Annotated in this window: 53 protein-coding genes (2 of these 53 cut by a window edge); 9 read left to right on the top strand and 44 right to left on the bottom strand. The window is 36.4% G+C overall.

The window, feature by feature from the left end; translation table 11 throughout:
- Positions 1 to 103: the final stretch of a YsnF/AvaK domain-containing protein gene (locus GMB29_RS06980; RefSeq protein WP_136355609.1), read on the top strand. Its footprint begins 794 nt before the window's first position; only the last 103 of its 897 coding nucleotides appear in the window; the start codon falls outside the window, past its left edge; its stop codon occupies positions 101 to 103.
- 60 nt (positions 104 to 163) lie between these two features.
- Here GMB29_RS06980 and GMB29_RS06975 read toward each other — a convergent pair whose 3' ends face one another.
- From GMB29_RS06975 to GMB29_RS06905, 15 genes are all read right to left on the bottom strand, one after another.
- Positions 164 to 616, bottom strand: coding sequence for a GNAT family N-acetyltransferase (locus GMB29_RS06975; RefSeq protein ID WP_136355607.1), 453 nt, complete (start codon positions 614 to 616; stop codon positions 164 to 166).
- Between the two features lie 325 nt (positions 617 to 941).
- Positions 942 to 2192 (bottom strand): nickel pincer cofactor-dependent isomerase, group 22, encoded by a 1251-nt coding sequence (locus GMB29_RS06970; protein WP_136355605.1) that lies wholly within the window; start codon positions 2190 to 2192, stop codon positions 942 to 944.
- Between the two features lie 118 nt (positions 2193 to 2310).
- Complete coding sequence (pdxA, locus tag GMB29_RS06965; protein ID WP_136355603.1) at positions 2311 to 3309, bottom strand: 4-hydroxythreonine-4-phosphate dehydrogenase PdxA; 999 nt, start codon at positions 3307 to 3309, stop codon at positions 2311 to 2313.
- A gap of 167 nt (positions 3310 to 3476) precedes the next feature.
- Entirely contained in the window at positions 3477 to 4814 is a 1338-nt protein-coding gene (locus tag GMB29_RS06960) for a four-carbon acid sugar kinase family protein (RefSeq protein WP_136355601.1), read from the bottom strand.
- A gap of 318 nt (positions 4815 to 5132) precedes the next feature.
- Entirely contained in the window at positions 5133 to 6905 is a 1773-nt protein-coding gene (locus GMB29_RS06955; protein WP_136355599.1) for a sigma-54-dependent Fis family transcriptional regulator, read from the bottom strand.
- A gap of 61 nt (positions 6906 to 6966) precedes the next feature.
- Positions 6967 to 7782, bottom strand: a complete 816-nt coding sequence (larE, locus tag GMB29_RS06950) for an ATP-dependent sacrificial sulfur transferase LarE (protein WP_136355597.1) — start codon at positions 7780 to 7782, stop codon at positions 6967 to 6969.
- Positions 7783 to 8243: 461 nt separating this feature from the next.
- On the bottom strand, positions 8244 to 9590 hold the full coding sequence (locus tag GMB29_RS06945) for a gluconate:H+ symporter (protein ID WP_136355595.1): 1347 nt from the start codon (positions 9588 to 9590) through the stop codon (positions 8244 to 8246).
- A gap of 1123 nt (positions 9591 to 10713) precedes the next feature.
- The gene (locus GMB29_RS06940; RefSeq protein ID WP_136355594.1) at positions 10714 to 12912 is read right to left on the bottom strand and encodes an MFS domain-containing histidine kinase; all 2199 of its coding nucleotides are present in this window, start codon (positions 12910 to 12912) and stop codon (positions 10714 to 10716) included.
- Positions 12890 to 13582, bottom strand: a complete 693-nt coding sequence (locus tag GMB29_RS06935; RefSeq protein ID WP_136355592.1) for a response regulator transcription factor — start codon at positions 13580 to 13582, stop codon at positions 12890 to 12892. The genes GMB29_RS06940 and GMB29_RS06935 overlap by 23 nt, the downstream gene beginning before the upstream one ends.
- 219 nt (positions 13583 to 13801) lie before the next feature.
- On the bottom strand, positions 13802 to 14842 hold the full coding sequence (locus GMB29_RS06930) for a Gfo/Idh/MocA family protein (protein ID WP_136355590.1): 1041 nt from the start codon (positions 14840 to 14842) through the stop codon (positions 13802 to 13804).
- Positions 14843 to 14923: 81 nt separating this feature from the next.
- A complete protein-coding gene (locus GMB29_RS06925; RefSeq protein WP_136355588.1) occupies positions 14924 to 15745 on the bottom strand; it encodes a carbohydrate ABC transporter permease in 822 nt (273 codons plus the stop codon).
- Entirely contained in the window at positions 15742 to 16686 is a 945-nt protein-coding gene (locus GMB29_RS06920; RefSeq protein WP_136355586.1) for a carbohydrate ABC transporter permease, read from the bottom strand. Before GMB29_RS06920 ends, GMB29_RS06925 begins: the two co-directional genes overlap by 4 nt.
- A 60-nt stretch (positions 16687 to 16746) precedes the next feature.
- Entirely contained in the window at positions 16747 to 18048 is a 1302-nt protein-coding gene (locus tag GMB29_RS06915; RefSeq protein ID WP_136355584.1) for an ABC transporter substrate-binding protein, read from the bottom strand.
- Positions 18049 to 18204: 156 nt separating this feature from the next.
- Positions 18205 to 18969, bottom strand: coding sequence for a sugar phosphate isomerase/epimerase family protein (locus GMB29_RS06910; protein ID WP_136355582.1), 765 nt, complete (start codon positions 18967 to 18969; stop codon positions 18205 to 18207).
- A 140-nt stretch (positions 18970 to 19109) separates the two neighbouring features.
- Positions 19110 to 20117 (bottom strand): LacI family DNA-binding transcriptional regulator, encoded by a 1008-nt coding sequence (locus tag GMB29_RS06905; protein ID WP_136355580.1) that lies wholly within the window; start codon positions 20115 to 20117, stop codon positions 19110 to 19112.
- Positions 20118 to 20440: 323 nt separating this feature from the next.
- Between GMB29_RS06905 and GMB29_RS06900 the strand changes: the two genes are divergently transcribed.
- From GMB29_RS06900 to GMB29_RS06885, 4 genes are all read left to right on the top strand, one after another.
- Positions 20441 to 21499 carry a LacI family DNA-binding transcriptional regulator gene (locus tag GMB29_RS06900; protein ID WP_136355679.1) on the top strand — a complete coding sequence of 353 codons (1059 nt, stop codon included), beginning with the start codon at positions 20441 to 20443 and terminating at the stop codon, positions 21497 to 21499.
- 166 nt (positions 21500 to 21665) lie between these two features.
- Positions 21666 to 22826 (top strand): Gfo/Idh/MocA family protein, encoded by a 1161-nt coding sequence (locus GMB29_RS06895; RefSeq protein WP_136355578.1) that lies wholly within the window; start codon positions 21666 to 21668, stop codon positions 22824 to 22826.
- Between the two features lie 21 nt (positions 22827 to 22847).
- On the top strand, positions 22848 to 23597 hold the full coding sequence (locus GMB29_RS06890) for a ThuA domain-containing protein (RefSeq protein WP_136355577.1): 750 nt from the start codon (positions 22848 to 22850) through the stop codon (positions 23595 to 23597).
- Positions 23598 to 23743: 146 nt separating this feature from the next.
- Complete coding sequence (locus GMB29_RS06885; protein ID WP_136355575.1) at positions 23744 to 24841, top strand: Gfo/Idh/MocA family protein; 1098 nt, start codon at positions 23744 to 23746, stop codon at positions 24839 to 24841.
- Positions 24842 to 24915: 74 nt separating this feature from the next.
- On the opposite strand, the gene GMB29_RS27615 is transcribed toward GMB29_RS06885, so the two are convergent.
- The 7 genes from GMB29_RS27615 to GMB29_RS06855 all read right to left on the bottom strand — a co-directional run bounded on the left by GMB29_RS27615 (position 24916) and on the right by GMB29_RS06855 (position 32470).
- Complete coding sequence (locus GMB29_RS27615; RefSeq protein WP_264766596.1) at positions 24916 to 25047, bottom strand: hypothetical protein; 132 nt, start codon at positions 25045 to 25047, stop codon at positions 24916 to 24918.
- A gap of 122 nt (positions 25048 to 25169) precedes the next feature.
- Positions 25170 to 26252: a SepM family pheromone-processing serine protease gene (locus GMB29_RS06880; protein ID WP_227551558.1), complete on the bottom strand. Its 1083-nt coding sequence runs from the start codon at positions 26250 to 26252 to the stop codon at positions 25170 to 25172.
- 530 nt (positions 26253 to 26782) lie between these two features.
- Positions 26783 to 29542: a P-loop NTPase family protein gene (locus tag GMB29_RS06875; RefSeq protein ID WP_136355573.1), complete on the bottom strand. Its 2760-nt coding sequence runs from the start codon at positions 29540 to 29542 to the stop codon at positions 26783 to 26785.
- Between the two features lie 299 nt (positions 29543 to 29841).
- A complete protein-coding gene (locus GMB29_RS06870; RefSeq protein ID WP_136355571.1) occupies positions 29842 to 30327 on the bottom strand; it encodes a hypothetical protein in 486 nt (161 codons plus the stop codon).
- A gap of 147 nt (positions 30328 to 30474) precedes the next feature.
- Entirely contained in the window at positions 30475 to 30879 is a 405-nt protein-coding gene (locus GMB29_RS06865; RefSeq protein WP_136355569.1) for a DUF350 domain-containing protein, read from the bottom strand.
- Positions 30876 to 32150, bottom strand: coding sequence for a glutathionylspermidine synthase family protein (locus GMB29_RS06860; RefSeq protein WP_136355568.1), 1275 nt, complete (start codon positions 32148 to 32150; stop codon positions 30876 to 30878). Before GMB29_RS06860 ends, GMB29_RS06865 begins: the two co-directional genes overlap by 4 nt.
- Positions 32150 to 32470 carry a hypothetical protein gene (locus GMB29_RS06855; RefSeq protein WP_155443846.1) on the bottom strand — a complete coding sequence of 107 codons (321 nt, stop codon included), beginning with the start codon at positions 32468 to 32470 and terminating at the stop codon, positions 32150 to 32152. Before GMB29_RS06855 ends, GMB29_RS06860 begins: the two co-directional genes overlap by 1 nt.
- 162 nt (positions 32471 to 32632) lie before the next feature.
- Between GMB29_RS06855 and GMB29_RS06850 the strand changes: the two genes are divergently transcribed.
- Together GMB29_RS06850 and GMB29_RS06845 are read left to right on the top strand one after the other, a co-directional pair.
- On the top strand, positions 32633 to 33073 hold the full coding sequence (locus tag GMB29_RS06850; protein WP_136355566.1) for a hypothetical protein: 441 nt from the start codon (positions 32633 to 32635) through the stop codon (positions 33071 to 33073).
- Between the two features lie 30 nt (positions 33074 to 33103).
- Positions 33104 to 33889, top strand: coding sequence for a CPBP family intramembrane glutamic endopeptidase (locus GMB29_RS06845; RefSeq protein ID WP_136355564.1), 786 nt, complete (start codon positions 33104 to 33106; stop codon positions 33887 to 33889).
- An 84-nt stretch (positions 33890 to 33973) separates the two neighbouring features.
- Here the strand turns inward: GMB29_RS06845 and GMB29_RS06840 are convergent, their stop codons facing one another.
- From GMB29_RS06840 to GMB29_RS06765, 16 genes are all read right to left on the bottom strand, one after another.
- Positions 33974 to 34240 carry a LamB/YcsF family protein gene (locus GMB29_RS06840; RefSeq protein ID WP_136355562.1) on the bottom strand — a complete coding sequence of 89 codons (267 nt, stop codon included), beginning with the start codon at positions 34238 to 34240 and terminating at the stop codon, positions 33974 to 33976.
- On the bottom strand, positions 34237 to 34317 hold the full coding sequence (locus GMB29_RS27960) for a carboxyltransferase domain-containing protein (protein WP_406600339.1): 81 nt from the start codon (positions 34315 to 34317) through the stop codon (positions 34237 to 34239). The genes GMB29_RS06840 and GMB29_RS27960 overlap by 4 nt, the downstream gene beginning before the upstream one ends.
- Before the next feature lie 78 nt (positions 34318 to 34395).
- Entirely contained in the window at positions 34396 to 35643 is a 1248-nt protein-coding gene (locus GMB29_RS06830) for a glutamate-5-semialdehyde dehydrogenase (protein ID WP_136355560.1), read from the bottom strand.
- A 13-nt stretch (positions 35644 to 35656) separates the two neighbouring features.
- Entirely contained in the window at positions 35657 to 36757 is a 1101-nt protein-coding gene (proB, locus tag GMB29_RS06825; protein ID WP_136355558.1) for a glutamate 5-kinase, read from the bottom strand.
- 699 nt (positions 36758 to 37456) lie between these two features.
- Positions 37457 to 37795: a YrdB family protein gene (locus tag GMB29_RS06820; RefSeq protein WP_136355551.1), complete on the bottom strand. Its 339-nt coding sequence runs from the start codon at positions 37793 to 37795 to the stop codon at positions 37457 to 37459.
- 86 nt (positions 37796 to 37881) lie between these two features.
- Positions 37882 to 38460, bottom strand: a complete 579-nt coding sequence (locus tag GMB29_RS06815; RefSeq protein ID WP_136355549.1) for a TetR/AcrR family transcriptional regulator — start codon at positions 38458 to 38460, stop codon at positions 37882 to 37884.
- A gap of 17 nt (positions 38461 to 38477) precedes the next feature.
- Positions 38478 to 39197: an MBL fold metallo-hydrolase gene (locus GMB29_RS06810; RefSeq protein WP_136355547.1), complete on the bottom strand. Its 720-nt coding sequence runs from the start codon at positions 39195 to 39197 to the stop codon at positions 38478 to 38480.
- 28 nt (positions 39198 to 39225) lie between these two features.
- Positions 39226 to 39792: a permease gene (locus GMB29_RS06805; protein ID WP_136355546.1), complete on the bottom strand. Its 567-nt coding sequence runs from the start codon at positions 39790 to 39792 to the stop codon at positions 39226 to 39228.
- Between the two features lie 146 nt (positions 39793 to 39938).
- Complete coding sequence (locus tag GMB29_RS06800; RefSeq protein ID WP_136355544.1) at positions 39939 to 41690, bottom strand: CocE/NonD family hydrolase; 1752 nt, start codon at positions 41688 to 41690, stop codon at positions 39939 to 39941.
- Positions 41691 to 41712: 22 nt separating this feature from the next.
- Positions 41713 to 43194 (bottom strand): sodium:solute symporter family protein, encoded by a 1482-nt coding sequence (locus GMB29_RS06795; protein WP_136355542.1) that lies wholly within the window; start codon positions 43192 to 43194, stop codon positions 41713 to 41715.
- Positions 43191 to 43385: a DUF3311 domain-containing protein gene (locus GMB29_RS06790; RefSeq protein ID WP_136355540.1), complete on the bottom strand. Its 195-nt coding sequence runs from the start codon at positions 43383 to 43385 to the stop codon at positions 43191 to 43193. Before GMB29_RS06790 ends, GMB29_RS06795 begins: the two co-directional genes overlap by 4 nt.
- A 132-nt stretch (positions 43386 to 43517) precedes the next feature.
- Positions 43518 to 44612: a tartrate dehydrogenase gene (locus tag GMB29_RS06785; RefSeq protein ID WP_136355538.1), complete on the bottom strand. Its 1095-nt coding sequence runs from the start codon at positions 44610 to 44612 to the stop codon at positions 43518 to 43520.
- Between the two features lie 16 nt (positions 44613 to 44628).
- Positions 44629 to 46080 (bottom strand): aldehyde dehydrogenase family protein, encoded by a 1452-nt coding sequence (locus tag GMB29_RS06780; RefSeq protein ID WP_136355536.1) that lies wholly within the window; start codon positions 46078 to 46080, stop codon positions 44629 to 44631.
- Positions 46073 to 47155: an aromatic ring-hydroxylating oxygenase subunit alpha gene (locus tag GMB29_RS06775; RefSeq protein WP_136355535.1), complete on the bottom strand. Its 1083-nt coding sequence runs from the start codon at positions 47153 to 47155 to the stop codon at positions 46073 to 46075. The genes GMB29_RS06780 and GMB29_RS06775 overlap by 8 nt, the downstream gene beginning before the upstream one ends.
- 86 nt (positions 47156 to 47241) lie before the next feature.
- Positions 47242 to 47490, bottom strand: coding sequence for a ferredoxin (locus GMB29_RS06770; protein WP_136355534.1), 249 nt, complete (start codon positions 47488 to 47490; stop codon positions 47242 to 47244).
- Positions 47491 to 47517: 27 nt separating this feature from the next.
- The gene (locus GMB29_RS06765; protein WP_136355533.1) at positions 47518 to 48537 is read right to left on the bottom strand and encodes an NAD(P)/FAD-dependent oxidoreductase; all 1020 of its coding nucleotides are present in this window, start codon (positions 48535 to 48537) and stop codon (positions 47518 to 47520) included.
- Between the two features lie 390 nt (positions 48538 to 48927).
- On the opposite strand from GMB29_RS06765, the gene GMB29_RS06760 reads away from it, so the two are divergent.
- Positions 48928 to 50298: a sigma-54 interaction domain-containing protein gene (locus GMB29_RS06760; protein ID WP_136355532.1), complete on the top strand. Its 1371-nt coding sequence runs from the start codon at positions 48928 to 48930 to the stop codon at positions 50296 to 50298.
- Positions 50299 to 50380: 82 nt separating this feature from the next.
- On the opposite strand, the gene GMB29_RS06755 is transcribed toward GMB29_RS06760, so the two are convergent.
- The 6 genes from GMB29_RS06755 to qoxA form a co-directional block, all read right to left on the bottom strand.
- Positions 50381 to 52060, bottom strand: coding sequence for a glycoside hydrolase family 13 protein (locus GMB29_RS06755; RefSeq protein ID WP_136355531.1), 1680 nt, complete (start codon positions 52058 to 52060; stop codon positions 50381 to 50383).
- Positions 52061 to 52625: 565 nt separating this feature from the next.
- Positions 52626 to 52829, bottom strand: a complete 204-nt coding sequence (locus GMB29_RS06750) for a hypothetical protein (RefSeq protein WP_136355530.1) — start codon at positions 52827 to 52829, stop codon at positions 52626 to 52628.
- Positions 52830 to 52985: 156 nt separating this feature from the next.
- Complete coding sequence (qoxD, locus tag GMB29_RS06745) at positions 52986 to 53285, bottom strand: cytochrome aa3 quinol oxidase subunit IV (protein ID WP_136355529.1); 300 nt, start codon at positions 53283 to 53285, stop codon at positions 52986 to 52988.
- Positions 53286 to 53288: 3 nt separating this feature from the next.
- Positions 53289 to 53930 carry a cytochrome aa3 quinol oxidase subunit III gene (gene qoxC / locus GMB29_RS06740; RefSeq protein ID WP_136355528.1) on the bottom strand — a complete coding sequence of 214 codons (642 nt, stop codon included), beginning with the start codon at positions 53928 to 53930 and terminating at the stop codon, positions 53289 to 53291.
- 3 nt (positions 53931 to 53933) lie between these two features.
- Positions 53934 to 55892, bottom strand: coding sequence for a cytochrome aa3 quinol oxidase subunit I (gene qoxB, locus GMB29_RS06735; RefSeq protein WP_136355527.1), 1959 nt, complete (start codon positions 55890 to 55892; stop codon positions 53934 to 53936).
- A gap of 17 nt (positions 55893 to 55909) precedes the next feature.
- Entirely contained in the window at positions 55910 to 56908 is a 999-nt protein-coding gene (gene qoxA / locus GMB29_RS06730) for a cytochrome aa3 quinol oxidase subunit II (RefSeq protein ID WP_227551555.1), read from the bottom strand.
- Positions 56909 to 57467: 559 nt separating this feature from the next.
- Here qoxA and GMB29_RS06725 point away from each other — a divergent pair.
- On the top strand, positions 57468 to 57671 hold the 5' portion of the coding sequence (locus GMB29_RS06725) for a COX15/CtaA family protein (RefSeq protein ID WP_136355525.1). 735 nt of this gene lie beyond the right edge of the window; only the first 204 of its 939 coding nucleotides appear in the window; the start codon lies at positions 57468 to 57470; its stop codon lies beyond the right edge, outside the window.

Here is a 57671-nt window from a genome sequence, read left to right as displayed (position 1 = left end):
TGAGAATATTAAACGTGAAGAAGCCCGGGTGGAAACAGACGGTGATGCAACAGTTGATGAAACGACCATTGACCGTAACCGCCTGAACGAAGACCGATTATAATTTTCATACTAGGAGAAAGCCCCAAACGTCTAGCTTTTGGGGCTTTCTCCTATTAAAAATCTACAAATCTTGAGATAAACGAATCATATCCCTGCACTGAATACCATTTTCAAAAATATCCTCTGGATAGTGCCTAATAAAAAAGTTTCTATCAATACCAGTGATTCTAAACCCACACTTTTGATAAAGCGCTAACTGTCCAATACTTGAATTACCCGTACCGATTTCTATCGTTTTGAATCCACTTAACTTTGCTGTTTGAATCGCATGCATTACTAACTGTTTTCCAATCCCTTTACCGTGATGGATTTCTGCAACTGCAATATTTACCAACTCAACTGTTTCAGGTCTTAACGGTAGCAATACGTATACCCCAATCACTTGATCATCTTTTTCAGCTAAAAAGCACTCTCCCCTTTTCACATATTCCTCAACAAGAATGTTGGAAGGGTCAGCTAATAACAATAAATCGATTGGAGCTTCTTCATCTGAATGTCGTTTTCGAATATTCATATTCCTCTCCGTAACATATTCATTTTTTAGATAACGGAAACGAACGTTAACAATCATCCGCCTCAAGGTCTTATCCGCAAAAAAATTTCCCTCTTGATACTTTCCTTCATTATAAATGACTGTCCTATTCGGTTGAAGGAAAAAACATTAAAACTTAACAGATCAAAGGATAGGAGTTCTTTCTTATTTCACTGAGAATAACTTCAAACGGGAGGCAACAATGTTGTGCAGATTATCTAAAGTTTCCAATTTCATGAATACAAAAAAACAGCTCCCAACCATTATGAAAGCTGTTTTCATCCTTACTATCTCATAAAACGTAAAGTTACATCGGCAAGAAATAACCATCTTCACCAAATTTCACTTCATGCAGATCCTCTAATATTTCGATATTTTCTTTATCTTTCAACTCATTAAAAATGGCTTCAGATACAAATAATTCCCCAATATGAAGAGTATTTGGAATCCTTACAATTCTTGCCTCTTCCAATGCAACACCCCAGTTAGCGCGTAGAGCTGCTTTTAGTGCTTCTTGGTCATTATCAAGAACAATCGGAATATTTGCACGAGCTAAAAATGTACTTGTGACAACATTTTCATTCATTGTTTTCAAATCGATTTTTTCAAATAAACGTTTTGTAGTTAAATCAGCTAATCCAATTCCCAACGCATTGCCATGACTAGCCTCACTTAAGTTTGATGCAATGACATATTTAATAGAAGGTTTTTTAGGCTCTTCTACGCCTAATACACGGATTCGACCGATAATATTCGTATCCATACCTGTTCCACTATAGTTTTTACCGATTTCATCAACTACTAAAATATCCATTTCATCAACCGGAAGACTTGGCATCAAATCAAATGCTTTTTTCAGTAATTCTCTTTCGCGCTCCTCAATTTGGTCTGGTTGGATCGCTTCGATAATCGCTGTTTCTTCATGAGCGTTTTCAACAATGGCTACACCAAATAATGTATTTGAATTTTGAATGGCTACTTTTCCAACTTCAGGCATCATATCACGAATTCCCTCAATACCATAAGTATGCAAAGCAAGTGCTTGTTTATGTTTACCCATACCAATTGAGGCCATTTTTAAGACGCCGCTTTCAATATCCTTTTTAAAATCAGTATGTGGCTTCACACGGCCCATAATGATAATTCCATCTGCACGATAAGCATACTTATCAATATAAACAGGAATACCTGCTGATGTTTCGCCAATTTCAACTACATCCATTGATGAACGAATTTCACAACCTGTTGATTCTTCCGTTACTCCTAAACCTTCCAGAACCTCAATTTGCCCCTCAGCTGTAGCACCGCCATGGCTTCCCATTGAAGGAATGATAAACGGTGTCGCCCCTCTCTTTTTAATTTCATCAGCAACACTTTTAACGATTAATGGAATATTTGCAATCCCCCTGCTTCCAACGGTAATGGCTATCTCCATGCCAGGCTTAATTTTATCATCTGCTTTCACATGAATAAATTGTTCTGTAATTGTTGCAGCGATATTCTTTATACTTTCAACATGGAATTTTTGTCTTATTTTTGCGAATTTCGGTAAAGACATAAGGTAACACTCCTTTCAATTTAAACAAGCATTATTCATTATTGCCAGTGTCCGTATAACAAAATCTTTATAATAGGAAAGCAAGAGATCTGCCCTACAATCTCTTGCTACATTATTGTTATTTTTCAGGTGCTAATTCAATCGCCATACGAATCGCTTCTTTTAACGATAACTCGTCTGCAATATTTTTTCCTGCGATATCAAAAGCTGTTCCATGGTCAACACTTGTACGAATCGTTGGAAGACCGACTGTAATATTTACTCCAGCTTCAAGACCTAAAACCTTAATTGGCCCATGCCCTTGATCATGATATTGTGCAACAACTATGTCAAAGTCGCCGCGTTTTGCTCTAAAGAATAATGTATCTGCAGGAAGTGGCCCTTGTACATTTATTCCTTCTGCCTGCGCTTTTTCTACAGCTGGAATAATTTTCTCTTCTTCTTCACCATTTCCAAAAAGACCATTTTCACCAGCATGTGGGTTAATCCCGCAAACTGCGATTCGAGGAGATTTAATCCCTGCTTTTTGTAATGTTTCGTGTGCAAGTTTAATGACTGTATATTGACGATCAACGTTTATTTTATTAATCGCATCGATAATACCTACATGTGTTGTCACATGAATCACTCTTAAACCTGGCGCAGATAGCATCATGGCGAAATCTTTTGTATTTGTTAATTCGGCTAAAATTTCAGTGTGTCCCGGATAAATATGACCTGCTTTATGAAGTGCTTCTTTATTTAAAGGTGCTGTACAAATCCCTTGAATTTTCTTTTCATTCGCATAAGCAATCGCCTTTTCTAAATAGCGAAATGCAGCATTTCCAGCCTCAGAAGAAACTTGTCCCCAAGGTAAATCTTCAGAAACTAAATCTAAATCGATAATATCGATTGTTCCGTATTGGCACTTTGCATCTTCAGGATTTGAAATGCTATTTAATTGAAGATCAATATTTGTTACAACCAAAGCTCTTTTTATCATTTTAAGATCGCCAATGACAAATGGACGGCAATTTTCATAGATGTTTTTATCATTCAAAGATTTAACGATAATTTCAGGTCCGACTCCTGATGGGTCCCCCATTGTAATCGCGATATTTGGTTTTTTGGTAGTCATCATTATTTCCTCCCGTTTTCACATCTTAATTCACCAAGCATATCGATTACAACTAACTAAAATTCATATATGCCTGGTGTTCTTCCATCACATTTAAAACTAATTCTGTAAAAGCGTTCGTACTCTTTCCTGCACCCAATTAGAATAAAAGCTCTCAATGAAAGTCCTTAAGAATAGTTAGTCTTACGCCAATCACTGTTTTCAACATGGGCATTTACTTCAGTAATTGTTTGAAGAGCTTTTGAAAGTGCTTGTTCCGTTCCAAATGCACCCGCTTTTGTAACAAGAGGTATGCCATCATACAAGCCTCCGAACAATTTCCCATATGGAATACCGGCTTCTACCTCACCAATTACCCGTATTCCATCTCCATTTAATACTTTACAAGTAGCTCCTGCAATATCTCCGCCCGTTAAAATAGCCCCGCAAATATTCTTGCTTTCTATTAATTGACCGGCAATAACTCCCATAGATTGAGCAATTGTATTACCTACCTCAAAGTTCGTTAAACCAAGCTTTTTTTGAAGATCCTTTACTCTGTTTATTGTCTCCCGCTCACGATTGGTTGTTACCACTAAATCGCCTTTTTCTAGTAATGCTTGCCCAGCTTTAACAATACGATTAATTTCAAGTTTTCTCCTATCTTCGTAAAAGAATTCCTCAGGAGAAATGACAATTTCTTCAACATTCTTTTTCTCTTTTAAATGTTGAATTTGTCGATGAGTAATCGAATTTACACTACCTGCTACTACTAGTACCGGAAGTCGTTCACCTTCCAGTGTCTTGCATAGCTGCTCTTCACGATGACTTGAGTTTGTCAGATGATAAGCAATTCCAGCTGAACCTACCCACAGGAAATTTTCATGTGTACTTTCAGCAGCTTCAACAATCGTTTTTAGTTCTTCGTCAGTTGTAGCATCAACGATGATAATTTTTGAATCTTTACCAGAGGACAACGCAATCATTTTTTCTGATAAATGATCTTTTCCTTTTCGCACATCATCAATTGAGATTAATTCAACTTCCCGCTTACTTTGATTCTTTAGCAATTTTGGTAAGTAACTTTCTTTTACTGGGCAGGCGGGATCATTTGCAATTTCTGTTTCCTCTAATAACACGCCATTGACATAATGCATTCCATTCATTGTAATCCGCTTACTTTTCGGAAAAGCCGGTACAATAAACGAGGTTTTATAATTAAATACATCCATAACTGCATCAATTTCCGGACCAATATTTCCCCTCATGGTGGAATCTATCTTTTTAAAGACTTTTGTAATATCTAAGTTTTTTAATTGAGTGGAAAGATTAAAAACGACATCATAAGCCTTTTCTGAAATTAATGCCCGACTATCTGAATTTAAAACAATGACATCTTCACTTAAATGTGTTGGTTGTAATTTTGTATCTGAAAATAGCACTGTCGTATTTAAATCCTGTTTTGCAAATTGAACACCAGTATCATTTGCGCCTGTTAAATCATCTGCTATTACTGCAAGTTTCACCTTTATCCCGACCCCCTTTACACGCAATTTCAGTTATATGAGTTGCGTTTTTTTAGTTTTATTCCGGCTTATAGAGCCTATTCATTAATGTTTAATAAGTTTTTCTATTTGATCCTCTAATAGAATGTGCAATTGCTACTTTGTTTTACTGCTTTAATGGAGTTTTATTTTCAAATACTAAAAACGCTTTCAGCACTTCTTATAATAAATTAAAATGTTGCATTTAGCAATGTTTTTTATAATTTTTTCTAATTAATTTTAATGTGTTGTTTTTTGCATCAGTTCCCATTTTCCTTTGTATATAAAAAGCGCAAGCTATTATTTTAGCTTACGCCACAAGGTAGAACGGTTAATCCCCAAACGTTTAGCTGCTTTTGATTGATTCAACCCCTCTTCTTCAAGTACCTTCGTAATGACTTGTTTTTCAATTTCTTCTAATGTACCGCTTAAATCGATATGTGTTAGTTCATCACTCTTTTTCACCTGCTGCTCTAATCGATTTAAAACTGTCACAACTGCTTCCTTCTCAATATAAAAAGAATGTGATTGTAAAAATAATTGTTCAATTACTTGTTTAAGTTGCTCTACATTTCCAGGCCATTCATAGTTGATTATCTCATGCAAAGCATCCAGTCGAATCCCAACTACTCCATTTCCATATTTAGGATGTAATTCAGATATAAATACATGAACCAAATCCTCAATATCCTCTCTTCGTTCTCGGAGTGGCGGAATATATATGCTTACCCGCCCTAATGTTTCATATAATTCGGTGTGAAATGAGCCATTAGATACCTTATCTTCGATAGTACTCTCAGAAGAAACGAGCCATTGCAGCATTTTATTGCTTTCATTCTTAACTATTTTATATAACTCTTTTTGCATATAAGAGTTCAATTTATCGATGTTTTTTAAGTAAATGACACCATTGGCGTATTTTAGGAAAAAGTTTTCGTTCATTAAATTTTTCAGCTGTTCTGTACTTAATAAATCACAATGCAACACGATAAATGGTTCATTCTTTGTTTTCCTTTTTAAATAGATGGAACGGGCAGCTAATTCTTTCCCATTTCCCTCTTCTCCCATAATCCATACGGGTTCTTCCCTTTTACCGTATTGATCGATTTGATTTAACACCTTCTGAATTTGCTCGCTTTTTCCGGAAATAGGGATAAAAGAAGATGAGGTATGAAATTCTATTGCATTCATATTCACTTCTCCTTCCTGAACATCAGCTTGATTAGGAAGGATTTTTTCAAGAAAAAATACTGTAGCATCCCCTTGAGGACATGCCTTTATTTTCCAAAACGAATGATTGATGTGAACGGTTTTGCTTTGTTTTTCGCCTGTTAATGCCGTTTCTTTTAATAACGCTGATATTTCCGCGGAGTTTTCTAAATCGATCCAGTGAAATTCTTTATTGAAGCGTTCATTCCCATATACAATTTTTTCAGCTTTATTAAATACTCCAATTGCCTGTTCGTTACAATCTAGAATGGATTGAAATAAAAAAACATCCTGCTGTAGCTGCGAGAAAATGCGATATGACCTTCTCGTTTCTTCTAATGCATCAATGATAGCTTCCTTCCCAGATGTAATTAACACTCCTGTCATACCTAATTGCTTTGCAGCTTGAACCGTCACAACATCCCCAATTACCACTTCATAGCCAAGTTTTTTTAAATTCGTTAATTTATCTTTCACTTCGGTATCTTTCGTAATCGTTAATGTTTTAATATCAAAATCTAGAAGCTTACAGATCGTAGCAGCACCTTGTGTTATATTCGAAAATCCAACAATAGCCGCTTTACCCGAAAATCCTTTTACTAGTGTTAGTATGCGTAACACATCATAGCCTGTCACCTGAATATCAATCACCGGGATTGATACAGCCTCCTGAATCAAAGAAGCTGTACCACCCCGACTGATTATGACATGATAGCCATTCTTTTCGGCATCCTTTGCAATAGCAACTCCCTCATATAAATTTCCTAATTCAATTTGTAATTGAATATCTTCTACTTCTTGATCGATTTCTTTCATCATTTCAAGCAATCCCTCGTAGGGGACAATTACCAATGCTTTAATCATTTTTCAGTCACCTTCTGTTGCAAATTCAAATCCCTCAAACCTCCAAGGGTCTGTTATGAGATTACTTTTTGTTTACACTAGCAGTTAATACTTTATTCATGCTGCCGCTCACATAGCCTTGTAGATCAAGAGTGACATATTTATATCCAAAGCTCTGCAAATTCTCCATGATATCTTTATGCTTCAATAAAACAAGCTGCATATCTTGAGGCTCTACTTCAATCCTCGCAATCTCTTGATGAGTTCGCACGCGGACTTGTCGAATTCCTAACCCTTTAATATAAGCCTCCGATTTTTCAACCTTTGTTAATTTTTCCTGGGTGATTTTTTCACCATATGCAATTCGGGAGGATAGACAGGCGAATGATGGTTTTTCCCAAGTAGGCAAGTTTAATTGTTTTGAAAGTTCACGAATTTCCTCTTTATAAAGATTTGCCTCTTGGAGCGGCCCGCGAACACCGTGTTCTTTGGCTGCACGTACTCCAGGACGATGTTCACTCATATCATCTGCAATCAAACCATACACTACGTTTTTAAAACCCTTTTGATGCATGATAGGAACGATTTGTTCAAATAATCCATTTTTACAGAAATAACAACGGTTCCGGTCATTTTCTGCGTAGCCTGGTATACTTAGTTCAGAGGTTTCAATTACTTGGTGTGTTGCCCCAATCAGATTTGCAAGCTTTTTAGCTTCCTCTAATTCACTTGAAGGGTATGTTTCAGAATCAGCCGTAACAGCCAGAACTTTTTCAACACCTAAAACATCAACAGCAACCTTTAATAACAATGTACTATCGACACCGCCAGAAAAAGCAACAACAACATCGTCCATCTCTCTTAAGATTTCTTTTAGTTGTTCATACTTTTCATTCATCCAAATTCCACCTAACTTTATTTTTTTAACTTTGGCTGTTTTCGCATACTTTGTTGCTATTTACCAAGTAATGCGGTGTGGTTGATTGCAGCGAGAGATGCTCGATGACCGCGGGGCGGGCGGTGAGCCTCCTCGGCGTAAACGCCTGCGGGGTCTCACCTGTCCCGCTGCTCTAAGCAGGAGTCTCGCAATCTGCTCCAATCAACCTTTAATATTTTTCGTTTTAAAGACAACAACCTTTACGAAAAGAGCCTTAACTTTTTACAATGTATAATAACTGCGAAATATAACGAATGGATTTGTGCATTTTGCAACACTATTCAATTATATGCGAATTTCCCTCAAAGTAAAAGTAATTATTAAAGCGATTTCAACATTAAGTTTCATAAATATAGAATTTATATACAATGCAAAAAAAAGAACCATTTTATAAAAAATATAAAATGGTCACTTTTATTATTTTATAAAACGATATCTAATAATAGAGTACATACCAATCCTGATACAGCAACAATTGTAGAAAGGACTGTATACGTTCCGAATGCTTCTTTCAGGGTCATACCTAAAGACTCTTTAACCATCCAGAAACCAGCGTCATTAACATGTGATGCAATTGCACTGCCCGCTCCAGTTGCAAGTGCAACTAGCTCTAAGTTAACGTCAGGAATTGTAGCAAGAGATGGAAGGACCAACCCTGCAGTTGTTAAAGTTGCAACTGTTCCAGATCCTAAGCAGATACGTAATATTGCTGCAACTGTCCATGCAAAGAAGACAGGGGACATAGCAGATCCTTCGAATATTTTAGCAACATAATCACCAACGCCTCCATCAATAAGAACTTGCTTTAGTGCACCGCCGCCACCAATAATTAATAGCAGCATCCCTAATGAATTAATTGCTGAAGAACATGAATTCATCAAATTCTTGATCGGAACATTTCTTCTTAAACCCATCGTGTAGATTGCAAGCAATAATGAAAGCACCATAGCTGTCGAAGATGTACCGATAAAACGAATGATTTTCACTAACATATTATCTTCAAATCCCATTGCTGGCTGAATCATATCAACCGCTGCACCCAAAGCCATTAAAATAACTGGGAATAGTGCTGTAAATACACTGATACCAAAACCAGGTGTTTCTTCTAATTTGAATGTTTTTTGAACCCCAAATGAGTCACTGCCTTCTCTTGTCCAAGCAGTAGGAACAATTTTTTTAGCTAACTTTGGATACAAAATACCTGCTAGTATAACAGTTGGAATTGCGACAATGATACCGTAAATTAAAACTAAACCAATATTTGCTCCATATTCAGCTGCTACTGCTGTTGGGCCCGGATGCGGGGGTAAGAAAGCATGTGTTGCTAAGGCAGCAGTAACCATAGGAAGACCTAAATGCACAATGGAAACTTTTAATTCTTTTGCAATTGAGAATATAATTGGAACTAATAATACGATTGTTACTTCAAGGAATAATGCGATCCCAACAATAAATGAAGCAAACAAAACAGCCCATTGAATTCTTTTTTCCCCGAATTTGTCAATCAAGGTTGTAGCAATACGATTGGCGCCACCTGCATCAGCAATTAATCTGCCAAGCATAGCTCCCATCCCAAATATTAAGGCAATATGACCAAGCGTTCCGCCTAAACCGCTTTCAATTGATGCAACAACTTCTGCCATAGGCATCCCTAATGCCAAAGCTACGATGAATGAAACAATGATTAATGAAACAAATGTGTTTAATTTGAAGCCCATTATCAAAATAAGTAATAATAGAACCCCAATTGCAATAATTACTAAAGGCATAATTATCCTCCCCATTTACTTTCTAGTAGTTTTTTATAAATGTGCTGCAATTATTTTCACTTATGAAATAGTAATTATGTTCTTCCTTACAACGATTCTGTAGTTTCAAATGAATAGAACTGTTAACGCTCTCAATATAATTGCAAGTGCTTTCAAAAAAGGTTAAATAAAGTAAGAATTAAGACAACTGTTCCTTTTTTACAATTATTATTCATCTGGAAGAAATCGTTTATAAAGGACGATTATCCATATATCCTTTTTTCATAGTAAAATGATAATAATGCAACGTTTTTTCACAATTAACGCTTAATAAACGCAACATTCACAACAACTGTTGTTTATCGCATCACACTGTGAACAAAATCATTTTATACTCTACTGATAATCTTGTCAAGCAGACATAATAGATAATTCTTGTTTCTTTTTTCAACACCATTCATGATGGATTTTAAATTATGTGTTTTTACTACCCTTCATTTTGGATTAACAGGCTTTTCAATTCCATAATTTTCTTCTTTCACTCGATAATTGGCATGCCTTCTATCCTATACAATTGTTGTCATATGAAACAGAAACATCCACATTAACTTGTATCTCCCCGATATAGGTTCTTTATCAGCTGTTTGACGGAAACCCAGTTTTATGAAAACTTATTATTGGTTCAGATTGAGGCTTACAGTTGTTTATTACTCTTTCTTATTCTCTCCTAAAAAGTTTCAGGGTATTACATTCAGGTATTTCGGTTTGTGAGGGATTTATTCTAAAATAAAGAGCAGAATGGATAATGTTAAGAAGACAAAAAATAAGGTATGAAAAAAACACTTAGAGTGTAGTTACTTTAAGTGTTCTTTTTCATATAAATAATGCAGCCTTTTTTAGAAAATAAGGTATTAATCTACTATAGGAGTCGATATTTTTGAGAAACAATCGTTTCTAAATTTTCTCTAAGCCATATCTCGGTTATTGTACCTTTAACATATTCTCCTTTTTCATTTTGTACTGCAATTGCTTCGTTAGATCTTTTTCTCTAGAGCAGAGCAACCGAAAAATAAGATGCAAATCATAGATATTACAAGTGTTTTTTTCAAATTTCTCTTGGCTTTATAGACACTTGAAGATTCTTTTATTCACTCAACAAATCCAGTATAATTGTTACTTTAAACAAATCCCCATCAACATCAATGTCTAAAGAACCATCATGTAAATCAATGATTGATTTAGCAATCGCCAGACCTAGTCCTGATCCGTCTGTATGGCGTGATTCATCACCGCGCTTAAATCGTTCGAAAAGCTCATCTACATCATCACTGAGTTCATATTTCGATACATTTTTAAACGTAATGATTGTCTGCCCCTTTTCTTCCTTTACATTGATATAAGCTCTTGTGTTTTCAAGTGAGTATTTCAAGATATTGCCGATTAAGTTATCAAAAACTCGCCATAGCTTTTGCCCATCAACATATGCATAGACAGACTTTTCTGGTTTTGAAACACGAAATTGGATGTGAGAAGATTGAATCGTCTCATTGTACTCAGCTAATGCTTGTTGAAGCAACTGAATGATATCCACTTTTGCTTTTGATAATTCAATATTTCCGCTTGCCATTTTTGATGCTTCGAAAAGGTCATCGATTAATACCTTTAAACGCTTTGATTTCCGGTCAATAATTTCAATATATGAATTTCGTTCATCTTCATGTAATTCTGGATTTTTCAGTAGCTCTGAATAGGTAATGATCGATGTTAATGGTGTGCGTAAATCATGACTGACATTTGTAATTAACTCTGTTTTGAGCTTTTCACTTTTCGCTTGTTCTTTTTTCGATATTTTCACACCATGTTTCATCGTATTTATATCTTCTGCAAGTTTAGCAAAAACAGATTTTCCAATAATTTTTAAATCAGGCTCAAAATGACCTTTTGCTAATGCATTTGTATTTCTAATAATTTGGTTAAAATATCCGGTTCTTTTTACAACGATAATAAACAATGGCAGCCCTATTAATAAAAGCGCGGGAACATATCCTATCAGAAATAACGGTTCAACGATAATAAGAATTGTTCCAACTCCAAATAAAAACACAATACCAAGAATGAGAAAAACTTGTGTGCCTACCCTGCGATTAATGAATGCATTTCGGAACATTTTTATAACTGAAACGGCAAATGAGCTTCTCCAAACTTCTTTATCAGTTCTCATCAATTTTAGTCTTGGATACAAATAAATTCCTTGGATCATAGTAAACCAGATAAATATGGTCATAATGATAAGTTGAAAAATAATCCTATCCAGAGAAAAATTATATATATAGGGATTATCTGCGAATAATGCGAGAGAAATTAACCCTGTAATTCCAAAAAGAATGACTGCTATATCAATTGGTATTTTATGATATAAATTTATCCATTCTTGTGGAGCAATTTTACTGATTACCTTGATCTTCTTCCCAATCATAATGCTTACTATAAAAGCGATGATAGCGGTGATTGCATAAATAAAAAACACAATTCGATTATGATTATATTCATAATAATTAGCGATAATAAAATTCGTATTATTTGCTTCTTTTGATATCGCAATTTCCCCTTCGAACAAAGCATTTGAATTAGCATGATTGATAACGTCCTCATACCCCATAATAAATGGTTGTTCCTTCATGCCAAGATAGCTTCGATTTTTTGTCGGGTAGTTTTGGATAAATAACATATCTTTGTCATTTATATACTTATCTACTGATTTACTATCTTGCAGATTCGTATAAACCTCTCCTGTTTTTGTATCTTTAAGATAATATGCAAATGCTTCTTTGTATTCTGAAAAATCTTCTCGATAACCTTCAAGCTCTTTGTAATACTCATCTACTCTTTGTTCTTTTTCTTTTACAATTTTTTGTTTAACATATTCATCACTTTCAAAGTTTTTTGTAATATCTTCTATTTTTTTATCTCTTTCATTTTTATAGATATCGGCGAGATTTTGGCTGTCATTCGCGATCGCTTCCTCAATTTCAGCTGCATATTGATTTTCGATACTTGATAATTGCTCCGTTAAATCTCCATAACGAAAGCGGTACTCTTCTATTTCCTCATTCGATACTGTGATTAATTTTTTCATTTCTTCTTTCGGCTGATAAGATTGCTCAAAAGCCTGAATATAAGCTAATAATTGCCCAACCGTATCTTCATATTGAGTTGTATGAAAAAAACTTTTCTTTGAGTATTCACGATCATCGAAAATAGCTGATAAAACACCACTTAATCCATACGTAAATAACATAAGCCATGCAATAATTGTTATCCTACTTTTCCATTTTGTATCCAATGCCCCATACCACCTTTAAATACCTCGGATTTTTAGGGTCGATTTCGATTTTTTCACGAATTTTACGAATATGTACAGCAACGGTATTTTCCGCATTGTAGCATGGTTCTTTCCAAACTCTTTCGTAAATTTCAGAAATAGAGAACACTCGACCAGCGTTCACCATTAACAGTTCAACAATTTTGTATTCGATTGGTGTTAATTTCACCGCTTCACCATTGACAGCAACTTCTTTCGCTGCTTGATCAATCGTAAGACCATGTAAATCAATATTTTTATTTATCCCTTCAAAAGGTCCTAATGTTACATATCTTCGCAGTTGGGATTTTACCCTAGCAATCAGTTCAAGGGGATTAAAAGGTTTTGTTACATAGTCGTCCGCACCAACTTGTAAACCTAGTATTTTGTCAGTATCTTCACTTTTGGCACTTAACATGATAATGGGGATATTCCTTTTTTCACGAATTTTAAAGGTCGTTGCAATCCCGTCTTGTCTTGGCATCATAATATCTAATAAAATCAAATGAACTTCATTTTTATTTAAGCGTTCAATTGCTTCAATACCATCCTGTGCTGTTAACACCGTCATTCCTTCATTTTTTAAATATATTTCAATTCCATCACGGATTTCTTTATCATCATCAACAACTAACACAACGTATTTATTCATCCTACATCCCTCCTTTCCAAAGTATATCATGAGTTATTACTAGGATTGTTTTTAGTATAAACAAGAGTTCTTAATATAAAGGTAGAAGAAAAATGAAGAATTTCTTAAGATTTTATTAGGAGAAATGAAGAAAAAGCTTGCCGTAAAACATCATGAGAAAAAACAAAAGATGAGTCAATTCGTTTGACTCATCTTTTCATCTTTCTACTATCGTAACCTTTATACGATCGTAGCCGCTTTTAAATTGACGATTTTCTTCGTTTGATTCGAATCAAGAGCAGCTAAAATCACTTCAAGGGATTTCTTTCCTTCTTCACCAGGAATTAGCGGAGCCTTGTTATTTTTTATCGCATCAACAAAGTGATCAATCACATGTGTAGTTGTTTGCCCTCCAGCTTCATTCGTCTGGATTTTATCTAGTTCGTATTTGACTACTTCTCCATTTTTATATTGAACAATAAGTGAATGATCATGATCGTCTTCTAACCTTAAAATCGCATTTTCACCGTAAATGATTGTAGAGTTATCGCCACCTGCTACATAAGACCAACTTGCTGCTAATGTCCCAATTACGCCAGATTCCATTTTCAATATGGCAACAGCATTATCGTCTACATCCGTGTTTTCCTTTGCACTTGTTTCAACAAATGCGCCAACCTCTACAACTTCTCCTAATAAATAGCGAATTAAATCAGACTTGTGTACACCAAGGTCTCCGAGTGCACCGATTAATGCTTGGTCTTTATTAAAGAACCAGCTTGATCTGCCATCAATGCTCCATCTTTCTGGTCCAGGGTGGCCAAATGTCGTTCTAAAGCTATAAATCTTGCCAATCTCTCCACTTTCAATTAATTGTTTTGCTTTTTGATGTGAAGCAACAAAACGTTGATTGTGGGCGATCATTAATGTTTTTTGGTTTCGCCTTGCCGCCTGGATCATTTCTTCTGCTTCTTCTACAGAAGTTGCCATTGGCTTTTCACAAAGAACATGTTTTCCGGCATTTAATGCGGCAATGGAAACCGGTGCATGAAGATGATTTGGCAGACATACACTAATGACATCAATCTCATCCAACTGCAATACATCATCATATTCAGTAAACGCTTTTGCACCATATACCAAAGCCATTTCTTCCGCACGGCTTGCAACCACATCACATACAGCAGTAATTTCTACATCTTGATTTGCCGCATATTCAATTAAATGACGTCTACTCGCAATACTTCCACAACCGATAACCCCAACTTTTAATTTTCCCATATCAATGAAACCTCCATTATCGTCATTCGTTCTATCATTTAAACGTCTATTGCCAGCTGAACCTTATAAGACAAACTGTTATTATTCTTTTACTGCACCGCCTGCTAAACCTTTAACAACCTTCTCCTGTGAGAAAAGATAAACAACAAGGATTGGTAAACTTGCTACAGTTAACGCTGCCATCAATCCCGGTATATTTACGGAAAATTCCCCTTTAAAATCTTGTAACCCTAGTGGCAATGTCATACTTTCTGGACTAGATATGAGGACTAGAGCAAAGATAAATTCATTCCACAAATGGATGAAATTATAAATTAGCACTGTCATCAAGGCTGGGGTTAACATCGGAAGGATAACTCTCCAGAAAATCCCAAAATGGTTACAGCCATCAATTTTAGCTGCTTCCTCAAGCGATTTCGGTATTTCTTGCATAAATTGCGTTAAAATAAAAATGGAAATTGGCAGACTAAATGCGATGTATGGACCTAATAATGCCCAAAGGGTATCGAAAATCCCCATACTTTGCGATAGCTTGAAAATGGGAATGAGTGTTGCGTGAATTGGAAGCATCATTCCTGAAATAAATAACAAAAACAGGACCTTGTTCATTTTAAATTTCATTCTACTTAATGGATAGCTTGCTAATGAAGCAATGATCATTACCGCAAAAACAGCTACAATCGAAACCAATGCACTATTAAGAAAATAACGAGTCAGTCCCATCTCAAAAACGGACTGGAAGTTTTCCAAATTAAAGGAAGAAAACATGGCAAATGGTTTCTCAAAAAACTCACTTCGAGACTTTAAGGCAGTTGAGATCATATATAAGAATGGAAAACCTGTAAAAATCAGTAACAAAACAGCCAATACGTAAAGAGGTATTTTTTTAAATCTGATTGTCATACATACGCACCTCTCTTTTTACGATAATAATCCATCGTTTGAATCAAGATCGTGACAAGAAGGGCTAAAAAGAACATAACAAAGGCAATTGCACTTGCATATCCCATGTTAAAGTTAATAAAGGCCTGTTTAAACATGTATGTGCCTAATAACTCTGTCCCATGGTTAGGTCCCCCGCCTGTCATAATATAGAAAATATCAAATGCTTTTAAAGATCCAACAATTGCTAAAATCGAAGAGCTTACAATCGTTGGCATTAATAAAGGAAAGGTAATGTGAAAAAACTTTGTTATTGAACTCGCCCCATCTATTTCTGCGGCTTCATATAATTCCTCTGGAATACCGACGATTGCTGCCTTAAAAAGAATCATATAGAAAGGTGCAAATTGCCAAACGATGACTAGAAGCACAGCAAACAGGGCCGTATTAGGTTCACTTAACCACGCAATATTTTCAAATCCAAATACATTGACAAGCTGGTTGATCATTCCGTTGATCGGATCAAACATTAATACCCATAACAATCCGACAGCAACTGTTGACATGAGAAATGGAAAGAAATAAATACTGCTAAAAAACTTGATTCCTTTGATTGGAGCAAACAACATAAGCGCCATGATTAATCCTAAAGGAATTTGAGCAAAAACCGATGTAAACACAACCCATGTATTATTTGTAAGTGACTTCCAAAAAATAGCATCCTTTAAAAGATCAAGATAGTTTTGCAGCCCAACATATGTCCCTACACCCATACCGTCCCAATCATAAAAACTATAGATGAACGTTGTAAAGATCGGATACAAAACATAAAGCGTATAGACAATCAAGGCAGGTGCAACAAACAAGCCAATGGTTATCGCACTTTTCAACTTTTTACTTTTCGTTTTTGTCGTTGACTTCACGATTGTTCTTGTGTCTGTTACTTCCACATGCGTTTCCACACCATTCCCCTCCTCTTCAAGTTAAGTCAGGCAAAAGAGGGATATCCCCCCTTTGCTGATTTACTTTAATACCTCTTTTGCTTCTGCTTCCATCTTCTGTGCCGCTTCTTCAGGCGTCATATCTAATCCGTAGATTGCTTGCGTTGTATCTTTGTGCAATTCTCCCAGTTCAGGTGGTAATGTCTGGTCATACGGCATTTGTAAATGTGTCGCATTTTCAACAACTTCATAAAAACGTTTTGTGAATTCATCTGCCGGTACTATGTCTTTGACAGCCGTTAAAGACCCTGTACGGTCTGTGTAGTTTTGCGCAGTTTCTGCACTAGTAAGTTCTTTGACCAATTCAGTCGCTAAATCAGGATTTTCACTATTTTTTGCTACTGACCAAACCGGACCTGTTGCTGCTCCCACATGCGTTTGATCTCCTTTTCCACCTTCAACTGTTGGGAACAAGAAGAAATCTAGTTTTTCTTCGAATTCAGGTGCCTCCTGTCTGACATTGTTTAGGAATGATATCGTCATATCCATCATTGCTGCTTGACCTGAATACATTAATTGGCGTCCTTGTCCTTCATCGTATGGAACTCCATTAAACCCTGGATTGAATGCCTCTCTTTCAACCATCTCTTGAAGATATTCACCTGCTTGGACATATGCCGGATCATCAAACCCTCTTCCTCCTCTATTGAAAGCACTTTCAAATAATTCCGGACCAGCAATACGACTTGCAAAATTCATAAACAAATAAGCGCCAGGCCATTTTGTTTGATTTGCCAATGCGATTGGAATAATATCGTTCTTGTTTAATGTATCAATGATTATCAGCCATTCTTCATATGTCTTCGGTGCTTTTAACCCATACTTTTCAAAAATTTCTTTATTATAAAAGACAACATCAATCGATAAGCTTAACGGCATACCATACACTTTTTCGTCAAACGTTGCATTTGCAAGTGCCAACTCATTGAAGTGGTCATTATCTGTTGCTTCTGTAAGATCTAATACTTTATCTTGCTGAACAAAATTATGAAGCCAACCTCCACCCCAACTATGAAATACATCAGGGGCATCGTTACCTGACATGGCAACAGAAAGCTTTTGTTTATAAGCATCATTCGGAATTTGAAGAACCTTTACCTCAACATCTGGATGTTTCTCTTCAAATCGATCAACAGCTTCTTGATAAACTTTCTCTTTCTCGCCTGGATCAATATGCCAGAACTCCAATACCTTCTTCTCACCGTTAGACTTGTCAGCATTTGCTTCTGTAGATGTTTCACTTGTTGAGCCTCCACCATTCAGCCCGCATGCAGTTAATAACAAGACTGAAAAAATGGTTAATATGGAAATTAACTTTTTCATCCTTCATCCCCCTATATGATTAATATATTAATGCATGGTAATCGGAAGGTTTTCCAATTACCTAGGAACTATCAGCAAAATAGTTGGTGAAATATTCTCAGGCACATACATGTCTTGTATTTGATTATGTTTCCCCCTAAGAAGTAACATGTTTATTTAAACTGGTTGTACGAACTTATTTTTTAAATAATTGATACTTATTTCTATACTTTCAAGAGGTTTACGTCGTGATTGATCTTGTTCAACAATAAACCACTCCACATTTGCCTTTTCCCCATGTTGGATGATCTCTTCTAGATTTACTCCACCTGTCCCTAATTCAGCAAAAAACTTTTCATCATCTGTCGTCATATCCTTTAAATGCAGGAGTGGTGTCCGGCCTTCAAAACGTTTTAACCATTCAACAGGATCTTCCCCTGCTTTTGTCAGCCAATATACATCAAACTCAGCTTTCACCCAATCAGGATTCGTTTTTTCCAAAAGCAGTTCTAACGGTTTTATTTCATTTTCAAGCTCGATTAATTCAAAATCATGATTATGGTAAGAAAGTGTGATTCCTGCTTCATAGCATTTTCGACCAGCATCATTTAATATGTTAATAAGTTCATAGTAAGATTCTTTTGTTCTTCTTTCAGGAGGCAGAAAAGGACATGCTACATGTCGATTTCCAATCACTTGTTGAAATTCGATCACTTGGTCTAATTCATTTTCTAATAATGGTAAGGCTACATGACTAGAAGCAGCTTTTAATCCAAGATGTTCTAGGACGGATTTCAGTTCTTTTGCTGACAATCCACCATATCCCGCAAATTCAACACCTTTGTATCCAAGATTCGCTACCTTTTCTAACGTGCCTGTGAAATCTTTCACTGTTTCTTCTCTCAATGAAAATAATTGCAGCCCAATTTGAATATCTTTCACATTCCTTACTCCTCTCATAATAAAAAGATCTTTTTATGTAACCATTACAAAATAAATGATCAGTTCTTTGCTGATGAAACAGGATCACCTCCTTTCATAAAATGTAATCGATTACATTTCCTTATAACCAACATTCCTTACTACTTTTTCTTTCCTTTACCTCCGCAGGAATCGCGAATAATGAGCTCACTTTCCAAAATATGCTGAATTTTAGATACTTGCACACCTTGGATTTGTTGTAGCAACAATTGCATCGAAACTTGCCCCATTTTAAACAATGGTTGAGCAATTGTTGTCAAAGCAGGCTCAAAAATAGCCGAAAAGCTTATATTATCAAAACCAACAACTGCTAAATCCTCAGGCACCTTGAGGCCATGGTCTTTAGCTGCTTTAATTACCCCCATTGCCATTTCATCATTGCCAGTAAAAACAGCCGTTGGAGGATGTTCCATGGCAATGAACTTTAACATTAGATTATAACCAGATTCTAGTGTGAAATCTCCCTCTTGAACTAGCATGCTATCAATCTCTAAATCATTTTGCAGCAATGCTTGTTGATAACCTTTATATCGATCTCGTGAACCATTAAATTCAAGTGGTCCAGATATATGTGCAATTCGTGTATGTCCAAGTTTAATTAAATGTGCGACCGCATTACGACTGCTGCTGATATTATCTATTGAAACTGTCGGAACTTTCAGGCCATCTATATAGGCAGTTGTAAGGACAATGGGGTATTCCTCGCTTAAATTAACTAGTGTCTTTGGATCCATTCGAGCAGAAAACAAAATCATACCATCTGTCTGCTTTTGTTTTAAAAGATCGATTAACCCGTATTCATTCTCTACACTTTTATTCGTATTTCCAAGCAGAACTCGATAACCATTCCTTGCGGCCTCTGATTCAATCCCTTCAATGATACCCGTAAAAACCGTGTTTAATATATTTGGTACCATGACAAGTATCGTATTTGTTTCATTTCTACGAAAATGGCGTGCCAAAATATTTGGCTGATAATTTAGCTGCTCGATTACATTAAGCACTTTTTTTCGTGTATTTTCTTTTACAGTCTCTGGATTACGAAGCACCCTTGAAACTGTAGCTGTTGATACATTCGCTAATTTCGCCACATCACTCATTTTTACCATATGTACAAGTCTCCCTCTTGATGACAATCGAAATGTAATCGGTTACATTTTTTAGTATAAAGGCATGGATTCGGAATTGCAATACTATTTAAATAATTTTACCATAAAAAAGAAAACCTCCATTAAATTGGAGGCTTCTCAAGTTTTTCACGATGAAAGTATCAGGGGGATACTGTCAATTACTTATTACCCTTATCATCACCATCGTAAACCATAAATCTTGCTTTTTTTTGTCATTATTCATGATGCAATCCTTCCTAACATTTCATCCTAAAAAAAATTTTTCATTTATGTAATTGACAATAAATAGAAAACAAGAGAAAATGAACGCGTGTACATTCTTTTGTTTGGAGGTGAATATTTTAGCTAACAGAAAAGATGTTGCAAAATTAGCTGGCGTATCTGAAGCAACTGTTTCAAGAGTTTTTAATAATATCGGTCCGATACGTGAAGAAACAAAACACAAAGTATTACAAGCGGCCAAAGAGCTTAACTATCACCCTCATGCGATCGCTCAGAGTTTTGCACGGGGGAAAAGCAATAATATTGGTGTTATCGTTCCATACCTGCCAAAGATTCACTTGATTTCAACTCATTATTTTTCAGAGCTTTTAAGCGGAATTGGTGCCATGCTAGGAGAATCAGGTTACGGCTTACTCTTATTATACCAATCACAAGATGAACAGAAGGATTATGTTAAGCATTTTCTTTCCCATAAAGTAGATGGATGCATCATCCTCGGTTCGAAGAATGCCAAGGGTGAAATCGAGGCACTTGAAAAACTCCATCAATTGAACCTCCCATACTATCTAGTTAACCAAACGTTTTCAGGCTATCCTTTTCATTCAATTGATGCAGAACACGATCAAGGTAGTTTTCAAGCTGTCTCCTCACTAGTATCGAAAGGACATGAGCGAATTATTTTTTTAAACGGCCCTCTGGAATATTCAAATAGTACAGAACGGCTAAAGGGATATAGGGAAGCACTGCTATTCAATGGGCTTGAACCAAATTCTTCAGAGCTTATCTTTCAAGGAAATTACAGCCGAAAAAGTGGATATCAGGCGGCAGCACAGATTGCTCCTTTGCTTCCTAAGGCAAGAGCTGTATTTGCAGCAAATGACCGCATGGCAATCGGTCTAATGCAGGGGTTGAGCGAAAAAGGGTTTCAAGCGGGTCATGATTACGCCCTTATTGGGTACGATGATTCCGAACTATCTAAAATGACCTCTCCCTCACTTAGTACAGTAAAAGTACCACTTTTTGAAATGGGGCAATTGGCTGCACAAAAAGTTCTTCACTTTATTTCACATGACATACTAGCTGAAAAGAATGAAAGATTGCCTGTTACGTTTATTGAACGGGAATCTTCAAAACTTTAACATATGATTAACAGGGCAGCTTTTTAGTCTTTGAGGCAACAAACATATATTCACTGGGACTGCTCAGCAGTTCCGATGTGATAGACCTGGAGTTTTATAGTAAATAAATTAAAATCTTATTCTATCTAACAACTACATTACATTTGAAAAGTTATGGAGGAACCAAATGGAAACGATTAATATCGGTATGATCGGCTATAAATTTATGGGGAAAGCACACAGCCATGCTTATCGTGACCTTCCACTCTTTTTCCCAACGTGCATCCATCCTCAAATGAAAGTTATTTGCGGCCGGGATACTAACTCAGTAGCTGAAGCGGCAAAACAATTTGGCTGGGACGAATATATGACTGATTGGAAAAGACTTATACAGAGAGATGATATTGATTTAATCGATATAAATGCACCGAGTGATGTACATAAAGAAATAACGATTGCTGCTGCACAAACAGGAAAACATGTTTTTTGCGAGAAACCGTTAGCGCTTACATTAAAGGATTCAAAAGAAATGCTTGATGCTGTAGAGGCAGCTGGGGTGAAGCATATGGTCGGATTTAATTATCGATTTGCCCCAGCTGTCATGTTAGCTAAAAAACTTATTGATGAAGGACAATTGGGTGAAATCTATCATTTTCGAGCATGGTTTTTACAAGACTGGCTTGTCGATCCAAATTTCCCGCTTGCCTGGAGACTTCAGAAGGATATTGCAGGATCAGGATCACATGGAGATTTAGGAGCACATCTCATTGATTTAGCTCATTATCTAATCGGTGATATCCATGAGGTTATGGGCATGAATAAAACATTTATTAAAGAAAGACCCCTGCCAACTAACATGACCGGATTAACTGCATCCGTCAGTGAAAATGCTGAAAAAGGCGAAGTCACAGTCGATGATGCCACATTATTTTTAGCCCGATTTGCAAATGGTGCATTAGGCAGTTTTGAGGCTACACGATTCGCTACAGGTCATCGTTGTACAAACTCATTTGAAATAAACGGAAGCAAAGGCAGTGTTATTTTTGACTTTGAACGAATGAATGAATTGCAAGTCTATTTATCTAGTGACAGAGATGATGTGCAAGGATTCCGTCGCGTCCTGGCTACAGACCCGGCACATGCGTTTTCTGAAGCATGGTGGCCTCCTGGACATACAATTGGTTACGAGCATACCTTTATTCATGAAATGGTTGAGCTAATGAATGCTATTCGTGAAGATCGACAGCCCGTTCCAAATTTCCATGATGGTGTGAAATGCCAGGAAGTATTAGAAGCGGTTGATTTATCGATTGAAAAACGACAATGGATCCAGCTGTCTGAAGTTTAAATAAAAAGGAGTGTTCCACATATGAAACGAAATGCACTAATTGTTTGGGGCGGTTGGGATGGACATGAACCAGAACAGGTTGCACACATTTTCAAAAGAATTCTTGAAGAAGAAAACTTTCGTGTGGAGGTTTCTAATACACTTGACGCTTATCAGGACCCTGAGAAGCTGAAATCACTTGATTTAATCGTTCCCCACTGGACAATGGGCGAAATTGAAAAGAAATATGTCCTTAATATCTCTGAAGCTATTATGAGTGGTGTTGGATTAGCTGGATGTCACGGAGGAATGTGTGATTCATTTCGAAACAATGTTGACTGGCAGTTTATAACTGGCGGAAATTGGGTTGCACATCCTGGAAATGATGGTGTGGAGTATACCGTTAACATTAAGCACTCATCAAGTCCGATATTAGAAGGCTTCCATGATTTTAAAGTTGTCAGCGAGCAATATTATCTTCATATCGATCCTGCCGTTGAAGTGTTAGCAACGACACGCTTTCCAGTAGTTGATGGACCACATGCTGCAAATAATGCAGTTGATATGCCTGTCGTATGGACAAAACGCTGGGGGCAAGGACATGTATTTTACAACGCATTAGGACACCAAGCAAATATTATTGAAATGCCAGAGGTCTCTCTCATTATGCGACGCGGTTTTTTATGGGCTGCTGAAGGAAAGCAACGTGCTGAAGGCTTAGCTGTTTCAACATTCGGATCTTTCGGTAATGGAAATGGTCGTGTCTATTCAGGAATGGGTGATAGTCAATAAGAACAAAACGACATTGTCAGCTGTGACCGGGAATCTTAACACACTTTGACTCGAAATAGTCGATAACAGTCGACCTTTGCTTCAAAATAGGCTTGAAATTGGATATCAAAAAGAAGATTATATTATTTAAAAATGGAGGTTCCAAAATGAATAAGCTTAAAATTGGTATTATTGGCTGTGGAACGATTAGCTCTATTTATATGGAAAATTGTCAAAAATTCGAGCATCTCGACCTTGTAGCTTGTGCTGATTTAGATGAACAACGTGCACAATCACAAGCTGTTAGATTCGGAATTCCCAAAGCTTGTTCTGTAGATGAACTTCTTAATGATTCAACAATTGAATTAGTGATTAATTTAACAATCCCTAAGGCACATGCAGAAGTGTGTATTGCAGCATTAGAAGCAGGAAAACATGTTTATACAGAAAAACCACTCGCTGTTACACGTGAAGAAGGAAGACTGATTTTAGAAACGGCAAAGAAAAAAAATCGCCTTGTCGGAAGTGCACCAGACACATTCTTAGGTGCTGGTATTCAAACAGCTATTCACCTTATCGAACAAGGAGAAATTGGTGTTCCAATTGGAGCATCTGCTTTTATGATTAATCGCGGTCATGAACATTGGCATCCAGACCCATCCTTCTATTATGACATTGGCGGCGGACCAATGTTTGATATGGGACCTTATTATTTAACAGCATTAATATCCCTGCTTGGGCCGATTGAACGAATAGCTGGCGCTACAAGAATTAGCTACCCAGAACGAATCATAACAAGTGAACCGAAAGCAGGTACGAAAATGAAAGTTGCCACACCAACTCATATTTCAGGAATCATTGATTTTGCAAATGGTGCAATCGGTACACTTACTACGAGTTTTGATGCCTTTGGCGGTACATCACTTCCACCTATTGAAATATACGGAAGTGAGGGCACATTGCTTGTTCCAGATCCAAATACATTTGGCGGACCTGTACGAATAAGAAAACTCGATGAAAAAGATTTCGTCGAAGTTCCTTTAAAATATGGAAATTCACAAAACAGCAGAGGCCTAGGTGCAGCTGATATGGCTCAAGCTATATTAAGTGGAAGCAATTATCGTGCAAACGGCGATTTGGCTTATCATGTATTAGAAGCAATGCACGGTTTCCATGATTCATCGACAAATGGAACACATTACACAATGGAGAGTACGTGTGAAAAGCCTGAGCCTGTGCGGTCAGAGCTACATGTTTCTAAATAAATAATTTAGGATTTGTTATGATGTTTTCTGGCGTTTAGAGAAGAATTTGCTTCTTTGAACGCTTTTATTAGTTTTTATAAATTTTTAGTTTTTTTTTCCTCTTCGGCTTTGTGAAGGACTTTTCTTTTGCTTTCTTCTTTTGTTTGGTCATTTAACGGCTTTATAAGGACTTTCCCTTTGCTTTCTTCTTTTGTAGTTTTAGTCATAAAAACACCCCTTAAAAGTTAGATTAAGTGTCTAACTTTTAAGGGGCAGTTCAGTTTGGTCCTTCATCGGCTTTATGAAGAAATGTTCTTTTGCATTTCAACTAATTTTTCAGCACTTTTAATTATTCATCCTTTTCTTTCTCCTCAAGACCTTCCAAGTATTCAACAGCCTCACCTAAAGTAGCCACTGGGACTACTTCAATATCATAGCCATTTTCCTTCACAATATCGTTGACTTCCTGTTCGTTCATATCGATTGGATTGATGTCTTTAGGAGTGAAGAAAATATCAGCTCCTTCTTCATAGGCTGCGAATATTTTATGCTTAATACCGCCTATTTGACCAACGTTTCCGTTATGGTCAATCGTACCAGTGCCAGCAATTTTATAGCCTTTTGTTAAATCCTCCGGTGTGAGCTGGTTATAAATTTCTAAGGAAAACATTAGTCCAGCTGAAGGACCGCCTATATCATCACTATTTATTTTTACATCCTTTGATATTGTAGCGGTGAACTCCTCTTCTGGGACGATCCCTATACCGACTTTCTTTGTAGCGGCATCAAGTGTGATCATTTCAACGGTTTTCTTTATTTCTTTTTTACCACGTTTGAACGTAAGTGTTGCATGATCCCCAATTGTTTTATTTTCTTCTATGTATGAAATAAATTCAGATGCTTCTTTCATTTTCTTCCCATCAATGCTAGTAATTAAATCACCAACTTTTAATACTTTTTTTGCTGGTGAATCTGCTATGATCGAGCTGACAAAAATACCATGATAATCGATTTCGACATGTTCTCCCGCTTCTCTAAAACCGGCTACTAGAGCATTTTGTTGAGAATCTTTCATCATAAAATCTAAAAGCCTTGTATATTCTTCATCTGTTAAATCCCCCATTACTTCTTCGTCCTTCATAATATCAGTGTGTGGGGCAACAAGTCCGTACGCTAAAATATATGGATTAAAAGCCTTTACAGATAATACTGTTGTTAAATGAAAGCTTCCTTTTTCGTCTTTATGACCCCCTTCTACCGTTATTTTAGGCTCAAGTTCTTCAATAGGTCCTGGTTGGTGGAGATAGTAAGGTGTTGGTATAAAAGCAATAATAACCAAAACGAACAAAACGAATATAATTCGTTTTAATGGATATGTTTTTTTCATCGTTTTTGTATTCTCCTTGTATGTAGAATGATCGTTACTAATCATTTTATCCTCACCTAGTATGTTACATGTTTCTTTCATTCTTGAAAATAAAATTAAGCATAAAACCTATTTTTAGACAAAGGCTGTTTTTGCAAACTTTGTTGCTATTTACTAACTAGTGCGGTGGTTGATTGCAGCGAGAGATGCACGATGACCGCGGGGCGGGCGATGAGCCTCCTCGGCTTAAACGCCTGCATGAGTCTCACCTGTCCCGCTGCTCCCTTGTCTTGCTCCAGCGCCTAGCCCCTCGATGTCATAAGCCACTCTTGAATTGAAGACAAAAAACGTCTTCTATTCAAGAGCGTCTTATGCTTGTCGGGGCTGAACAGGCGCTTCCGATTTCTAAGCAGGAGTCTCGCAATCTGCTCCATCAACCTTAAATAGTTTTCGTTTTAGAAGCAACAATCTATTAGATAAGAGTTTAGACAAAAAAGAGACTAGATCTATTTAGATATATGATTACCCAAATAGATCTAGTCTCTAATTATCCTTCATCGGTACAAAAGAATCACTTTAGCTGGTTAAAGTCACACCTACAAACTACGGCTATAGTCCTTTTTCGCCTGAAGCATGAATTCCTGTTGGAGAAGGTTTACTTCAAATAATTTCAATGGATCATAAAAGATTTCCGGGTTTGCTTTCATATCGCTTAACCCTTCTTTTCCATTTTGGATTGCTTCTTCAGTTTCTGTGATTGTATGTGTCACTTCATTTATCGGTCCATTAAAGAAAGTGGATATATCTTGTTTTAGACCTTTTTCAAATAACTCAAAAGGTAAGAATAATTTTGTTGAAATGGATTCTGTAACTTCGTCATATGATTCATTTTCAACATACTTTTTATATTGATTTGCTAACATTGATTTATTTTGATTCATTCCACCGAAAAGCTTACCAGCGCCTTTTAGGATGACTTGAGTTGGTTTATTCCTTCTAAGCATAATGTTTTCTTTTTCATATTGGAGTCTGCCTGTCATCCGATTAATATCGCGGCGCCAATCATTTAAGATTGTAAATTCACATTGTAATGAAAGCTTCTCTGATTGATAGATTTCATTAAAGGTTCCGCTCATTTCCATTAAATATGACTGACTTTCTAGTAATTCTTCATGTGATGAGGAAATCCAATCTTCGAGTTTCTCACAAAGTGCAGGAATCAAAGTCTGTTCATAATAATCCTGTACCCTGTTATTCATATTTTCATTAAGCTGAATATGGATTTGCTTAAAGTCACTTTCCTCTTTTATTAGTTCTGAGCTTTCTTTAATGAGTGTAGGTAATGTTACTTTTAACTCTGTTTTACTTTCCTTAAGTAATGCTTTGTACGCTGCTGTGATAGTTGCGATTTTTTCCTGTTGAAGATCTGTGAGCTTATTTGTAAAGCCTGTTAAGCGCCCTAATATATCTTCATTCCATTGAATCGAATCAATTAATCCCTTTTCCATTTCTACTCGTTTTTGCAGGAGATTAGCGAGCATTTTTCGTATAAGTGTGAGAACTTTCTTCGTTCGTTTTTCTTGCTTTTCCTTCATGCTGTAAGGGTAATGTGTGTATAAAAAGCCATTTAATTGACTTAATTGCTGATTAAATGGGTGTAATGATGAGTATGGTAAAATTTCCGCTTCTGGATAGATATTTTTAAGTTTTCCTTTGATTTCATTTATAAGTGCTTCAGTTTGTGCATCACTTGAAACTAAATCAACTTTATTTAAGATAAAGTTGACCTTTACATTAGGAGCAAAGTTTTTTATTTGGCATAAAACATCGTATTCTCCTTCAGTTAATGGTGATGATCCATCAAGAACGTAGAGCATCCCGTCAACTAAGAGCAGTGAATCAAATATCTCATTTCTCGCTTCATTACTGCCATTGATTGGAGGTGTATCAATGATCGCGCATTGGTGCTCATGCATCAATATACAAGGTCTTTTCACTTGAAATAGACCGTTCGTTTCATTAATCATTAAGTTATTTAATTCAGATTGATAATTAATAGGTATTTGTTCATCATTCTTAATCTGATTCATGATTAGATCGTCATCGTCATGAAGGACCACAAAGGAAGTCGTGGACCCTTTGAAAAGTTTGTCTCCTAATAGTGAATTGACGAATGTTGTTTTTCCGCTTCCAGCTTTTCCAGTTAATAGGAAGTGGTTTTTAATCTGTGGATTAATAAGCTCTTCAACCCACCATTTAACTTTATAATCAACTTCAACAGAATGGCCCTCAGCCCATCTGTTAATTGTATGATATAAATGTAATGCGTTTTCTAATCCACTTTCCTCATTTTCAGATTCAAAAATGATGGATTCTGCTTTATAGACAGCATCAGGAATAACCGTTCCAGGGAAAATTTCATTCCAAGCTAACACCGTAGCCGATGGGAACAAACCGTTTGAACGTGTTGAAAGTTTCATCCAATTTGCCAATAAATATGGAATGACATCATGTATTTCACTTAAGTAATATGAACCGTTTGTTAATTCGAGGAACGTTTCTTCATAGAGCTGTACAGTTTGATCCCACTCATCACTTGCTTCATGGTCGACAGTTAAAAGCATGTCATTTATGGTTCTTAACCAAGTAAGATACGAATTTTCATCTCGATAGCTATTCCACAAAGCAGTTGTGAGCTGGGCAAATGCATGCTGGCTTACTTCATAAAATGTAAGGAGTGCTTCAGCAAAAAAATCAGGTTCAAACTGCTTCGTATATCCACCTTTTACATAAGTAATTAATATGGAAAACCATTCTTCTCTCTCTGTTCGAATAGATTCCTTGACTGCTAGAATAACTGCATGTTTATAATCATTATTTTCTTCGTAAAATTTTCTAGCAATCTTTGTTACCTGCGGATAATCTGAATTAATATGTAAAGCTCTTTTAATTGTCTCATATGCATTTTCCAGCTTATTTCTTTCCTGATAAAGGAAAAAAAGCTTCAGAGCCACTTCAATATTTAATGTTTGATCTTCTGTTTCAATTGAGTTGTATTTATCTTCAGCTGCGGATAGCAATCCTAATTTATAATAAGCATCACCAATATTTTTATTAGCCCATGGTTCTAATTCATTTTTGATATTTTCCCATTTAAAAATGGCTGCCTCATAATCTTGATAATGAAAATAAATTTCGCCTTGAGCAAAACGAATATATGACAAGTCAAAGCTTTCATCACTATTTTGCTCCTCAAAATAGGCTTGACCAAGTACTTGAGCGGGCGCTGTTTGTTCACTCCCAGTCAAATACGTCTCATAATATGTCTTATGAATTAGTTGTTTTTCAGTTGTCATAATTTCCTCCTGCAAATAATTAAAAATAAATATATTCATAAACTTATAAATAATGAAAGATGAGGTTAATTTGTTTTGAGGTCTATGGTTTATTTTAACAGAAAATTAGTCAGAATCATGTTATTTTTCATCAATATTACATCATTCCCCGTTCATATATAAGATGAAACAAAAAACCAATACCTTCATAGAACAATTCGTAAAAGGGATTGGTTTTATTAGGGTAAGATAGCCACAAGTGTATGTTCTCTGAAATAAAGTTTAAGACGAAAGATAAGGTAGTAAAAACAGATTCACCCTTAAGACGAGGATTTGATCCTTCTTTTTTTGTTCATTTTAACAAGATGGATCATAAACCATATAAGAAAACCAAGGAGTATTCCGGGAACAAGTGACATCATCGGCAGCCAAATCGGCCCAAAAAGCACTCCATTAATTTTAAAAACGGGCGAATACATGATGCCAACTGTCACAAAATAAGCACCAAATACAAATGGAAGAAATGATAATGGATCAGATTTTCCGTCCGCATCTTTGAATGCATCCCACATTGCAAACATGTAAACACAAGGATAAAACATAAGCCATTGGAAATTAGTCACACGTAAAGCCGTATCGATGTCACCTAAAAAACTGGCCATAATAGCTGAATTAAAATGACTATTTACATTTATTAAGAATTCTAATGTGATAAAAATAATGCCTTTTACAAGTTTTTTATTTATTAGTTGAGCAAATCCTGGAAGTGCTATGCTCCATAGTATCGCTTCTGTTTTTGACGTCATATTAAAGCTTCCTATTCATTATTTTTCTGTAAAATAAAATGCCATTTAACGTTTAAAACATTTTTATTAGCATTCATTCATGGATTAGTATGTACGATTTGTTTTAATAATATTTACAGGAGCTTCCAGTTTCATTCAGTTAGTTAATTAATATGTTAACGATGCTGCAATAATTAACCCGATAGAGACAGATAAAAATAAGAGAAATAAACCAACTGCTTGGTTATCTTCATCTATCGCATTTGTTATATTAAATGTAGGCGTCAATAACTCAGCAAGATAAAACAAGATAATTTGGATGATAATGGCAATACTACCCCATATCACCATATCTAACATATTTACTGAATTAGATATTGATGCATACAATACGATTGCTAAGCCTAAAATTCGACCTCCAAATGCATATACTGCCGCTTTATTCCCATTTTTAATTAATGTAAATTCTTTATTTTTCGTTGTCACTTCAAAAAGGAAAATCCCAATGATCAACATTACAACAGCTAATCCAATGTAGGAAACTGTTGACAAAAATAAGTCTAAAAATGTCATGTTCTCAAGTCCCTTCCATATCGTTTTAATCCTACAGGTAAGAAATAAGCATTGTTATCCGTAATTTGCCTGCCTGCTCGTAAGCCAATTCCGCTCGCTTCTCCATTGATTAAAAAGCTGCCAATTAAAAGTTTCGCTTCTTTTATCCCATTTATTGTTTTAATTTTTTTCATTGGAAGATCAACATACTTTTGAAAAACAGGTAATGATTGTTCATATGTTTTATGACTGTCTTCATAAATTTTAGTAGATCCATGAAAAATCGAAACCGTATCCCCTTCTCTACCGAAACTAGGCTTTTTTACATATGTCAATCCGTTTTTTAAAAAGTAGTCCTCTTCTAAATACGTAGGCAAAAAATACGATAAAATCCATTGTTTTTCTTCAGTTGAGAAATATGGATGGTCAAGTTCCATCATCCCCCATATGACAGCCTGAACTGCCTTTGATTGTAGTAAGAACGCTGAAATAGGATTCAGGATAATCAGCTTGTTTGCATTTACTAGTTCTAGCAGTTGTATACCAATTTTTTGCCCTGTATCTTCCTCAACATCTTCAATTAGATGCTCTAATGGATATGTTTGCCGATAAAGGACATTGATCCTTTTTCCTTCATCATCAAACAAGCCTTCGTGTTCTTTAATCGTCAGCTTGTGTAATGGAACATATTTTGCCGATACATTTGCCAATTCCATTAAATACAAGGTTGTATATTTATCTTCTTCATGGCATTCATGTGATGTAAAAACAATATAAGGATCTTCTGTAAATTGAATGCGATGCAACGATTCTGCTAATGCCTTGCGTATTTCCTTGCCTAGAGAATCGGCAAATCCTTTATTCGGATCATCGAAACCAAATTCCTCACATATTGCCCCATTCACATAAAATACTTCCTTCTCAAAAGTTGGTGTATCACTATTTAGCTCAAGCACCTTTAATCCTTTAGCTGTTTGGACCAAATCAACCCTCGAAATAACAGATTCAACCGGTAACGGGCGATGTCTTATAAAGGGGAGCATGTTTTTTGGTATATCGAGCTGCAAAAGTGTCTCGTCAGACGAACTTCTTAACAAGTTCCCCATCTTAAAAAAGATCTTGCCCACCCTGTTTGTCACTAAGCGAATTTCGTCAATTTCATCCTTTGTCATTAATGCAATATCATATAAGGCATATTCACTATCATAAAGATCATGCCAAAACGAATGAAGGTTGTTATAGGTTTTTTGACGTCGACGCCTGTGATCTTCCACATAAACCGAGTTTTCCATTATCCGCCAAACCCTCCGCTTGATCCCTTTCCAAAGCCAGAGCTGCCTCCTTTAAATGAGCTGCTTGATTTATAGCTTTGATAAGCAGAGCTTGATTTTAAACTGCTCTTAGATGAATACGATTTTCCTCCGTAAAAAAAATACCCATAGTGTGACGAATCGTAATCATCACATTCCCAAACACCTTCATCATCTTCCCATTCCCAATCATTACAATCTGTCCCCTCAGGAACGGGTGGTAATGATTCATTATTACATCCTGCCGCTGTTATCATTGATGCTGAAAGAATCCCAGTAATTAATGTTGTTGTCTTACTCAAACAATAGTCCCCCCTTATCTAAAAAACGAAAGCGATTTGTGCATCCCAATAGAGTAAGCTACATAAGATTTAACTAATGGTTCTTACTATAAATGAAAAATTTTCCATTAAAATTCATTTTAATATAGTATAGTAAAAATGATCACATATTTGGAGGTAAAGATGAAAAAAAAGTATAAATTAGAATATCGTTTAAATGATGAACATTTGAACTACCATGCATTGTTTCACTACGAATTTTCAGAACCATCTGAAATTTTCTGTCGAAGACTTTGTGATTATTTTATTAAGGACAAAAAGGTATATCATAAAACGTCAACAAGTCTAGAAGATGAGTACTATGTTATTTATGTTGAAAAGGATACGGAAGAGTATATCTTTGAGGATGCGAAAATGTATAAACATGTAACACTTGAGGTACGCGACTATAAAGAGTACAGTAGTTCACCATTACTCTTTACATATGATTTATATTCGCATGAGGAAGCATTATCACTTCTCGGTAATGATTATCTATGGATTAATAATGAAGAATATAAAAAAATCTCTGCAGAAATTGATGAGGACCGCTCAACATATGTTTTGTATATAAGTGAGTCGTAATTGACTTGATACTACTGGAGGATTTTTCACATGTCACGAAATGACAACGTAACAAACTTGCTAATTGGAACCCTATTTTTAGCTGGTATTTTATTCATCGCTTATTCTCTATTTTCTGTGGTACCGATTATATTTGCCATACTTATCATTCTCTATTTCACAAATCTAAATAAACAGTTAATCATTACAATTGCGGCTTTCTTAATTGGGTTTTTCCTTCACAAATATTTCGCACTCATGATCATGCATATTGAAAATAGTGAACTTAGAATCAGTTTAAATAGATTTTCACTGCTTTTTGTCATCGGAAGTTTAGTTGTTGTTTCACGAGTTTACAAACAGCCATTTCGATACAATCATAAACCAGTATGGAACAATACGATTTCATTTCCTTTTATATGGAGTGGGTTTCACAGTGTAAAAATATCTACTTTTCTCATTGTCGCCATTTCTCTCAATTCACTTGTATTTCTGCCATTTATTCTGAAACAGGATGGTACCTTTCTACAAAAAGTCGTTATGTTAGCTATTTTGTTTTCAGTCATTAATGCGATTTTAGAAGAAATATTGTGGAGAGGCTATTTGCTATCCCATTTACAAGAAAGTGTGAATGATTATTATGCCTTGCTCTTTTCGAGTATAGGTTTTGGCTTACAGCATATTTCGCTTGGGATTCCGCTTGTGCCTTCGATTTTATTTTCCTTTGGAGGCATTTTTTTCGCTGGGATTGTCATGCGCTCAAAAAGCATTTTCCCCTCGATTATTTGGCATATTCTCTTGAACTTTGGCATGGTGTTTAGCGGGTTTAATGTCTAATGCCACAACTTTAGTAGGCTTTAATCTTAACAACATGCTCATGAAGTACTTTGGCTATATAATTTGCGTATTCAACGGAATGGCTCACCATCTCCATTGATCAGCTTTGATTGGAATTTCAATTCCAGACGTTGTTACAACCTTCTGTTCTTTCACGATTTCGATTACTTGCATAATGGCTGTTTGTTCATTGGAAACAAGCGCATCCTTTCTAATACACGGAGTTAAGGAACCATCTTCATGATAGGTTTGATCAGCAAATACTTCATTTGCTGTTTTTAAGTCAACCTTTTTTTCAGTAATTACTATTTCACTTTCAGATAATCCATATAAAATAAGTTCTGGAATCAAAGTGTTGTTTCTTTAACAATTTCGACACTGCCAGCTGGAATCTTTAATCGTGGTCTCTCCTTCCGAGGAATGGCAATTTCCTTTGGTATACGTTAAAAAAAGGAGCTAACCTACACTTTTTATAGGCTTAGCTCCAAGCAATTGATCTAGGTCCATTATTGACGAATCTGCCCAGTACCATAAACTAAAAACTTACTCGATGTTAACGCATTAAGGCCCATTGGCCCTCTTGCGTGCAGCTTTTGCGTACTTATGCCTATCTCAGCTCCATATCCGAATTCAGATCCATCTGTAAAACGTGTAGATGCGTTATGATAAACAGCTGCAGCATCAACCTTATTCAGAAATTTGTTCGCATGATCTTTATTTTCCGTAATAATCGCTTCAGAGTGATTTGTACCATATTTATTAATATGATGAATTGCTTCATCTACGCCATTTATGATCTTTACACTAATTGATAGAGCTAAATATTCTGCATACCAGTCTTCTTCAGTCGCTCTCTTCGCTGCACTGAAACTATTTGTTACAGCATCATCACCAAAAATCTCAACGCCATGATTATGCAATGAATTCAGTAATTCTTTTCCGTGCTTTGCAAACCATTTTTCTTCTATTAATACTGTTTCAACCGCATTACAAACAGATGGACGTTGAGTTTTACCATTTATCACAATGCTTTCAGCCATTTTATAGTCTGCTGATTCATCGATAAAAACATGGCAATTGCCTGCACCTGTTTCAAGAACAGGTACTGTTGCCTCATTAACAACTGTATCAATTAAATTCTTTCCGCCTCGAGGTATTAACACATCTAAATATTCTTTTAAATGAAAAAGCTCTTTTGCCGTTTCACGGCTTGTATCCTCGATTAATTGTACGGCATCAACTGGAACAGTACTTTTTTCTAATGCTTTATGAATCGTTTCAACAAGAGCTAAATTAGAATGACGAGCAGATGAACTTCCTCTTAAAATAACGGCATTTCCTGTTTTTAAGGTCAATGTTGCTGCGTCAATCGTCACATTAGGTCTTGCTTCATAAATCATACCAATAACACCAAGTGGAACACGATTCTTTTTAATGTGCAAACCATTTTTCTTCTTAATTGTTTCCAATGTTTCACCAATCGGATCTTTTAAATCTATTAATAACCGAATGGCTTCTGCCATATCATGTATTCGTTTTTCATTTAACATGATCCTGTCTAATACACCATCTGGCAATCCCTTTTCTTTTCCTGCTGAAAGATCCTTTTGATTTTCTTCTAATATATACTCTTGATCAACAAGGAGCTGATCAACAATTTTCGCTAATGCTTCATCCTTCTCCTTAGTCGAAATATCCACCATCACAAAACTTGCTTCTTTTGCTGCTTTTCCTTTTTGTAAAATCTCAGTCAATTTTGTTACCTCCTTAAGCTTTTACCCACTTATTTCGATGTATAACAACAATCGATGATAAAACTTCATCCTTACTTAGCTCTTCACTTCGTTTCCCCATCATTTTTTTCATTTCTTCAGATGAAAATAAAACTTCACCCTTGCCAAGTAAACCATTTGGGCCTACTACTTCAACAACATCGCATTTTTGAAACGAGCCCTTAATATTAAAAACACCCGCTGGAAGGAGACTTTTCCCTTTATATAAAAGGGCATCCTCAGCTCCCTGATCCACGTAAATCGTTCCAGTAACTTCTGAATGAAAGGCGATCCATTGCCTGCTATTATTTATCGAGGCAAGCCCTTCTTTACCAATATACGTACCGTTTCCATTCCCATGAATGATGTCCAGTAGTTTTTGATTGCCTTGACCTAAACCAATAAAGACCTTTACACCTAAGGAAATCGCGGTCTTTGCTGCCATTAATTTGGACTTCATCCCGCCAGTTCCTACCTTTGATCCAGTCCCTTCTGCTGCCGTTAGCATATCAGCTGTCACCTCTGGCAGGTAGTCTATTTTTTGAGCTAATGGATTTGTGCGAGGATTTGAATCATATAAACCGTTAATGTCCGTTAAAATAATGAGCTGATCTGCATGAACAAGCCCGCTTACAAGTGCTGAAAGCATATCATTATCACCAAATGTGAGCTCTTCAACCGAAACTGTATCGTTTTCATTAATAATTGGTAAAATTCCCCGCTCTAGCAACTCCGTAATCGTTGCATACGCATTTTTATAACGGTCTTGTTTCGAAAAATCATTTCGCGTAAGAAGGATTTGAGCAGGTATAATATGAAATTGACTAAATTGTTCAATATATGATTGGACCAATAGACTTTGTCCTACTGCTGCAGCTGCTTGCTTCCCCTTTAACGTAATGGGGCGAGTCGGATATCCTAACCGTGAAAACCCTGCTGCAACTGCTCCAGACGACACAAGCAGGACTTCATGCCCTGCCTCACGCAATGCAGCTAGCGCATGTACGTGATCAAGTAATTTTTCTTGATCAATTTGTCCTTTCGCATCAGTTAATGAACTACTGCCAATCTTAACAACAATCCTCTTCTTCTCCATACTTTCTTTCCTCCTACTAGAAATGCGGCAGCACTTTTGCTGCTAAAAAACAAGAACTGTGAGTGATGTTCTTGCGAGTTTTGCTCGCAATCTTGCAACTTTGGATGACAATCTTGCAACTTTACGTGATATTCTTGTAACTTTGGCAAATAATCTTGCAACTTTACAAGTTATTTTTGCAACTCATAAATAACGGTAATAAATCTTAGCTTCTAAATAAAAAAGCTCAATTCATCCCTACTAAATAAGGACGAAAAGAGCTTTGCTTCCGTGGTACCACCTTGATTGGATGTTTATCATACTTCACATGCATGCCTGTGCTTTGGCACTGGAGCTAGAAACAAATCACATCCCGCTTGATCCTGATAACGTCAGGTAAACGCCTATGTTTTCATAGGACTCGGGAGGTAGGTTCGGCGGCTTTATTGTTATGAAGTCTTTCAGCTTATAAACTTCACTCTCTTTTACAAAAAGTCCCGCTTACTAGTCCTCCGTAAACGTTCTTGAAATGATAAATTTTATATTTTAAGATAATAATCTACTTAAATCTAATTAGGTGTAATAATAATTTGACGTAAAGCCAAGTTTTTTACTATTATGCAGACTATTTAGAAATCTGTCAAGGTAAGGTCCTCATTCTTTTAGAAAAAACCCCTTCAAAATAGATGTTTTCTTGAAATTTGGAAGTTATTTCATGATCTATTGTCCCCAAACAACCATCAAAATTTTATTTATAAAAACAACAATAATAAAGGTGAAAGCTAACGAGCTTTTCCCTGAAAAATATAAAGCAAGCCCTGCTCCTCCCAAGACAAGTACTTCAATGAAAAGTTCAACAGGCGCACCTAATTTGTAAGTTGCTTTTGGAGAAACAAACATTCCCCAAATAAATGCAGCAACTAATGGTGTTCCTATTCCTAATCCTATTTTTAAAAATGTTCCATGTCCTGTTTTAAATCCCCAATAGCCTAGAGCTGTCAAAGCACAGAGCTCTAATAGAAAGCGCACAGCTAAATTAATTGATTGTACAATGAACATTCTCCGCACCCTTTCTTTTTAAATGTGACCTCCTTAGGCGTTTTTTTGAATCCACTGACAACGATGCATTTTTGTATAACTAGAGCCTAATCGTGATCCTTTTTCATCTTATCAATACCAGCTAAAAAACTTTCAATCAATAAATGCAGGCTTACATCGAGATCAAGAGGCAATCCAAACCCACCTTTTTGTTCAAGAGAAGAAAATCCGTGTAAAATGCTTCTTAATCCGCGTACTGCATGTAGAGCTTCATCTTCTTTTAAGCCATAACCATCGAGAACTTGAATAATTAAATCGATGATCTTCTCTCCTGCATGTTGAATGTCTAGATCATCAAGATCATTTATCCCGATTGTTAGTTCATACAACCCAGGATGATTGCGTGCGAAGCTCACATATGCATCAGCCATCTCATGGACTGCTTCATCTTTTGACCTTCCAATAGCTGCTTGAGCAAGTTTACTATATACTTCTTCTAATCCATGGACTGCTAATTTTTTTCGCAGACCAGTGATACCGTCGATATGATTGTATAAAGATGGTGGACGTATGGTTAATTTTTTTGCTAGAGTAGCTAATGTAACGGCTTCTACACCTTCTTGATCGGCTATTTCAATTGCTGCTTGTAAAATTGTCTGTAAATCAAGACCCCTTCTTGGTGACATATTTATCTACCTTTCTCTTAATTTGCTGTTAATGCTAACTTTTTTTCTGCCTGACGGATTGCTTTTTGGATAAATGGATCTGGAGTTTGAAGCATTTCTCCATGTCCTACTGCTAGAAGACTTGGCTTTAGATCAGCGATTTTTTTCACACTTTCTAGTGAAAGTTCCTTGTTCCATGTACCAAAAGCAGGAAAAGGAAAGAATGGGCGAACTTGGCCACTTACCGCAATTCCTCCTCTTGTCTGCATCGCATCCCCTGCAATAAGTGATTGATTACGAGTATCTAAAAATGAGATAGAGCCTGGGGTATGGCCAGGTGTCGCCACAACTAACAGTGATCCAACCCTATCCCCTTCTTTAAGAAGGAGATCACGCTTTGTCAGCAGATTTTTAGGAACTCCACCTTTAATTGGTGTTTGCGGTTCATTGCTGTCTAATGACTTATCACCTTTTAAAATCCGGTTATCCCGTGCAGAGATTGAAACAGGTACATGTGGAAATCTTTTCTTTAATTTATCTAATGAACCAACGTGGTCTTCGTGAGCATGTGTAAGCAAAATACTTGTTAGTGGTTTATTAAGCTTTTCAATCACATCTATTATTCCTTTATAACTATTCGGTAGACCTGTATCAATTAATAATAGTGCAGAATCTTCCTCAACAAGATAACAATTCACTGGAAAGATGTTAGGTAAGAATGTTAATTGGTAAACATTCGCTATTTTTGTAAGTTTCAATTTTCATTTCTCCTTATTCATTCACGTTTTAAGAAAACATACTTGATAACAATGAAAATACAAGAAACAACATCATGGTGCTCCCCATCAAAGCACCAATTCCCCTTCGTTGTGATCCCGCTGAATTTATCGCATAACGAAAATAGAGGAGGGATCCTGCAATAATAAGCAGCCCTTCAAACGCCATACTCACTGTCGGAACTGCCCATAAACCCAGCCCCAAAAGTGGAAATCCACCAAGATTCCCCGGCAAAATCGGCATATCAGAACGATGGACGATTAGGTCTAGCAGCCAATGGCTGAATGCAACAGATCCAATAATAATTCCGCTTTTCCTATTCCAAAACAAGCCTGCAAGAAGTCCAGCAATGAGAGAAATAAGCAGTGCTCCAATTAAGGAATGAGTATAATCAGCATGGATAATCGTTTCACCGTATCCCCCATCACCTATCAGTTCAATCATCTCCACTCCTGCTAAAGAAAGTGGCAAAAATACAAGATCCATTAGCTGACTGCTTACAATCAGTGACCAAAGCGGTACCTCAGGTGCCTTCGCTTTTACAATGGCCGCTACTCCGAAATGTCCGGCGAACATAATTCCCCTCCCTAATATCATTATTTTAAAAACTAATGTTGTTAGTTTTATTTTAACTAATACCATTAGTTTACACAATAGGTTTTTACATATTTTTCTGTATCGTAATAAAAAAAGCTGCTAATAAATTGCAGCTTTTTTCAACCTTAGTTTTGATTACTTGGAATAACTGGCAACAAAATATGTGATGGATTTTTAATAGTATGATAGACGGTTTGATTTGCCTTCATATAATTTTTACCATCTATCATCGTCGTCCTATTGTTAAAATTCACATCAAAACGAGGGAAATTACTAGACGAAATTTCAACTCTTATTTGATGGCCTGGAAGGAACACATTGCTCGTTGCCCAAAGATCAATTTCATAAGAAATGATATGATCTTGGATACTTTCATCTTCCTTTTTTAGCCCACTCCGAAATGTTGAACGAACAATCCCATCTGTCAAATTAAAAGCGGTCCCATCTGGATATACATCCACTAATTTTGCAGTAAAATCAGTTGAACACGCATCCGTTTTTGCATAGAGAATAACCTTAATTGGACCGGTCACTTCCATTGCTTCTGTTAAAACTTCGCTGGTAAAAACTAAAACATCTTCTCGTTCTTCAACAATTCTTTGATCCTGAGGGCCGACTGAATTCAATTGGTCAAACAGTGTTCCTCCACCTGTACTTGGTACTGGGGTTGACGGGTCAAAAACAAAATGGTCTGCTTGTTCTTTTCCCGGCATTTCAATGGACAATCTTCCGCTTCCAAATCGAGTATTAGCGTTACCATCACTATGAAAATAGTAAGGAACATATTCAGTATGCGGCAGTGGCCAAGTATCTTCCTCACGCCAAGTATTTTTACCCATCACAAAGATTTTTACAGATTTTTCATCCATAATGTTTGTTTCTTTTTCTTTTAACCAATAATCAAACCAGCGAAGGTGCAGGCTTGTTAAATCTTCCTTCCCATCAATCCATTCCTGTGTCGCATACTGCCCGAATTTTCTTTGCCCAATTTGTGAACTGAAATCACCATGCGCCCAAGGCCCGATCATTAACTTCTGTGGTTGATTGACGAATTCGTTTGCATGAACATAGTTTGCAATGGTAGGACCTAGCAAATTATCATACCATCCTCCTAAATGATAAGCAGGTACGGTTATCTTTTTTAGCTTTTCTAATCCTAATGATAGGTCATCCCAAATTTTATCGTTCAAACCATACTCCATCATTTCATAAAAATAATCGGCAACACCAATTTCCTTTAATTCCGGCCATTCTCTTAGCGGGAAGTAATGGTATACTTCTTCAATGTTATCGATTATTTTTGCTAACTGATGCATTTTCTGTTGATAAACTTCTGGATCGGTAAATTTTTGTTGAATCTCATCTGGTGCAATAGATTCTAAAGCCCACGTTATATTCATACCAAGTCCATATGCTCCGTTTTGATAAAAGCTTCCTTCTCTTAAATCATTAAATGTCTGAGCTGGAAAAATTGCCTTTAAATGAGGTGGATTTTCTGCTGCCGCGAGCAGTTGAGTAAAGCCGTAATAGGAAAGTCCATACATTCCAACTTTCCCATTAGAATACGGCAGTTTTGCAGCCCATTCCACAGCATCATATCCATCTTTTCCTTCATATTTAAATGGGAAAAACTCTCCCTCTGAAGCAAAACGCCCCCTTACATCCTGAATTATTACGACATATCCATTTTCAACTAAACGATTTGTATCCAAGTAGCGGTGAGAATAAAATGGATGATTTTTATTATACGGTAATCGTGTAAGCAATACTGGATACTGGTGATCATCATTTGGACGATAAATATCTGCATACAGAATCGTTCCATCTGATAATTGGCATGGTACATTTTTTTCTAATAAAATCTGGTGTTTCTTCATATCTTAACCTTACCTACTTCCCTCAGGAGATATTTATTTGATTCACGTTTTCCTCTATGATGACTTCCTGCCCTTTTCTTGTAAAAGCACTGACAACAAGCATTGTGGTCATGTTCACAGAAATGGCTACAATCCCAATATCAAGATCCTGTATGATGGATGGTGCAGACGGGAATAAGGTCGCCATCGTCGTCTCTGAAAGGGTAAAGTATGCAACCAATGCCACTCCGACAATCATTCCAAAGGAAGCTCCAGCTTTACTAACAGGATTTTTCTTCAATAAGCTAAAAAATAGAGATGGAAATAACTGCAGGACAAAACTGTATGCCATCGTCAATAAGGCAAGCATTGTGTTTCCGCCAAAGAAGGTAAAATAAACAGCAATCAAGGAAATAATTGGAACAAAAAGACGAGTTAATTTTGCAAGCTTTTCATCTGGAGTATCAGGTTTCACTGCTTTAAATATATTTTTTGATAACATCATGGCTGAAGTTAATATTAACATCGAGCAAGGAATAAGAGCTGCAAGCATCCCTGCTGCACCTACAACACCAACAAACCAAGCCGGGAAGGCACCTTTTGCAAGTTTAAACAAGGCAAGGTCTGTATCTGCCCCTTGTAGGTTTGGGATTTGCAGGGCAGCCGTAAAACCAATAATCAGGATAAAGACTAAAACGATTTGATAGAGAGGTAAAATTGCTGCATTTTTTCGCAAAGTTGATTCGTCTTGTGATGATAAACTGGCGCCGAAACAATGTGGCCACATATACTGACCTAATGCAACAATGACGCAAAGGGAAATATACCACGTGATGCTAAGTCCTTCATCTGCAAACGATAAAAATCCAGGTTTTGTTGCTTCTAATGATTCAAACATAGGCTGGATTCCGCCGAAATAATGGATCGGCAAGTAAATTCCCATAATAAGAATAACGACAAGCATAAGGATATCTTTAAGCATCGATGTCCACGCAGATCCATGTATGCCTGAAACGTAAACGAAAATGGTGACGACAAGCATTCCGATCCAAACAGCAATTGTTGGCGAAATCATTCCGTATGATGCTTCAGAAACAATAATCTGGAAGCCTTTTAATTGAATCACGATATATGGAATCATTGAGATAACGCCAATTATTGCGACCAACAATCCCAATGGCTTGCTATTATATTTTTTTGCAAAAAAATCAGATTGTGTCAGCAAGTTATGCTTCTTTGCATAACGCCAAATTGGGGGCAAAATCCAAAAAGGAACGATATAAGTAAGGGCGCAAAATATATATATGGCTGGCGCACCAAACCTATAGGCAGCACCGCTTGCTCCGAGAAATACAAACGTCGAAAACATCTCCCCAGCCATGAGAACAAACATGATTAATGAACCAAAGCTCCTGCCGCCGACAGCCCACTGCTCAAGCTTCATTTCCTGTCCTTTTCGTGCTTTAATACCCAAATAAAAAGCTAATGCAAGCGTTGCGATGATAATCAAGATGGAACTATTCATTTATTCTCCTCCTTTTCTTGTTTATCATATATAACGCAGCTAATATAAAGGCAGATTGATGTTAAAACAAGCCATGCTGCTGACCAAAAAACAACAAAAGGTATCCCAAGTATATATGGTTCCACGCGATTTATAACTGTTAATGAACCTATTGCAGGAATGATGCTTAATAGAACAATCAGTTTTTTCAAGATGAAATCCCCCTTTTTTGGAAGCGCTTTAATTAATTTGAATGTCAATATTCAAATGGTCATTTCTTTTTTATCGATTATTCAAATGGTATCGTGTATGATAAATTGCAAAACACGATACCATGTCAGTCATTACTTCACTTTTACATCATTCGAAGACATTATATATTTTATGATTTCAGTCACTCGATCTCCTACTTCAGAAGTTGAGCCTGTCCCTTTCATATCTGATGTTAACACATCACCCTCGAGAAGAAGTTGCTCAATCGCCTCTAAAACCACTTTTCCATACATTTCATAACCAAAGAAATCAAGCATTTGGCTTGCAGACCAAATCGTTGCAAGCGGATTGGCAATCCCTTTACCTGCAATATCAGGAGCAGATCCGTGGATTGGCTCAAACATTGACGGATAATTCCTTTCTGGGTTAATGTTTGCTCCAGCAGCAAGTCCAATGCCGCCAGCAAGTGCCGCCCCTAAATCTGTCAAGATATCACCAAATAAGTTTGATGTGACTACTACTTCAAATCGTTTCGGATCTTTAATCATCAACATCGCTGCAGCATCAACAAGATAGGAGGCTGTTTCAACTTCGGGATATTCCAAGCTAACTTCATCAAATACTTGATCCCAGAAAACCATTGAGTAATTAAGAGCGTTTGCTTTAGAAATGCTTGTTAGTGTTCTTCCTTCTTTTTTCGCCGTTTCAAATGCATAGCGGATAATTCTTTCTGTACCTTTTCTGGAAAATACACTATTTTGCAGGACGACTTCATGCTCTTTTCCTTTAAAAAGCCATTCTCCAGCACCTGAATATTCCCCTTCGCTGTTTTCACGAATAAATAGCATATTAATATCTTCTCGTTTCACATCCACAAGCGGCAATTGTGCACCCTTTAACAGCTTCACAGGCCGAATATTAACATACTGATCAAAGTTTTTACGGATTTTTAACAACAAATCCCACAGGGAAATATGGTCGGGGACGCCAGGAAACCCGACTGCTCCTAAATAAATCGCATCGAATTCTTTCAACTGTTCAATTCCATTATCATCCATCATTTTTCCATTTTTCGCGTAAAACTCGCTTCCCCATGGAAAGTATGTGAAATCAAATTGGAAACCTGAATCCAGTTCAGCCACTTTATTTAATACTTTGACCCCTTCATTAATGACTTCAGGGCCGATACCGTCACCTGCGATAACCGCTACTTTAAATTGTTTCACAATGATCTCCCCATTTTCAGCTTTGGTTCCAAACGACCAATTTCATTTCAGTCATTTCTTCCAACGCATATTTTATTCCTTCACGTCCTGTTCCACTTTCTTTCACACCACCATATGGCATTTGGTCGACGCGATAGGTTGGCACATCATTAATCATGACGCCGCCAACGTGCAATTCCCTTGAAGCGTACAAAGCATTTTTCACATTGTTTGTGTAAATTCCTGCCTGTAATCCAAAGCGGGAATCGTTCACTTGTCCAATTGCTTCTTCAACTGAACTTACTTTGTTCACAATAACAACCGGAGCAAATGCTTCCTGACAAGATACTTTTAAAGAATGATCAGCATCTGTAATAATTGTTGGCTCAAGAATACCATCTTGAAGTTTGCCCCCGGTTACGATCGTTGCTTCGCTATATTTCGTTTCCTCAATCCAGCCCAATACACGTTCAGCTTCACCTCTAGAAATTAATGAGGAAATATACGTATCCGGATCAAGCGGGTCACCAATTTTCAGTTTTTTAGCTGCTTCAGTGAACTTCGCAACAAATTGTTCATACACATCCTCATGCGCATATACACGCTGCAAGGAAATACAAACCTGTCCCTGATTGGAGAAAGCGCCCATGATACAGCGGTCAATCATTTGATCGATGTCAATGTCTTTGTCGATAATTAATGCTGAATTTGAACCTAGTTCAAGTGTCGTCTTTTTCAAGCCCGCTTTATTGCGGATACCAATGCCGACGCTTGGGCTTCCTGTGAATGTGACCATGCTTACACGATCGTCTTCCACAATCGCATCTCCCACTATACCGCCAGGACCTGTTACCACATTCAATACACCTGCTGGAAGACCCGCTTCTTCAAAAATTTCCGCAATAAAGAGAGCAGATAGTGGTGTTTGTGACGCAGGCTTCAAGACAATGGTATTGCCAGCTGCAATAGCCGGACCAACTTTATGTGCGACAAGGTTCATTGGAAAATTAAAAGGCGTGATTGCTCCAACAACGCCAATCGGCTCTCTTAATGTGTAACCGATCCGGCCCACACCGCCAACAGCTGCATCAAATGGGATCGTTTCTCCATGAATTCTTTTTGCCTCTTCAGCCGAAAACTTATACGTTTCAATCGTTCGTTCTACTTCTGCTTTTGCGAACATAATTGGCTTTGCGGATTCACGAGAAATAATTTCTGCCGCTTCATCCGCTTTTTCTTTTAATAGCGCAACAACTTTTTCTAAAATGTTTGCCCGCTGATACGCAGGCATTTTCGCCATTAATTCGCGTGCATTGTAGGCAGCGGTAATTGCCTGTATAGTCAGATCTTTATCAGCCATTGCAATTTGAGCGATTTCTTCCCCAGAATATGGAGAGTATAACGAAGCATATTTTGGGGTTTCTACTTTTTCTCCATTGATTATCAAAAACCTCTTTGTCGACATCGATTTATTCACTAATTTACTCATTGAGGGCCTCCAATACCATTTCATGAAATTGAACAATCGCTTTTTCTGAAGACGAATATCTTCCTTTGTTAAATGCACGTGAACGGAATCCGATTTGTTCTAACTCTACAAGCTCTACGTCTTCTAGACGTACCTGTTCAGCAAAAGCAACTAAGTCCTTTTCTTCCTGAGTCAAATTCGCATCACGGAAATAATAAGTGTAAAGAATCAAAGTTGTTTCATGATCAATCGGAACCAATTGAATCGTCGCCATATTGCCAGGACCCGGATAAATCGTCAGCATTAAGTTTGGCCACAACCAGAAGAAAGATCCGCCTTGCATTTCAGCCTGATTTAAATCGACTGTTCCATAATTTTTATCCGGTCTAACAATTGTGCCTTGTAGTGAATAATTTTCACATGTGATAATTTGATAATCATCCATATTAAGTGCTGAAACAAAGCCTGGATGAGCGACATGACAGTGGTCACACTCTAAATAATTGTCAATAAACGCTTTCCAGTTTGCTTTAATCACTCGTGATGTTTGGTTTGTCCTTTTTAACTCACTTAAAAACGGAAATTTACTTAATCGATCGAAGAAATCTCCATAAGATTCGCTTAGCGGATTCGCATTATCGTCCAAATTTACAAAGATTAAAGATTCCAGAATTTCCATGCGGACTGAACGTAAACAAGCATCTTGTACACAAGCTGCGTCTTCACCTCGAAAATTAGGTGCTTTGTTTAATTTCCCATCCAATTTGAACGTCCAGCCATGGTAGCTGCATTGTAATATTTTCTTCTTACCTGACTCACTTTTTTCAAGCTTTGTCGCACGGTGCGGACAGACGTTATAAAAAGCGCGGATGACTTCATCCTGGCCGCGAGTCACGATAATCGGCTCATTAGCAACTTCAGTCGTGAAGAAAGCACCTACTTTTTCTAGCTGACTGACATGTCCCACAAGCTGCCAAGATTTAGAGAATACAAGATCCATTTCTTTATCTAGTACTTTCGGATCTGTATATTTGTCATAGGACAACGTTCTTTCAAATGTCCGATTAGTTGCATTTTCTACTTTGTTATAAGCCATATTTCATTCTCCCCCATAGATAAATGATTTTGAGTATCATTAAATGATTAATAAGCATTTTAGTATTGATTGAACAATCTATTTCATTAACCTGCTTGGACGGATTTACATGTAAAAGGTTTAGCAGCAACCTTAATGGAATCTGTTGGACAACCGTCTAAAGCATCTTCCAAATCTTCTTTCAGCTCGTCAGGCACTTCAGTTATGCCTGTGTTGTTATCGAGAATGGCAAAAGCAATTCCTTCGTCATTATAATCAAAAATTTCTGGCGCCGTTGCTCCACATGCCCCGCAAGCGATGCATGTATCCTGATCAACTACTGTGTATTTAGCCATGTGGATTCTCCTCTTTTCTCAATTCTATTAAACTACTGAGCCACTTTTTTCTTTTTCCCCCATAATACTTGTGCTGTGAAGTGGCTGAACTTTCGCACTCGGATCAATATATACTTTTGCATGACTTACAGCTGTCGGCGCTTCTCCAAAACCACTCGCAATCAGCTTCACTTTTCCTTTGTACGTACAAATATCACCTGCTGCGTATATGCCTTCGATATTTGTTTCCATTCTGGAATTGACTACGATGGAATTGCTTTCGATTTCAAGGCCCCAGTCCTTAATTGGACCAAGTGAGGAAACAAATCCATAATTGACAAGAACATCATCGACTTCGATTTCGAGCATCTCCCCGCTCTTCGTTTCCGTCACAACCACTTTTTCAATTTTTTCATCGCCTACTAATTGTGCAGGTACGTATGGCGTTAAAACTTCTACTTTGGACTGTTTCAATTGCTCCACACTATGCTCATGGGCGCGAAATTTGTCTCTTCGGTGAATGAGTGTCACTTTTTCCGCTATTGGTTCAAGCATGAGAGCCCAGTCAACAGCTGAATCACCACCGCCAAATACGACCACTTTCTTTCCAATAAATTGATTTAAATCCTTAACAAAATAATGAAGGTTCGTGTTTTCAAAGTTTTCTTCACCTTCAATTTTCAGCTTACGCGGTTGGAATGCTCCATTTCCAGCTGTGATAATAACAGATTTAGCATAATGAGTTTCTTCATTCGTTGTAATTGCGAACACACCGTCCGCTGTACGAAAGATGCTTTCCACAGATTGATTAAGGCAAATTGTCGTTTCAAACTGATTCATTTGCTGCAGTAATTGATCAACAAGTTCTTGTGCTCGCACTTTCGGGAAACCGGCAATGTCATAAATATACTTTTCTGGGTACAAAGCAGACAATTGTCCACCGAGCTGGGGAAGACTTTCGATTATTTTCACCGACGCCTGACGCATTCCTGCATAAAAAGCAGTAAATAAGCCAACCGGCCCTCCTCCGATAATTGTGATATCAAAAACCTCATAATGATTTTCCATTTTACTCCCCCACAACAGTCTTAATTTCTAGCAATCAACTTTTTCTAAATTACTGATAGTTTGCTTGCAAATAGCCTTTCATTTTTAAATACTTGCAAATAACGTGCCAAACTATAAAGTTAGACTTCCATCATTGGGGGTTTTCTTCATCCTCCAATGATGGTTAGCGGATCTTTACGGGCAGTTATCTCCCTTTATCTTCTTTGTTTCTCTCGAATCTTGAAGTGGGAGTCTTACTGCCCGTTAAGAATGGGATAAAAATAGTAAAAATACACGAAATATTATGATTTTCAATTGAAAACGCTATCATTTTGAGTTATATTTGACTCAAATCGGGTTAAATACTACTCAAAATTAACTCACTATCTATTAAACAGGGAGGATCATTCTATGAAAAGTCCTGATGTAACATACAATGTTGAAATGACCTTGCAAACACTTTTAAAAATCCTCGATCATTCCTCAGATGAAATTTTCGTCCTTGACGGTAAACAACAGATTCTTTACGTTAACCAAGTATGTGAGCGACATTATGGGTTGAAACCTACTGATGTCATCGGCAAGTACAATCTTGAATTATTTGAAAAAGGTTATTGGAATCCATCCATCGTGCCTGAAGTATTTAGAAACAAAAAGCCTTGCTACATGAAACAAAAAACTTACATTGGAGCTGAACTGTTGACATCAGCAATACCAATCCTAAATGATACAGGGGAAATCGAGCTTGTTGTCATTACATCAACGGAAACACAAACATATAAAATGATAAAAGCGTATGAAAATGCTCACGAGTCAAAACCAACTCACGTGAATAAATCAGACCGATTGATTACCAATAGCAGTAAAATCAAACAAATCCTGAATTTTTGCGAAAAAGTGGCACCAACTGATTCTACGGTATTAATCCAAGGAGAGTCAGGTACAGGAAAAGGTGTGCTTGCCCAATTCATCCATCGATTAAGCAAGCGAGCAAACAGTCCATTTCTAACCATTAACTGTGCTGCCATTCCGGAAGAGTTACTTGAATCAGAATTATTCGGATATGCAAAAGGAGCATTTAGTGGAGCAAATTCAAATGGAAAACCTGGATTGCTCGAGGCAGCAAACGGAGGGACGGTTTTTCTTGATGAAATTGGGGAAATGCCGCTTTCTCTGCAAGCAAAACTGTTACAGGTAATCCAAGATAAACAATTCATTCCCGTTGGCAGCAACGAAATAAAAAAAGTAGATATACGTATCATTGCAGCAACAAATCAGAATTTAATTCAAATGATTAATGATAAAAAATTTAGAGAGGATTTATTTTACCGTTTAAATGTGATCGACATTCACTTACCTTCTCTTCGTGAACGTAAAGAAGATATCATTCCACTTGTCTATAACTTTTTATATAAATTCAATGAAAAATACAGTGAGAATAAAGTGATTTCGGAGGAATGTTTAAATATATTAATTCATTATTTATGGCCAGGAAATGTGCGTCAGCTTGAAAATTTAATTGAACGGTTAGTTGTCGTAAGCGATTCTGTTATTCAGGTTGCTGACTTACCAGAATTGATTACCAACAATGTTGAACAAGTTGCCAAGCTAGCTCTTCCTACATCACTTGATGAAGCAGTTGATGAAACGAAGAGATTCTTAATCAGGCGATCTTTTCAAACTTACAAGTCCTCTAGAAAGGTTGCAAATGACCTCGGTATTAGTCAAACGAAGGCCTCTAAATTAATCCGGGAATACTGTGAGGACTTATTAAATTCTTAAACCAAATACATATACTCATATATCACTACACTATTAATCTAAATGATCCTTACTCTCATGAGTAAGGATCATTTATGTAGTACTAATCTAAAAATATTCGGTATACTCTAGTTTCAAAAGGCTTTAACATGAATTGTTGGATCAATTGATGATTTGATACAGTATAATTAGCTAACAATAATTCTTGAGAAACTGTAAAATCCAAAGGTTCCTCTATTTCTGCTTCTTTTTCTGAAAGATTTGTAAGAACAACCACTTTGTCATCATCCAACGTACGAGTATACGCAAAAATTTGCGGATGATTATCAAGAATCAAGTCATACGTACCATACGTAAATACTTGATTTTCCTTTTTTAACTTAATCATCATTTTATAAAAATGAAGAATAGATCTTTCATCTTGAAGCTGTTTTTCTACATTTATTTCTTTGTAATTTTTATTAACTCCAAGCCACGGTGTTCCTGTTGTAAATCCTGCATTTGCTTCAGAGCTCCATTGCATGGGTGTTCGAGAATTATCGCGGCTTGAAGCCCAAATGATTTCCATGATTTCATCATGTGGTACGCCTTCTTCTCGCTTGATGCGGTACATGTTCTTATCTGCTACATCATTGTACTGATCAATTGAATCAAATTTAACATTTGTCATACCTATTTCCTGACCTTGATAAATAAAAGGAGTTCCTTGCATGAGAAAATACATCGCACCAAGTGCAGTTGCACTCTCATACCAAAATTGCGTATCATTCCCCCATGTTGAAACCCTGCGAGGCTGGTCATGATTTTCAATAAAAAGCGCATTCCATCCTATATTTTCAAGGCCCTTTTGCCATTTTGTTAATACTTTTTTTAATTCAACAATGTCTAACGTTTTCTTTTTACCAGCATCCCATAATGATAAATGTTCAAATTGGAACACCATATTAAATTTTCCTTTTTCTGTTCCGACCCACTGGATAAGATCCTTTTTATCTTCTGCTTTAACACCGTTTGCTTCTCCAACCGTCATAATATCGTATTTTGCAAATGTCTTCTCTTTTAATTCTTGCAGATATGTATGAATGCCTTTCACATTCATATGTTTTTCGAACGATGATACATATGGTAATCTTTCGGGATTTGGCATATCCTTTAAACCTTCTTCTTTATTAATATGGCTGATTGCATCTACGCGAAAACCATCGATCCCTTTATCAAGCCACCAGTTAATCATCTCGTATAAAGACTCTCGGACATCCGGATTTCTCCAGTTAAGATCTGGTTGTTTTTTAGAAAAAAGATGCAGGTAATATTGATCTGTTTTTTCATCATATTGCCATGCAGATCCACTAAAAATACTTTCCCAGTTATTAGGCTCCTTCCCCTTTTTTCCGTCGCGCCAAATATACCAATCACGCTTCGGGTTTTTTAGTGAAGAGCGTGATTCAATAAACCAAGGATGTTCATCACTTGTATGGTTAATGACTAAATCAATGATAAGCTTCATCCCACGTCTATGAACTTCCTCTAATAATTGATTAAAATCTGCCATTGTTCCAAATTCATCCATTATATTTTGGTAATCACTTATATCATAGCCATTGTCATCATTAGGGGATTTGTACATTGGGCAGATCCAAATCACGTCAATGCCTAAGTCTTTTATATAATCTAATTTAGAAATCATTCCTTGTAAATCACCGATGCCATCACCATTTGAATCCATAAAACTTCGAGGGTATACTTGGTAAGCTACAGCTTCTTTCCACCAAATTTTTTTCATTTTATGTACCTCTCTTATTTAAATTGAGTATTCTAAGGCAAGTTAATATCACGTTCATAAAGACTGACCCCGGACTCTTAACAGTTTTTCATCAATAACTAAGTTTATTTCAAGTGAGCCTTTATTTATTCATCTAAATCTTTTGTTACCTTTAAATAAAGTTCGTTGGTAAAAGTAAGTATGTATTTATAAAAGTCGACAATGCTCGATTTTTGTCAAATGATAGATTTTAGAGAAAAGTTGATAGATTAAATAGGAATGTTGATAGATTACTCAGCATAGTTGATAGATTAACTTCCAATGTAGAAGAAAAGCGTAGTATCTATATAAAATAGTTATTAAAATCGGTTCACACTTAGGAGTTCTTACCAATATTTCAGGTTTTATGTACATTTACGAGTTCAATTCTGTAAAAAGGGGCAAATAATATGTGGATTGTTCTCCAGGTAAATGCTTCTGTTGAAAAAGGAAGAGAGCTTGGAACTAATTTATTCCAAGCTCTCAATTAAAACATGTTAAAAACCTCGTTTTTTCGCGTCAACATTATACTTGATTGTTTACCAATTTATCCTTTACCCGACTTCTTATCTACACCATCTTCATCATTTTTATAAAGAAAAAAGGTAATGACACCAGAGATAATTGCTCCCATTATAGCAATTGGTATGCGATATTGCAGCGGTACAGCAGAATAATCTTTTTCTAACATCCACAAGGCAATAATCCCGACTGCTAACATAGTCGGAATGACGATTTTCATACGTTTCATTTTTCCACATCCTTCATTTCTCTATCTTCTCTTATTTTATCATTTCTTACATTCTAAAAAGAATCAGTTTTTAGGCAATAGAAAACCCGAATCTCGGAACTAGTAAAAGAGTTCGAAATTCGGGTTAAGAGTAAAATTACATGATTTAAAAACGCATCAGTGCATATTCGTCATGACCCAAACAGAGCCATAAACAATTACGATCGCCATAAATCCAGCAGAGCTTATTTTAAGAATCTGCCATCCACGTTCACCTTCACTGATGTGCATGAACATGATTAACTGAATCGCTGCTTGAAAAAACGCAAGGATAAAGATAATAATAACAATCGTTTGTAACGCTAAATCTGTATATAAAGCTAATCCAGCTGCTAACAAAGTTAACGCAATCGATAATATTAAACCGATAATATGTGACCATGGAAAATGATGAGTATTATTCTTGTTATTTGCCATTTATCACACCATCCCTATTAGGTAAACACCAGTATAAACGAAGATCCATACAAAGTCTAAAAAGTGCCAATATAAACTCGCAATAAATACCTTTTTAGCTGTATCTGGTGTTAAACCTCTTTTAAAGATTTGTAAAATAATTAAGATCATCCAACCAATACCAAGTGATACGTGCAGTCCATGTGTTCCTGTCAAAAAGTAGAATGAAGACCAGTATGCATTTGTACCTAATGCAGCACCTTCATGAACTAGATGCATAAACTCAGTAATTTCTAAATAAAGAAATCCTAAACCAAATAATAAAGTAATAACTAACCAAGCAATCATTGATTTTGTATTTCTTTTTCTCATTTCATGAATCGCTAATCCACAAGTGAAACTACTTATTAATAAGACAATCGTCATGACTAACGTGTTACCTATCTCAAAAAGTTCACCAGGCATTGGTACACCGCCAGCGTGGCCACCATGGGCCGCATGACCACCAATTGTAGAAGTATAGATTGAGAAATATGTTGCAAAAATTGTAGAGAATAAAATGACTTCAGCGCCCAAGAAAATCCAGAATCCAAAGATGTTCAGTCTTCCAATACCAGACTGATATTCCAAGGGCGTGTTAGGACTTATATTTTCATCATGTGCCATAACTTACGCCTCCTTTTTCTGTTCTGTGTTGATGATTTCTTCTACACTGACATAATAACCTTCATCTTCTTTATGTGAACGAAGTGAACGAAGTGCCATACATGCTAACACACCAATACCGCCTAAAATCGCGATCCACCACAATTTAAAGACTAAGCCAAAACCTGCAACAAAGAAGAATACCGACATGACAAATGGAGTTCCTGCGTTACTTGGCATGTGAATTGGTTTATACTCAGGCTTCTCTTCTTTACCTGCTTCACGTTCTTGTTTCATAATCATGAATGCATCTAGACCTTTAACTTCTGGTGTTACAGCAAAGTTATAAAATGGTGCAACTGAAGTCGTTGTTGCCCATTCAAGTGTACGTCCTGCTCCCCACGCATCTCCAGACGTTTCTCTTTTTGCATAACGGAAGCTGTAATATACGTTATAAACAAGGATCATAAAGGCAATACCCATACCAATACCGCCAATTGTTGAAACAACGTTTAATCCAGTCCATCCATCTTCTGGACCATAAGTGTAAATACGTCTTGGCATACCATCAAATCCTAGTAGGAATTGTGGTAAGAAACAAACATTAAATCCAATCATAAAGAACCAGAATGTCCATTTCCCTAGGCGCTCATTTAATTTATGACCAAACATTTTTGGATACCAGAAAACAAATCCAGCAAAACAAGCAAATACAGTACCACAAATTAATGTATAGTGGAAATGCGCAACAAGGAAGTAACTGTTATGATACTGAAAATCTGCTGCTGCCATACCAAGCATTACTCCAGTTACTCCACCGATTAGGAATGTTGGAATAAATCCGACAGACCAAAGCATCGGTACTGTATATTCAATTCGTCCTTTATAAAGAGTGAGTAACCAGTTAAAGATTTTAATACCTGTAGGTACTGCAATCGCCATCGTTGTAATGGAGAATACAGAGTTCACTGCTGCAGTTCCACCCATTGTAAAGAAGTGGTGAACCCAAACTAGGAAACTCAAGAAAGAAATCGTCACGATCGAAATAACCATCGATTTATAACCAAACAATGTTTTCCTAGCAAACGTTGCGAAAATTTCCGAGAAAATACCGAACGCCGGCAAGATAACGATATATACTTCAGGATGTCCCCAAATCCAGAACAAGTTAGCCCAAAGCATTGGCATACCACCATCAGCTAATGTAAAGAAATGAGTGCCGAATAATCGGTCAAATGTCATTAATGCTAATGTTACTGTTAATACAGGGAATGCAAAAACAATAATAAAGTTTGTAATTAAAGCTGTCCATGTAAACATTGGCATACGCATTAATGTCATTCCTGGCGCACGCATTTTAATGATTGTTACGATAAAGTTAATACCTGTTAACAGGGTACCTATACCAGAGATCTGTAATCCAAGTAAATAATAGTTGATTCCGGGTCCAGGACTACCTTCAATTGCTAAAGGAGCATAGTTCGTCCACCCTGCATCTGGTGATCCACCAAATACGAAGGAGATGTTGAAAAGAATAGCTCCAAAGAAAAATGACCAAAAACTTAATGCATTTAAATAAGGAAATGCTACGTCCCTTGCTCCTATTTGCAGCGGAACAACGACGTTCATTAAACCTATTACGAATGGCATCGCCATGAAGATAATCATGATCGTACCATGTGTTGTAAAGATTTCATTGTAATGCTGAGATGTTAAAAACTCATTGTTTGGCACTGTTAACTGTGCTCTCATTAATAATGCATCCACACCACCACGGAAAAGCATGATGACGGCTGCAATAATATACATAATACCAATTTTTTTATGATCAACAGATGTTAACCACTCTGTCCAAAGCCATTTCCATTTTTTAAAGTAAGTAAGAATAAACACAATTCCAATTACAGATAACAAAATAGAGATGTTCGCTCCAAGGAGCATTGGATCATTTAAGATTAAATTATCTTTAATAAAATCAAACATTCAGTGTTCCTCCCTTCTTAGTGGTTATGATGTTCACTAGATTCAGTTGTCGTTGAAGCCTCTTCTTCATGATTGTCTTCTACAGCTTCTGTAGATTCTTCACTATCATGAGAATCTTCACCACCATGAGGTTTTATTTCAACTCCGTATTTTTCGCGGACTTTCATCGCATATTCACCAGAATCTACTCCATGATCAACAATATCTAAGTGAGTATTTGAAAATGTCATTTCTTCAACTGTGTCAGGCAACAATAATTTTTCATATGTTTCTTCTGTTAATTGTGGTGCTTTTTCTTGTGTTTCTTTTACCCATTTTTGGTAGTCATCTTCTTCTAAGGCTACAAAGTTAAATTGTTGATGTGTCATACCTTGGCCTGTAAAGTTAGAGTTCATTCCTTCATATTCTCCAGGTTCATCAGCCTGAAGGTATAAATCATTTACCATACCAGGCATTCCATATTCTTGACCGCCAATTTGCGGAACCCAGAAAGAACTCATTGAATCAGCAGATGTAATCTTGAAAAGTACTGGGTGGTCTTCCGGAACATTTACATAATTGACTGTTTCGATATCTTCCCCTGGATAACTAAAAATCCACTTCCAATCGGCAGATGTTGCATGAATAACAATTGGTTCTTTATGTGCCGTTTCTTTTGGCGGTTTTTCTAAATCATAAAGTACTTTAACTGTTGGAATTGATAAAGCAATAATGATGACGATTGGTATAACCGTCCAAATGATTTCCAACTTTGTACTGCCATGAATATCAGGCTCGTGATCCTTTTCATTGAAATTTTTACGGTCACGATATTTTACAATAACAAAGGCAAATAGTGCGTAAACAACAATCATGATAAATATCATAAAGTAAATTGAATACATAATGAGATCTTTAAGTGTCGCAGCATTAGGTCCTTTTGGATCAAATATTGCATATTCACTACAGCCACTTAAAACAAATAAAAATAGGAATGATGTTGCAAGAACTAAATAAGGCTTTAACTTTTTGAACACCTTTGTCACTCTCCTTTCTAAAACAGCGCATTTATGAATCAATGATTTCAAATGGTAAAACAAATTATATTCACCTACACATACTATCAAAATAAAAAAAAAACAAAATAGTTTCCTACGCATTATTTATTAACTTTCAAAATTTAGACGAAGTTTCTTCACAGTTTGGTAACAATTTTGCCAAAAGATTATCATAATAGATTTCATTACCAAGTTTTCGCTCCTTTTTATTTTGATATACTAATAATGTAAGTGAAAGGTTGAACAATGTAAAATAGTTTTAGAGGTTGAAATCATGCGCTAATCAATAATACTAAAATTTTATAGAAAGTTAAACTATTTTGATAATCTAACTATCTATGTATTACTCGTTTTTTCCTCAAAGTAAACTACACATTGAAAAAGTATGGATTTTTAAAATGTTTATAAATTGCAATAGCTTTATGACAATAATGTGTCTTTTGTCTTCATTGGATGTCATTCCTTTTACTTTTCATCATAATAAGAGTATAAATAATATGTTTTATAAAATTTCTTTTACGTCAAGGAGAGATATTGATTGAAAAAATATATAAAGATCATTGCCATCTTAGCTGTTATTTCTATGGCATTTGTTGTTCTTGGAGGAGCTTTAGTAACCAAGACTGGATCTGCAGATGGATGTGGAAGATCATGGCCTCTTTGCGAAGGAGAACTTGTACAACTTTCTGATGTAACACCTGAAAAACTTATTGAATTCGCACATAGAGCTACGACTATGATC

Origin of the sequence: Metabacillus sediminilitoris (assembly GCF_009720625.1) — a bacterium.
In the GTDB taxonomy this organism is placed as follows: domain Bacteria; phylum Bacillota; class Bacilli; order Bacillales; family Bacillaceae; genus Metabacillus; species Metabacillus sediminilitoris.
Note: the sequence above shows the minus strand (reverse complement) of the source record. Positions and strands in the feature narration are given on the sequence as shown.

Coding starts and splice junctions, on each gene's coding strand:
- GMB29_RS06970 (WP_136355605.1), bottom strand. CDS start 2,192: ATGTCTTTACCGAAATTCGCAAAAATAAGACAAAAATTCCATGTTGAA.
- GMB29_RS06875 (WP_136355573.1), bottom strand. CDS start 29,542: ATGACAACTGAAAAACAACTAATTCATAAGACATATTATGAGACGTAT.
- GMB29_RS06935 (WP_136355592.1), bottom strand. CDS start 13,582: ATGAATAAATACGTTGTGTTAGTTGTTGATGATGATAAAGAAATCCGT.
- GMB29_RS06955 (WP_136355599.1), bottom strand. CDS start 6,905: ATGATTAAAGCATTGGTAATTGTCCCCTACGAGGGATTGCTTGAAATG.
- GMB29_RS06800 (WP_136355544.1), bottom strand. CDS start 41,690: ATGAAGAAACACCAGATTTTATTAGAAAAAAATGTACCATGCCAATTA.
- GMB29_RS06750 (WP_136355530.1), bottom strand. CDS start 52,829: ATGAAACGTATGAAAATCGTCATTCCGACTATGTTAGCAGTCGGGATT.
- qoxC (WP_136355528.1), bottom strand. CDS start 53,930: ATGGCACATGATGAAAATATAAGTCCTAACACGCCCTTGGAATATCAG.
- GMB29_RS06975 (WP_136355607.1), bottom strand. CDS start 616: ATGAATATTCGAAAACGACATTCAGATGAAGAAGCTCCAATCGATTTA.
- GMB29_RS06860 (WP_136355568.1), bottom strand. CDS start 32,150: ATGGAAAACTCGGTTTATGTGGAAGATCACAGGCGTCGACGTCAAAAA.
- GMB29_RS06850 (WP_136355566.1), top strand. CDS start 32,633: ATGAAAAAAAAGTATAAATTAGAATATCGTTTAAATGATGAACATTTG.
- GMB29_RS06775 (WP_136355535.1), bottom strand. CDS start 47,155: ATGGCTTATAACAAAGTAGAAAATGCAACTAATCGGACATTTGAAAGA.
- GMB29_RS06915 (WP_136355584.1), bottom strand. CDS start 18,048: ATGAAAAAGTTAATTTCCATATTAACCATTTTTTCAGTCTTGTTATTA.
- GMB29_RS06895 (WP_136355578.1), top strand. CDS start 21,666: ATGGAAACGATTAATATCGGTATGATCGGCTATAAATTTATGGGGAAA.
- GMB29_RS06765 (WP_136355533.1), bottom strand. CDS start 48,537: ATGGAAAATCATTATGAGGTTTTTGATATCACAATTATCGGAGGAGGG.
- proB (WP_136355558.1), bottom strand. CDS start 36,757: ATGGAGAAGAAGAGGATTGTTGTTAAGATTGGCAGTAGTTCATTAACT.
- GMB29_RS06760 (WP_136355532.1), top strand. CDS start 48,928: ATGAAAAGTCCTGATGTAACATACAATGTTGAAATGACCTTGCAAACA.
- GMB29_RS27615 (WP_264766596.1), bottom strand. CDS start 25,047: ATGACTAAAACTACAAAAGAAGAAAGCAAAGGGAAAGTCCTTATAAAG.
- GMB29_RS06945 (WP_136355595.1), bottom strand. CDS start 9,590: ATGCCTTTAGTAATTATTGCAATTGGGGTTCTATTATTACTTATTTTG.
- GMB29_RS06780 (WP_136355536.1), bottom strand. CDS start 46,080: ATGAGTAAATTAGTGAATAAATCGATGTCGACAAAGAGGTTTTTGATA.
- qoxB (WP_136355527.1), bottom strand. CDS start 55,892: ATGTTTGATTTTATTAAAGATAATTTAATCTTAAATGATCCAATGCTC.
- GMB29_RS06930 (WP_136355590.1), bottom strand. CDS start 14,842: ATGGGAAAATTAAAAGTTGGGGTTATCGGTTGTGGAAGTATTGCGAGT.
- qoxD (WP_136355529.1), bottom strand. CDS start 53,285: ATGGCAAATAACAAGAATAATACTCATCATTTTCCATGGTCACATATT.
- GMB29_RS06880 (WP_227551558.1), bottom strand. CDS start 26,252: ATGATTAGTAACGATCATTCTACATACAAGGAGAATACAAAAACGATG.
- GMB29_RS06770 (WP_136355534.1), bottom strand. CDS start 47,490: ATGGCTAAATACACAGTAGTTGATCAGGATACATGCATCGCTTGCGGG.
- GMB29_RS06925 (WP_136355588.1), bottom strand. CDS start 15,745: ATGACAATCAGATTTAAAAAAATACCTCTTTACGTATTGGCTGTTTTG.
- GMB29_RS06795 (WP_136355542.1), bottom strand. CDS start 43,194: ATGAATAGTTCCATCTTGATTATCATCGCAACGCTTGCATTAGCTTTT.
- GMB29_RS06755 (WP_136355531.1), bottom strand. CDS start 52,060: ATGAAAAAAATTTGGTGGAAAGAAGCTGTAGCTTACCAAGTATACCCT.
- pdxA (WP_136355603.1), bottom strand. CDS start 3,309: ATGACTACCAAAAAACCAAATATCGCGATTACAATGGGGGACCCATCA.
- larE (WP_136355597.1), bottom strand. CDS start 7,782: ATGAATGAAAAGTATGAACAACTAAAAGAAATCTTAAGAGAGATGGAC.
- GMB29_RS06865 (WP_136355569.1), bottom strand. CDS start 30,879: ATGACATTTTTAGACTTATTTTTGTCAACAGTTTCCTACATTGGATTA.
- GMB29_RS06815 (WP_136355549.1), bottom strand. CDS start 38,460: ATGTCACCAAGAAGGGGTCTTGATTTACAGACAATTTTACAAGCAGCA.
- GMB29_RS06885 (WP_136355575.1), top strand. CDS start 23,744: ATGAATAAGCTTAAAATTGGTATTATTGGCTGTGGAACGATTAGCTCT.
- GMB29_RS06905 (WP_136355580.1), bottom strand. CDS start 20,117: ATGGTAAAAATGAGTGATGTGGCGAAATTAGCGAATGTATCAACAGCT.
- GMB29_RS06845 (WP_136355564.1), top strand. CDS start 33,104: ATGTCACGAAATGACAACGTAACAAACTTGCTAATTGGAACCCTATTT.
- GMB29_RS06805 (WP_136355546.1), bottom strand. CDS start 39,792: ATGTTCGCCGGACATTTCGGAGTAGCGGCCATTGTAAAAGCGAAGGCA.
- GMB29_RS06870 (WP_136355571.1), bottom strand. CDS start 30,327: ATGACGTCAAAAACAGAAGCGATACTATGGAGCATAGCACTTCCAGGA.
- GMB29_RS06890 (WP_136355577.1), top strand. CDS start 22,848: ATGAAACGAAATGCACTAATTGTTTGGGGCGGTTGGGATGGACATGAA.
- GMB29_RS06900 (WP_136355679.1), top strand. CDS start 20,441: ATGAACGCGTGTACATTCTTTTGTTTGGAGGTGAATATTTTAGCTAAC.
- GMB29_RS06820 (WP_136355551.1), bottom strand. CDS start 37,795: ATGTTCATTGTACAATCAATTAATTTAGCTGTGCGCTTTCTATTAGAG.